The sequence below is a fragment of the Luteimonas terrae genome, assembly GCF_031457535.1.
Classification (GTDB): domain Bacteria; phylum Pseudomonadota; class Gammaproteobacteria; order Xanthomonadales; family Xanthomonadaceae; genus Luteimonas; species Luteimonas terrae_A.
Genome location: NZ_JAVDWO010000001.1, coordinates 1 through 57,671 on the forward strand (window position 1 = coordinate 1; position 57,671 = coordinate 57,671).

The 57,671-nt window shown below is 68.5% G+C and carries 47 protein-coding genes (1 of these 47 running past the window's edge); 20 read left to right on the forward strand and 27 right to left on the reverse strand.

Features of this window, described 5'->3' with window-relative positions:
• Positions 1-177: 177 nt before the first annotated feature.
• Genes J2W68_RS00005 through J2W68_RS00015 form a run of 3 tightly spaced genes read right to left on the reverse strand, consistent with a single transcriptional unit; the run spans position 178 to position 1,617 of the window.
• Positions 178-738, reverse strand: coding sequence for a hypothetical protein (locus tag J2W68_RS00005; RefSeq protein ID WP_310231339.1), 561 nt, complete (start codon positions 736-738; stop codon positions 178-180).
• A complete protein-coding gene (locus tag J2W68_RS00010; RefSeq protein WP_310231342.1) occupies positions 735-947 on the reverse strand; it encodes a helix-turn-helix transcriptional regulator in 213 nt (70 codons plus the stop codon). The genes J2W68_RS00005 and J2W68_RS00010 overlap by 4 nt, the downstream gene beginning before the upstream one ends.
• A gap of 10 nt (positions 948-957) precedes the next feature.
• Positions 958-1,617 (reverse strand): hypothetical protein, encoded by a 660-nt coding sequence (locus J2W68_RS00015; protein ID WP_310231344.1) that lies wholly within the window; start codon positions 1,615-1,617, stop codon positions 958-960.
• Positions 1,618-1,763: 146 nt separating this feature from the next.
• On the opposite strand from J2W68_RS00015, the gene trxA reads away from it, so the two are divergent.
• The 9 genes from trxA (at position 1,764) to bla (ending at position 12,731) form a co-directional block, all read left to right on the forward strand.
• Positions 1,764-2,648, forward strand: a complete 885-nt coding sequence (gene trxA / locus J2W68_RS00020; RefSeq protein ID WP_310231347.1) for a thioredoxin — start codon at positions 1,764-1,766, stop codon at positions 2,646-2,648.
• 71 nt (positions 2,649-2,719) lie between these two features.
• Positions 2,720-3,196, forward strand: a complete 477-nt coding sequence (locus J2W68_RS00025) for a DUF4442 domain-containing protein (RefSeq protein ID WP_310231349.1) — start codon at positions 2,720-2,722, stop codon at positions 3,194-3,196.
• A gap of 189 nt (positions 3,197-3,385) precedes the next feature.
• Positions 3,386-5,089 (forward strand): NAD(P)/FAD-dependent oxidoreductase, encoded by a 1,704-nt coding sequence (locus J2W68_RS00030; protein ID WP_310231352.1) that lies wholly within the window; start codon positions 3,386-3,388, stop codon positions 5,087-5,089.
• Between the two features lie 123 nt (positions 5,090-5,212).
• Positions 5,213-7,297 (forward strand): protein kinase domain-containing protein, encoded by a 2,085-nt coding sequence (locus J2W68_RS00035; RefSeq protein ID WP_310231355.1) that lies wholly within the window; start codon positions 5,213-5,215, stop codon positions 7,295-7,297.
• Positions 7,298-7,372: 75 nt separating this feature from the next.
• Positions 7,373-8,107: a DUF502 domain-containing protein gene (locus J2W68_RS00040; RefSeq protein ID WP_310231358.1), complete on the forward strand. Its 735-nt coding sequence runs from the start codon at positions 7,373-7,375 to the stop codon at positions 8,105-8,107.
• A gap of 73 nt (positions 8,108-8,180) precedes the next feature.
• Positions 8,181-10,061: a DUF885 domain-containing protein gene (locus tag J2W68_RS00045; protein ID WP_310231360.1), complete on the forward strand. Its 1,881-nt coding sequence runs from the start codon at positions 8,181-8,183 to the stop codon at positions 10,059-10,061.
• Positions 10,062-10,479: 418 nt separating this feature from the next.
• Entirely contained in the window at positions 10,480-10,896 is a 417-nt protein-coding gene (locus J2W68_RS00050) for a hypothetical protein (protein ID WP_310231363.1), read from the forward strand.
• 16 nt (positions 10,897-10,912) lie between these two features.
• Positions 10,913-11,791, forward strand: a complete 879-nt coding sequence (locus J2W68_RS00055; RefSeq protein ID WP_310231366.1) for a bile acid:sodium symporter family protein — start codon at positions 10,913-10,915, stop codon at positions 11,789-11,791.
• Between the two features lie 61 nt (positions 11,792-11,852).
• On the forward strand, positions 11,853-12,731 hold the full coding sequence (gene bla / locus J2W68_RS00060) for a subclass B3 metallo-beta-lactamase (protein WP_310231368.1): 879 nt from the start codon (positions 11,853-11,855) through the stop codon (positions 12,729-12,731).
• A gap of 202 nt (positions 12,732-12,933) precedes the next feature.
• Here bla and J2W68_RS00065 read toward each other — a convergent pair whose 3' ends face one another.
• The 3 genes from J2W68_RS00065 to J2W68_RS00075 all read right to left on the reverse strand — a co-directional run bounded on the left by J2W68_RS00065 (position 12,934) and on the right by J2W68_RS00075 (position 17,240).
• Positions 12,934-14,403 (reverse strand): M16 family metallopeptidase, encoded by a 1,470-nt coding sequence (locus J2W68_RS00065; protein ID WP_310231370.1) that lies wholly within the window; start codon positions 14,401-14,403, stop codon positions 12,934-12,936.
• A gap of 10 nt (positions 14,404-14,413) precedes the next feature.
• A complete protein-coding gene (locus tag J2W68_RS00070; RefSeq protein ID WP_310231372.1) occupies positions 14,414-15,835 on the reverse strand; it encodes a M16 family metallopeptidase in 1,422 nt (473 codons plus the stop codon).
• Between the two features lie 112 nt (positions 15,836-15,947).
• The gene (locus J2W68_RS00075; RefSeq protein WP_310231375.1) at positions 15,948-17,240 is read right to left on the reverse strand and encodes a dicarboxylate/amino acid:cation symporter; all 1,293 of its coding nucleotides are present in this window, start codon (positions 17,238-17,240) and stop codon (positions 15,948-15,950) included.
• Positions 17,241-17,459: 219 nt separating this feature from the next.
• Between J2W68_RS00075 and J2W68_RS00080 the strand changes: the two genes are divergently transcribed.
• The 6 genes from J2W68_RS00080 (at position 17,460) to J2W68_RS00105 (ending at position 25,948) form a co-directional block, all read left to right on the forward strand.
• The gene (locus J2W68_RS00080; protein WP_310231378.1) at positions 17,460-19,160 is read left to right on the forward strand and encodes an alkaline phosphatase; all 1,701 of its coding nucleotides are present in this window, start codon (positions 17,460-17,462) and stop codon (positions 19,158-19,160) included.
• A gap of 350 nt (positions 19,161-19,510) precedes the next feature.
• A complete protein-coding gene (locus J2W68_RS00085; protein ID WP_310231380.1) occupies positions 19,511-20,296 on the forward strand; it encodes a 3-hydroxybutyrate dehydrogenase in 786 nt (261 codons plus the stop codon).
• Positions 20,293-21,486, forward strand: coding sequence for a patatin-like phospholipase family protein (locus J2W68_RS00090; RefSeq protein WP_310231382.1), 1,194 nt, complete (start codon positions 20,293-20,295; stop codon positions 21,484-21,486). Before J2W68_RS00085 ends, J2W68_RS00090 begins: the two co-directional genes overlap by 4 nt.
• Before the next feature lie 103 nt (positions 21,487-21,589).
• Positions 21,590-23,275, forward strand: coding sequence for a sensor domain-containing diguanylate cyclase (locus tag J2W68_RS00095; RefSeq protein ID WP_310231383.1), 1,686 nt, complete (start codon positions 21,590-21,592; stop codon positions 23,273-23,275).
• Positions 23,276-23,473: 198 nt separating this feature from the next.
• A complete protein-coding gene (locus tag J2W68_RS00100) occupies positions 23,474-25,147 on the forward strand; it encodes a LysM peptidoglycan-binding domain-containing protein (protein ID WP_310231384.1) in 1,674 nt (557 codons plus the stop codon).
• A gap of 633 nt (positions 25,148-25,780) precedes the next feature.
• The gene (locus tag J2W68_RS00105; RefSeq protein ID WP_310231386.1) at positions 25,781-25,948 is read left to right on the forward strand and encodes a hypothetical protein; all 168 of its coding nucleotides are present in this window, start codon (positions 25,781-25,783) and stop codon (positions 25,946-25,948) included.
• Between the two features lie 25 nt (positions 25,949-25,973).
• Here J2W68_RS00105 and J2W68_RS00110 read toward each other — a convergent pair whose 3' ends face one another.
• Positions 25,974-26,432, reverse strand: coding sequence for a CopD family protein (locus J2W68_RS00110; protein WP_310231387.1), 459 nt, complete (start codon positions 26,430-26,432; stop codon positions 25,974-25,976).
• A 138-nt stretch (positions 26,433-26,570) separates the two neighbouring features.
• Here J2W68_RS00110 and J2W68_RS00115 point away from each other — a divergent pair, with 138 nt between their 5' ends.
• Both J2W68_RS00115 and J2W68_RS00120 read left to right on the forward strand, forming a co-directional pair.
• Positions 26,571-27,161 (forward strand): class I SAM-dependent DNA methyltransferase, encoded by a 591-nt coding sequence (locus J2W68_RS00115; RefSeq protein ID WP_310231389.1) that lies wholly within the window; start codon positions 26,571-26,573, stop codon positions 27,159-27,161.
• A gap of 95 nt (positions 27,162-27,256) precedes the next feature.
• A complete protein-coding gene (locus J2W68_RS00120) occupies positions 27,257-28,594 on the forward strand; it encodes a polyhydroxyalkanoate depolymerase (RefSeq protein WP_310231392.1) in 1,338 nt (445 codons plus the stop codon).
• A 90-nt stretch (positions 28,595-28,684) separates the two neighbouring features.
• On the opposite strand, the gene J2W68_RS00125 is transcribed toward J2W68_RS00120, so the two are convergent.
• From J2W68_RS00125 to J2W68_RS00135, 3 genes are all read right to left on the reverse strand, one after another.
• Positions 28,685-30,814 carry a CocE/NonD family hydrolase gene (locus J2W68_RS00125; RefSeq protein WP_310231393.1) on the reverse strand — a complete coding sequence of 710 codons (2,130 nt, stop codon included), beginning with the start codon at positions 30,812-30,814 and terminating at the stop codon, positions 28,685-28,687.
• Between the two features lie 131 nt (positions 30,815-30,945).
• The gene (locus tag J2W68_RS00130) at positions 30,946-31,854 is read right to left on the reverse strand and encodes a sensor domain-containing protein (RefSeq protein ID WP_310231395.1); all 909 of its coding nucleotides are present in this window, start codon (positions 31,852-31,854) and stop codon (positions 30,946-30,948) included.
• Positions 31,851-32,225: a PadR family transcriptional regulator gene (locus J2W68_RS00135; RefSeq protein WP_310231398.1), complete on the reverse strand. Its 375-nt coding sequence runs from the start codon at positions 32,223-32,225 to the stop codon at positions 31,851-31,853. Before J2W68_RS00135 ends, J2W68_RS00130 begins: the two co-directional genes overlap by 4 nt.
• A gap of 121 nt (positions 32,226-32,346) precedes the next feature.
• On the opposite strand from J2W68_RS00135, the gene J2W68_RS00140 reads away from it, so the two are divergent.
• Both J2W68_RS00140 and J2W68_RS00145 read left to right on the forward strand, forming a co-directional pair.
• The gene (locus J2W68_RS00140; protein WP_310231401.1) at positions 32,347-33,285 is read left to right on the forward strand and encodes a peptidylprolyl isomerase; all 939 of its coding nucleotides are present in this window, start codon (positions 32,347-32,349) and stop codon (positions 33,283-33,285) included.
• A 5-nt stretch (positions 33,286-33,290) separates the two neighbouring features.
• Complete coding sequence (locus J2W68_RS00145; RefSeq protein WP_310231404.1) at positions 33,291-33,812, forward strand: GNAT family N-acetyltransferase; 522 nt, start codon at positions 33,291-33,293, stop codon at positions 33,810-33,812.
• Here J2W68_RS00145 and J2W68_RS00150 read toward each other — a convergent pair whose 3' ends face one another.
• Entirely contained in the window at positions 33,813-34,037 is a 225-nt protein-coding gene (locus J2W68_RS00150) for a hypothetical protein (protein ID WP_310231406.1), read from the reverse strand.
• 241 nt (positions 34,038-34,278) lie between these two features.
• On the opposite strand from J2W68_RS00150, the gene J2W68_RS00155 reads away from it, so the two are divergent.
• Positions 34,279-34,575, forward strand: a complete 297-nt coding sequence (locus J2W68_RS00155; protein WP_310231409.1) for a hypothetical protein — start codon at positions 34,279-34,281, stop codon at positions 34,573-34,575.
• A 36-nt stretch (positions 34,576-34,611) separates the two neighbouring features.
• Here J2W68_RS00155 and J2W68_RS00160 read toward each other — a convergent pair whose 3' ends face one another.
• The 16 genes from J2W68_RS00160 to J2W68_RS00235 all read right to left on the reverse strand — a co-directional run.
• Positions 34,612-35,562 (reverse strand): aldo/keto reductase, encoded by a 951-nt coding sequence (locus J2W68_RS00160; RefSeq protein WP_310231412.1) that lies wholly within the window; start codon positions 35,560-35,562, stop codon positions 34,612-34,614.
• Between the two features lie 157 nt (positions 35,563-35,719).
• Positions 35,720-36,520, reverse strand: coding sequence for a DUF4349 domain-containing protein (locus J2W68_RS00165; protein WP_310231414.1), 801 nt, complete (start codon positions 36,518-36,520; stop codon positions 35,720-35,722).
• A gap of 267 nt (positions 36,521-36,787) precedes the next feature.
• Complete coding sequence (locus J2W68_RS00170) at positions 36,788-38,299, reverse strand: efflux transporter outer membrane subunit (protein ID WP_310231416.1); 1,512 nt, start codon at positions 38,297-38,299, stop codon at positions 36,788-36,790.
• Complete coding sequence (locus J2W68_RS00175) at positions 38,296-41,394, reverse strand: efflux RND transporter permease subunit (RefSeq protein ID WP_310231418.1); 3,099 nt, start codon at positions 41,392-41,394, stop codon at positions 38,296-38,298. The genes J2W68_RS00170 and J2W68_RS00175 overlap by 4 nt, the downstream gene beginning before the upstream one ends.
• A gap of 6 nt (positions 41,395-41,400) precedes the next feature.
• On the reverse strand, positions 41,401-42,447 hold the full coding sequence (locus tag J2W68_RS00180) for an efflux RND transporter periplasmic adaptor subunit (protein WP_310231420.1): 1,047 nt from the start codon (positions 42,445-42,447) through the stop codon (positions 41,401-41,403).
• 104 nt (positions 42,448-42,551) lie between these two features.
• Entirely contained in the window at positions 42,552-44,333 is a 1,782-nt protein-coding gene (locus tag J2W68_RS00185) for a hypothetical protein (RefSeq protein WP_310231422.1), read from the reverse strand.
• The gene (locus tag J2W68_RS00190; protein WP_310231425.1) at positions 44,330-46,579 is read right to left on the reverse strand and encodes a hypothetical protein; all 2,250 of its coding nucleotides are present in this window, start codon (positions 46,577-46,579) and stop codon (positions 44,330-44,332) included. The genes J2W68_RS00185 and J2W68_RS00190 overlap by 4 nt, the downstream gene beginning before the upstream one ends.
• Positions 46,576-47,727, reverse strand: coding sequence for a BatA domain-containing protein (locus tag J2W68_RS00195; RefSeq protein ID WP_310231427.1), 1,152 nt, complete (start codon positions 47,725-47,727; stop codon positions 46,576-46,578). Before J2W68_RS00195 ends, J2W68_RS00190 begins: the two co-directional genes overlap by 4 nt.
• Positions 47,724-48,650, reverse strand: coding sequence for a DUF58 domain-containing protein (locus J2W68_RS00200; protein ID WP_310231429.1), 927 nt, complete (start codon positions 48,648-48,650; stop codon positions 47,724-47,726). The genes J2W68_RS00195 and J2W68_RS00200 overlap by 4 nt, the downstream gene beginning before the upstream one ends.
• Before the next feature lie 8 nt (positions 48,651-48,658).
• The gene (locus J2W68_RS00205) at positions 48,659-49,660 is read right to left on the reverse strand and encodes an AAA family ATPase (RefSeq protein WP_310231431.1); all 1,002 of its coding nucleotides are present in this window, start codon (positions 49,658-49,660) and stop codon (positions 48,659-48,661) included.
• Positions 49,661-49,754: 94 nt separating this feature from the next.
• A complete protein-coding gene (locus J2W68_RS00210) occupies positions 49,755-50,453 on the reverse strand; it encodes a DUF4159 domain-containing protein (protein WP_310231433.1) in 699 nt (232 codons plus the stop codon).
• 669 nt (positions 50,454-51,122) lie between these two features.
• Positions 51,123-52,457 (reverse strand): TldD/PmbA family protein, encoded by a 1,335-nt coding sequence (locus tag J2W68_RS00215; RefSeq protein WP_310152611.1) that lies wholly within the window; start codon positions 52,455-52,457, stop codon positions 51,123-51,125.
• Positions 52,458-52,469: 12 nt separating this feature from the next.
• Positions 52,470-54,104 carry a TldD/PmbA family protein gene (locus tag J2W68_RS00220; RefSeq protein ID WP_310231436.1) on the reverse strand — a complete coding sequence of 545 codons (1,635 nt, stop codon included), beginning with the start codon at positions 54,102-54,104 and terminating at the stop codon, positions 52,470-52,472.
• 463 nt (positions 54,105-54,567) lie between these two features.
• Positions 54,568-56,199 carry a TldD/PmbA family protein gene (locus J2W68_RS00225; protein WP_310231438.1) on the reverse strand — a complete coding sequence of 544 codons (1,632 nt, stop codon included), beginning with the start codon at positions 56,197-56,199 and terminating at the stop codon, positions 54,568-54,570.
• Positions 56,200-56,398: 199 nt separating this feature from the next.
• A complete protein-coding gene (locus J2W68_RS00230) occupies positions 56,399-57,142 on the reverse strand; it encodes a FadR/GntR family transcriptional regulator (protein WP_310231441.1) in 744 nt (247 codons plus the stop codon).
• A 103-nt stretch (positions 57,143-57,245) separates the two neighbouring features.
• Positions 57,246-57,671, reverse strand: the 3' end of a protein-coding gene (locus J2W68_RS00235) for a TonB-dependent receptor (protein ID WP_310231444.1). Its footprint extends 2,448 nt past the window's final position; only the last 426 of its 2,874 coding nucleotides appear in the window; the start codon falls outside the window, past its right edge; its stop codon occupies positions 57,246-57,248.

A 57,671-nucleotide genomic window follows, 5' to 3' on the forward strand; every position in this document is an offset into this window, starting at 1 on the left:
TTGGGGCCGGATGTGCGCCTGCCGGACGTACCGATGCCGGAATTCAAGCTTCCGTAGACATCAGCCGCGATGCACTGCCCGCGTCTGTAGGAGCGGGGGGGGGGGGGGGGGGGGGGGGCCCCCCCCCCCCCCCCCCCCCCCCCCCCCCCCCCCGCTCCTACATAGGACCACCGGACATCAGCGCGCGGGGGGCACGCGCCATGCCAGCAACAGCGTCCACGCCGCCCACGCGGCCAGCACCACGCTCGGGCCCACGATGGGCCCGAGCAGCGCAGGCGCCAGCAGGCAGAGCGCGCAGATGATCAGCGACGCCCAGCGGACCCTGCGCAACGCGAGGCCCGCCATCAGCGCGCCCGCGCCAAACGCGAGGTTCCAGACCATCCACGCCGTGGCATGCCAGCGGCTGGCGCCGCCGTCGAGTTCGTTCGGATCCAGCGTCAGCAGGCCTTGCGCCGCGAAGGCCAGCGCGGCCAGCAGCATCAGCCGCAGCGCGATGCCTGCGCCGAGGCGCGCATCCGGCATGGCCGCGCGCATCCGCAGCGCAGCGAATGCGACGACGAGCCCCGGGCCGATCCATGCCAGCAGGTTGAACAGCCACGCCAGCGGCATGCCTCGCGCGCCTGACCAGGCCAGCGGCGCGCCCGCAGGCACACCGGTCATCACCGCGAATACCAGCAGCGCCAGCAAGGTGCAGACATGCGCGCCGACGACCAGCGGGCGCAGCCGCACGCCACTCACGCCGACCACCGGAAGACGCCCTCGACCCCGACGCCGAACGTCCGTGCGATCCGGAACGCCAGTTCCAGCGACGGCGCATAACGCCCCGCTTCCAGCGCGATGATCGTCTGCCGCGTGACCTGGCAGGCATCCGCCAGCGCCTGCTGGGTCATCTCACCGTGCTCGAAGCGCAGGCGGCGGATCTCGTTGGTGATGGGCGTGCCGGTCATCTAACGCGGTTCATCGACGATCGCGCCAGTACAGCATGGCCGCGCGCCACTGGCCGACCGCATTGGCGACGAACATTACGGCGAACACCGCCGCGACTGTGGCACGTGCATCTGGCACGTCGCCCATGCGGCTGGCGTAGAGCGCATACACGGCGGCACCCGCGACGATCGATATCTCCAGTGTGCGCTTCGACCAGCGCGTGGCCGCCGCCTGGATCGTCGCGTCGCGCTCGTCCTCGACCACACTGCGGTGGCGCGCCTGCGCCCCCAGCCGGCGTGCGCGGATCTCCGGCCCCAAGAGCACGAGGCTGGCGTAGCCAAAAAGCAGGCACCAGGTGATCCAGCCCTCGCCCAGCCGTCCCGCGGCGATCATCTGCAGGAAGATCACCGCTGCAAGCAAGAGCTGGGCCGCGTTCCACGCTTCGGTTTCACCGGGCGACGGGCCGGCCCCTTCCCGAGAGAACCGAGCGCTGCGCCACGCCAGGCCTGCGATGCCGACCAGCAGGAGCAGCACCGGTCCAAGCGTGAGCCCACGCAAGCCGGGGTCCTTCGACACGAACAGCAGGCCGAAACCGGTGAACACTGCTGCTGGCCAGATCACCGACCAGACCGACGGCCGATCGCTCCGCGGTTGCCCACTCGGAGCTGCGAGCCCCCCATGCATCGACATGATGTCTCCTCCATCAGACTCAAGGTAAAAAATAATTTACATTCCGGATGAACCATGTCAACTATTTTTGACATGGTTGTATCCTGCGCATCCGTCACCATCCTTCGGGATCGCGCCCGGCGCATCCCTCTCCAACGGACTTCCGCATGCTCCTTGACGGCAACGCCCCCGCCCCCGCTGCCCTTCCCCACGTCTTCGACGCGACCACCGCGACCTTCGAAACCGAGGTGTTGCAGGCGTCGTTGCAGACCCCGGTGCTGATCGATTTCTGGGCCGAATGGTGCGGGCCGTGCAAGTCGCTCGGTCCGGTACTGGAGAAGCTCGCGGCCGAGTACAACGGCGCGTTCGTGCTGGCCAAGGTCGATGTCGACAAGGAACAGCAGATCGCGGCCGCGTTCCAGATCCGTTCGGTGCCGACGGTGTTTCTGCTGGTCGGCGGCCAGCCGGTCGACGGCTTCCCCGGCGCGCTGCCCGAAGGCGAGATCCGCGAGTTCCTGAAGAAGCACGGCATCGAGCCGGCTGAGGGCGGCGCTGTCGAAGAGGCCGAGCCCGCGCCGCTGGACCCGGCCGCCGAAGTGGCGCGCCTGCGTGAGGCAGTGGCTGCCGAGCCGGACAAGGCCGAACTGCGTCTCGACCTTGCATTGGCCCTGCTACAGACGGGCGATTCGAAGGAGGCCGAAGGTCTGCTCGACGGGCTGCCGGCGAACCTGGCCACCGACGACCGCACGATCAAGGCGCGCGCCCGGCTGGATTTCGCCACGCTGCTCGCCGATGCGCCGTCGGCCGACGAACTGCAGGCAGCCATCGCCGCCGATCCCGCCAACCTCACCGCGCGCCACCAGCTCGGCGTCCGTCATATCGTGGCCGGCGATGCCGAGGCGGGCCTGGAGCAGTTCATCGAAATCCTCGCGCGCGACCGCGATTTCCAAGACGGTCTGCCGCGCAAGGCGCTGATCGACGCATTCCGCATCATCGAAGACGCCGCCCTCGTCGGCCGCTACCGCCGCAAGATGGCGTCGCTGCTGTTCTGATCTGGCGCCTTCGGGCGCTTCCGTACAGCAGCGTATGGCAAGATCGGCGTCCCCTCGCCGATCGCCCGCCCATGACCTCGCGCCGTTTCCGCTTGCTGATGAATCTGTGGCCGCCGTTCCTGTTCGCGGGCATAAGAGTGACCCGCATCGACGAGGGCTTCCGGCATGCGCATGTCGAACTGCGCCAGCGCTGGTTCAACCGCAACTACGTCGGCACGCACTTCGGCGGCAGCCTGTTCGCGATGACCGATCCGTTCTGGATGATCATGACGCTGCGCGCGCTCGGCAACGACCACGTGGTCTGGGACAAGGCCGGCGAGATCGAGTTCATCCGTCCGGGCCGCGGCACCGTCCACGCGACCTTCGATCTGGACGACGCCACGGTGGAAGCAATCCGCACCGTCACTGCTGACGGTAGCAAGCACCTGCACTGGTTCACCACCGATGTACTCGACGCATCGGGAGAACTGGTCGCCCGCGTGCGCAAACAGGTCTACGTGCGCCGCAAGCGGCGCAGCGGTCAGTTCGAGACCGCAGCGAGTCGATGAGATAGCGGGCTACGCGAACGACTGGCACATCGCTGGCCTCGTGCGCTTCGATTGTCCGGGGTACGCGTGCACTGACGTCAAGCGCGAACAACGCGATCCTTCATAATCCGCCAGCGACTACGCCTCCGCTTGAACTGCGTCGTGTCCTGCGGCCTGCGAGACTGCGCCTCTCCGAACTCGTTGATCCCGATGCTCCGACTCACCGATCTCAAACTGCCGCTCGACCACGACGATGCCGCCCTGCCCGAGGCGATCGTTGCGCGTCTGGGCATCCACGCCGACGAACTCACCGGCTTCACCGTGGCCAAGCGCAGCTACGACGCGCGCCGGCGCGGGGCGATCGTGCTGATCTATTCGGTCGACGTGGAGACCACGCGCGAGGCCGACATCCTGCAGCGGCTGGAACTCGATCCCGAAGCCGCCGCGGCGGACGACCAGGCCGACGGCGCCGTGGCCGGTGGCAGCGGCAAGGTCGGCACGTCGCCGGACACGTCGTACCGCTTCGTCGCACGCGCCAGTGATGCCCTGCCACTGCGTCCGCTGGTGATCGGCACCGGGCCCTGCGGCCTGTTCGCGGCGCTGGTGCTCGCGCAGATGGGGTTCCGGCCCATCGTGCTGGAACGCGGCAAGGCGGTGCGCGAACGCACCGTGGATACCTTCGGGCTGTGGCGGAAAAAAGTGTTGAACCCCGAATCCAACGTGCAGTTCGGCGAAGGCGGCGCCGGCACGTTCTCCGACGGCAAGCTCTACAGCCAGATCTCCGACAAGCGCCATCACGGCCGCAAGGTGCTGACCGAGTTCGTCGCCGCAGGTGCGCCCGAGGAAATCCTCTTTGTGAGCAAGCCGCACATCGGCACGTTCCGGCTGGTGTCGATGGTCGAGCACATGCGCGCGACCATCGAATCGCTGGGCGGCGAGATCCGCTTCTCCAGCCGGGTCGATGATCTGGTCGTCGAAGACGATGCGCAAGGCGTGCGCCATGTGCGTGGCGTGACGTTGGCCAACGGCGAGACCATCCGCAGCGATCACGTGGTGCTGGCGCTCGGCCACAGCGCGCGCGACACCTTCGCGATGCTGGACGCGCGCGGTGTGTTTCTCGAGGCGAAGCCCTTCTCGATCGGCTTCCGCATCGAGCATCCGCAGTCGCTGGTCGATGCCGCGCGCTTCGGCCCACAGGCCGGCCATCCGCTGCTGGGCGCGGCCGACTACAAGCTGGTGCACCACGCGCGCAACGGCCGCTCGGTCTACAGCTTCTGCATGTGCCCGGGCGGCACCGTGGTGGCCGCGGCCAGCGAGCCCGGCCGCGTGGTCACCAATGGCATGAGCCAGTACTCGCGCAACGAGCGCAACGCGAACGCGGCGATCGTCGTCGGCATCACGCCGGAGGACTTTCTGCCGTACGCACCGCAAGGCGGGCCGCTCGCCGGTATCGCCCTGCAACGGCACTGGGAGTCGAACGCCTTCGTACTCGGCGGCGGCGAATACGAAGCGCCGGGGCAACTGGTCGGCGATCTGCTCGCCGGGCGCGCGTCCAGCGCGTTCGGCAACGTAGTGCCGTCGTACACGCCGGGCGTGCGCCTGGGCGATCTGTCCGGCGCCCTGCCCGATTACGCGATCGCCGCGATCCGCGAAGCCCTGCCCGCTTTCGACCGCAAGCTGCGCGGCTTCGCGATGCACGATGCGTTGCTGACCGGCGTGGAGACGCGCACATCATCGCCGCTGCGCATCACCCGCCACGACGACGGCCAGAGCCTGAACACACGCGGGCTGTTTCCCGCTGGCGAAGGCGCGGGCTACGCGGGCGGCATCCTGTCGGCCGGTGTGGACGGCATCAAGGCCGCTGAATCGGTCGCGATGGCACTGGTCGCGGCCGGGCACGCACGCGCGGCCTGACAGTGCGGCCGCGCAAGGCGTCAGTCACGCAGGACGGATTGCAGACGCCTTCATGGGAGCCGGCAACGCATCACACCGTTTTCCAGCGCGTCCTCGGTATGCTGTGCGACGCAAGGGGGAACCATGCCGCATACGCCAACCGGGCCTGACTCGACGGTCTTTCCGGACATCGCCGGTTACCGCTTGCTGCGCGTCATCGGACACGGCGGCATGGCGACGGTCTATCTCGGTACGCAGCTGTCTTTGGGGCGCGACGTGGCGATCAAGGTCATGCTGCCCGAGGCGCTGGCCGACGAGGTGAGCCGTCGTCGCTTCGAGAACGAAGCGCGCACGATCGCCCGGCTCGAGCACCCCAACATCGTCGGCATCCACGAGGTCGGCCGCACCGAGGACGGTCTGCCGTGGTACTCGATGCCATATCTGCCGCATGGGCATCTGGGCGGTCGCGATCTCACCGGTGACCACACCCGCGTGCGCGAAGTGCTGCGCGCGTTGCTGTCGGCGCTGGCCTATGCGCATGCGCGTGGCGTGATCCATCGCGACGTCAAGGCCGAGAACGTGCTGTTCGACGAGGCCGATCGTCCGCTGCTGGCGGATTTCGGCATCGCCCTGCGCCGCGGCTACGGCACGCGCGTGACCATGGTCGGCCTCGCCGTCGGCAGTACCGCCTACATGGCGCCGGAACAGGCGCGCGGCCAGCAGGTCGATTTCCGCGCCGATCTCTACAGCGTCGGCGTGCTGGCCTGGGAAATGCTCAACGGCAGCCTGCCGTACCAGGGCGAAGACGCGCTGTCGATGGCGATCGCGCATACCCAGAATCCGATTCCGCGGTTGTCGCCGCCATTGCGTCACTGGCAACGTTTCATCGATCGCGCCCTGGCGAAATCGCCCGGCCGCCGCTTCGCCGATGCCAACCAGATGTTGCAGGCGCTGGCGCAGGTGCCGCAGCGGGACGGCAAGCGCGAACCTGTCGTGACCGGCACGTTCCGGCGCATCGGCGAAGGCACCCGTCGCCTCGGTGATGGCGCGCGGCAGGTATCGCCGATGCTGTGGATTCCGGCAGTGCTGGTCGTCGCCGCCGGTATCGGGTTCCTGCTGCGCCCGTCGAGTGCGCCGGGCATCGACGCACCCGCGCCCGGACAGGCCCGCGCCGCCGGAGGTGCGACCGCGCCCGTCGATGCCGAAGGCCTGGCCCACGAGGAGGCGCGCGCGCCGGCCACCACCGCCACGTCCACGGAGGCGGCCACGCCGCAGGCTGCGCCGGTCTCGGCGTCCGATCGCCATCTCGGCGATGCCGAACGCCAGTTGCGCGTCGGCCAGTTGGCCGCGCCTGTCGGCGCGAACGCGTTCGAGTCCTTGTCGCGCGCCTGGCAGGCCGATCGCGAGCACCTGCGCTTCGCGCCGCTGTCCGGCCGCGCGCTCGACGCGGCCGGACAGCGGGCGACCGCGTTGATCGCAAAGGGCGAGCATGACAACGCCGCCAAGCTGTTGACCGCCGCGCGCCAGCATGCAATCGCCACTGGCCAGGCCGACGGCGAGTCGATGCGCCGGCTGCGCAAGCGCGTGGACGAAGCGCTCGAAGTGCGGATCAACCAGGCGGTCACCGATGTCGACCGCGGCGAAGCAGTTGCGAGCCTGGCCTCGGCCGACGCCGTGGGTCTCGATGCCGCCGCGACTGCGCGTCTGCGTCGCCAGGCCATGACCATTCCCGACGTCGCCGCGCTGGCCGCCAGCGTTGCCGGGGGTGCGCGCGTGGTCCGCAGCAGCGACGGCGTCTACGCGATCTCGAACACGCCGGTCAGCCGCGCGGACTACGGCGCCTTCATCGCCGCCACCGGCCACAAGTCGGCCTCGTGCCGCGCGCGTGGTTCAGTGCTGCGAGCACTCTCGTCGAAGGACTGGGAAGACCCGGGTTTCGAGCAATCGCCGTCCGACCCGGTCGTCTGCGTGTCCTGGCACGACGCGGTGGAATATGCGCGCTGGCGCAGCGAACGCGAAGGTCGGAGCATCGTTGTGGCCTCGACAGCACAGGGCGCCAGTGTCGCGACGCCGGCCAGCGGCCCGGCCGAATGGCGCAGCGATTGCGCGGCCGCCTGCAAGGACCGGATCGCCGCCGGCCCAAGCCAGCGCGACGCGCTCGCCAGCCGCGCGCTCGACCCGCGCCGCGGCTACGACGACGTCGGTTTCCGCCTCGCGCACCTGCCCTGACGCAGGGCCCGCGCCGCAACGCCCGCTGTCGCCCGGCCGGAACAATCTTTCCGCAGTCCAGGTGCCGAGGGCATCATGTCGGGCTCCCCACCCCACCCGCGGATTCCAATGAGTGCCCCCACCCTGGGCGGACGCCTGCAGCGTCTGTTCCTCACCGGTCTGCTGACCCTGCTGCCGATCTGGCTGACCTGGATCGTCGTCAAGTTCGTGTTCGTGCTGTTGTCCGACATCAGCACGCCATGGGTCGCGCCGCTGTCGCACAGGATCGCCGCGGGCTTTCCCAATTCGCTCGGCTGGGCCAACGCCGCGTCCGTGCAGGCGACCATCGCGCTGCTCGCGACCATCGCGCTGATCCTCGGCGTGGGCTGGCTCGCGCGACGGGTCATCGGCCAGCGCATGCTGTCGTGGGTCGATGCGCTGGTGCGCCGCATCCCGCTGGCGAACGTGATCTATTCCAGCGCGCGCAAACTGCTCGACATCCTGCAGACCAAACCTGACGGCACCCAGCGCGTGGTGCTGATCGACTTTCCGCATCCCGGCATGAAGTCGGTGGGCTTCGTCACCCGGGTGATCCGCGAACAGGGCACCGGACGCGAACTCGCCGCGGTGTACGTGCCGACCACGCCCAACCCGACGTCGGGCTATCTGGAAATCGTGCCGCTGGAGAAGATCACGCCGACCGACTGGACCGTCGACCAGGCGATGAGTTTCATCATCTCCGGCGGTGCAGTCGCGCCCGAGACGATCCCGTTCGATCCCCAGCCGGCGCCACCACACGCGGTGCCGGCGCCCGGCACGCCAGTGCCCTGAGCACGTGACCTTCGGCCCTTGCCGGCCGCGTACCGCTTTCGACAGCATCGACCGATTCCCATTGGAGCCCGACATGAAGCAGCCGCTCGTCCTCGCCATCGCCGTCGCTATCGCCGCCGGCGGCGGACTCGCCGGCTGCAACCGCGATGCGCCCGCGCAGGCGTCGGCCGCCACCATCGCCGACGTGCCGGTCGAGGATGCCGCCGCGCGTGCTGCAAGGCTGACCACGCTGTACGCCGAGTACTGGGAAGAACTGCTCAAGCTCAACCCGATCCAGGCGACCTTCCAGGGCGACACGCGCTACAACGACCAGTTGCCGGATTTTGGCAGCGCCGAGTACCGCGAACAGGTGCGCAGCTTCAACGAGCGCTGGCTCAAGGCGGTCGAGGCGGTCGGCAGCGAAGGCCTGCAGGGCCAGGATCTGCTGAGCTACCGCATCTTCGTCGAAGAGCGTCGCAACACGCTTGACGGCGAACGCTTCCCTGACTGGATGATGCCGGTCAACCAGATGGGCAGCATCGTCAGCTATTCGGTGCTGCTGGGCTCGGGGACGAACGCGCAGCCGTTTGTGACCGTCGCCGATTACGAGGCCTGGTTGCGTCGCGCCGCGCGCGTTCCCGTGCTGCTGGACACCGAAATCGCCAACATGCAGGCCGGCATCGAAGCCAATGTGGTGCAGCCGCGCGTGGTGATGGAAAAGGTGCTGCCGCAGTTCGACGCGATCCTCGTCGATGACGTGGAGAAGAGCCCGTTCTGGGGCCCGGTCGAACGATTCCCGGACGATATCGCCGAGGCCGACCGCGCGCGCCTGACCGCCGAATTCCGCACCCTGATCACCGAGCAGCTCAATCCAGCGATCCAGCGCCAGCGCGACTTCATCGCCAACGACTACCTGCCGCACGCGCGTGACAGCGTCGGGCTCGACGCCCTGCCCGACGGCATGGCCTGGTATGCGTTTTCCGCAAAACAGCAGACCACGTCCGACCTGACGCCCGAGGCGATCCACCAGATCGGCCTGGACGAGGTGGCCCGCATCCACGAGCAGATCCGCGGCGTCATGGCGGAAACGAAGTTCGAGGGATCGCTGCAGGACTTCTTCCGCTTCATGCAGACCGACCGCCGCTTCGAGTTCCGTTCCGAGGCACAGCTGCTGTCGCACTACCGCGCCATTGAACAGAAGATCGAGGCAAAGGTGCCCGAACTGTTCTCGCTGACGCCCAAGGCCGGTTTCGAGATCCGCCCGATCGAGGCCTTCCGCGCCGCGTCGGCCGCGGGCGGCGAGTACATGAGTCCCAGCGAGGACGGCAGCCGCCCGGGCATCTTCTACGTCAACACCTTCGATCTGCCGACCCGCAAGCGCTGGGACGCTGAAGACCTGTTCCTGCACGAGGCGATTCCCGGCCACCACTTCCAGCTGGCGCTGCAGCAGGAGCTGACCGACCTGCCCGCGTTCCGCCGCTTCGGCGGCGAGACCGCGTACATCGAAGGCTGGGGGCTGTACGCCGAGAGCCTGGGCAAGGAACTCGGCCTCTACACCGATCCCTACGACTACTTCGGACGCCTGCAGGGCGAACTGTGGCGCGCGGTGCGACTGGTCGTCGACACCGGCCTGCACAGCAAGGGCTGGACGCGCCAGCAGGTGCTCGACTACATGTTCGAGAATTCCTCGGTCAGCGAGCCGGATGCGATTGCCGAGGCCGAGCGCTACATCGCGTGGCCCGGCCAGGCGCTGGCCTACAAGATCGGCGAGCTCAAGATCCAGGAACTGCGCAAGCGCAGCGAGGCGGCGCTGGGCGAGGCTTTCGATATCCGGGAATTCCATGCCGAAGTGCTGAAGGACGGCGCGCTGCCGTTGCCGTTGCTGGATGCGAAGATCGATGCATGGATCGCGGCGCAGCGTGGACGCGCCGACGCTGCGCCGATCGAAACGGCGCCGGCAGGGGTTGAGTCGTAAGACGGGCGCCGGCAAGCCGCGACTGCAAGGCATCGTTTGGCGAGTCGGGGCCCTGGTCTCACGCCCACAGCGCAATCGACCTGGCGCCGGGGTGCGCAGGTTGGACGGCCCTGGCGCACTGGCGCACGTGGCCTGCGCAGGTCGCGCGCGACTGTTTCGCCGCGCGAGTCGCTGAGTCCCGGCGTTCGCCGGGACGACGACATCCGCTGGACGACGACATCTATCCTCCGTCATCCCGGCGAACGCCGGGATCCAGCGACTTCGTTCTGACGATCGCGTGTTCCCGCGTCCGAGACGACACGCGACGCCTATCGTAGAAGCCCCTGCGCTCCCGACCCCACCTCGCGATGCTGCACGCCGCTTGCCCTCCTCCACCCGCCGCGCGATGCTGCACGCCGGCTCGCGCTGGGGAGGCGCCATGATCCGCACGATGTTCTCGGTGATGCTCGGCATGGTCGCCGCCATGATGGTGATGCTCGGGCTGGAATTCGTCGGCTCGTGGATGTTCCCGCTGCCGGCCGGGCAACTCGCCACTGACGCGGACCTTGCCGAGATCGTCGCGAATGCGCCGATCGGCAAGCTGGTCTGGGTGCTGTCCGGCTGGCTGCTCGCCGCGGTCTGTGGCGGCTGGGTTGCGGCGCGACTCGCGCGCGTGCGCCGGATGAGCGCCGCGATCGCGGTCGGCGTGCTGATCGTGCTCGGCGTGATCGGCAACGCGTGGATGCTGCCGCATCCGCTGTGGATGACGCTGCTCGGCGTGATCGGCCCGATTCCCCTCGCGTGGTGCGGTGGGCGGCTCGCGCTGCGGCGCAGGCGCGCCGACGCGCCCGTGTAACGACACAGGACGTCCCATGCAGGCATCGTTGCTGACCACACTGCTGCTGCCGCTCGCGCTCGGCGTGATCATGTTCGGGCTCGGCCTCGGCCTGACGCTCGAGGATTTCCGCCGTGTCGCGCGGTATCCGCGTGCGGTGCTGATCGGTCTCGCCTTGCAGATCGGCATCCTGCCCTGGGCGGCCCTCGGGCTCGCGTTGCTGTTCCGGCTACCGCCCGAACTCGCGGTCGGCCTGATGCTGCTGGCTGCATCGCCGGGCGGCGCGACCGCGAACATCTACAGCCATATCGCGCGCGGCGACGTGGCGCTCAACATCACGCTGACCGCAGTCAACAGCGTGCTGTGCCTGATCACGCTGCCGATCATCCTCAACCTGTCGCTGGAGTTCTTCCTCGGCGCCGGCCAGTACGTGCCGCCGCCGACGCGCAAGATCGTCGAGGTTGCGCTGATCATCCTGCTGCCGGTCAGCATCGGCATGCTGGTGCGGGCGTTCGCCTCCGGTTTCGCAACGCGCATGGAGAAACCGATCCGCTTGCTTTCGGTGGTCGTGCTCGCGCTGCTGATCGTCGCCGCCGTCGCCAGTACCTGGGACACGCTGTTGGCCTATTTCGCCGCCGTCGGCATCGCCTGTCTGCTGTTCAATCTCGTCAGCATGGGCACGGGCTACGCGGCGCCGCGCGCGCTGAAGCTGCCGCGGCGGCAGGCGATCGCGATTTCGATGGAGATCGGCATCCACAACGGCACGTTGGCGATCTTCATCGCGCTCAGCGTGCTCGGCAACGCAACGATGTCGGCGCCGGCCGCGGTCTACAGCCTGCTGATGTTCTTCACCGCGGCCGCATTCGCCGCATGGCTCAACCGGCCCGGCGCGCGCGAAGCCAGCGCTTCCACCTGAATTTCGTTGCAAGACGCCGCGTCCGCCGCAGACTGTCGGTCCGTCCGCCGCTGGAATTCCGATGCGCCCGTGTCTGCTCGCCTGCTCGCTCCTCACCTGCCTGCTGTCGTCCCCGCTGACCGGATCTGCGGCGGAACCGCCGCTGCCGCAGCTCGAGGCGTACACGGTCGACGTCTCGTGGCGGCAGCCGATCGCGCCGGTGCGGATCGCCGACCGCACCTGGCAGATCGGCACCGAAGGACTCACTGCATTGCTGGTGCTGACCGACGACGGCGCCGTGCTGATCGACGGCGGCATGCCGCAGGCCGTGGATGCCTTGCTGGCGAACATGGCGCGGCTGGAGGTCGCGCCCGCGGACCTGCGCCTGCTGCTGTCGAGCCACGCGCACGCCGACCACGCAGGGCCCTTTGCCGCGCTCAAGCGCCGCACCGGCGCACGCCTCGTCGCCAACGCCGAATCGGCCGTGCTGTTCGCGCGTGGCGGCAGCGACGATCTGCACTTCGGCGACGAGATCACATATCCGCCTGTGCAGACCGATCGCATCGTCATGGACCGCGAGGTCGTGACGCAGGGCGGCGTCGATTTCACCGTGCACTTCGTGCCCGGTCACACGCCAGGCAGCGTGGCCTGGACCTGGACCGATACGCGTGACGGCCGACCGGTGCGCATCGCCTACGTCGACAGTCTCAGCGCGCCTGGGTATCGACTGCACGACAACCCGCGTTACCCGCGCCTGGTAGACGACTATCGCCGCTCGTTTCATGTGGTGCGCGCCCTGCCCTGCGACCTGCTGCTGACACCGCACCCCGGTGCGAGCCACTGGGATTACGCAGCGGGTGACGCGGCAGGCGCGAAGGCGCTGACATGCGCGGCCTATGCGGACGGTGCGGAAGCGCGATTCGAAGCGCAGCTCGCGGAGGCGCAGGCGAAGTCGCGCTGAGCCGGCTGTGAGACGCATCCCTGCATCAGCGCACCGCGGAACGATTCGCGATGCGCTGATCCACACGCCGCGCTGTCCTGTAGGAGCGCGCTCGCGCGCGATGGAGGTGTAACGGGACGCCCAATCGCGCGCGCGAGCGCGCCTACAAGTGCAAAGGCCCCGCTCGAAAGCGGGGCCTTTTCTCGTTGCACGACGCGTGGATTTACTCGCCGCTGCCGAACGTCCCGTAGGTCTTCAGTTGCTCGGCCACTGCCGCATCGCCGACCACGACGATGCTCTGCTGCTTCGGGTCGAAGAACTCGCGCGCGACCGACTGCACCTGCGCCGCGGTCACGTTGTTGACCTTGTCGACGTAGCTGCTGAGGTAGTCGGCCGGCCGCCCCAGCAGCCAGTTGCCGGCGAGCGCGGACGCGACCGCGTACTGCAGCTGGTTCTGGAACAGGTAGGTACCGGCGGTGAAACGTTTGGCGCGCTGCAGCTCGTCGGCGGGCACGGACTGTTCGCGCATCTGTTCGAATTCCTTGAGGAATTCGCCGATCGCCGCACCGGTCACCTCGTTGCGGACATCGGCCTGGGCCTGGAAGGACCCGCCTTCTGCGCGCAAGCCGAAGCTGCTGCCGGCGCCGTAGGTGTAGCCCTTGTCCTCGCGCAGGTTGCGCATCAGCCGGCTGTCGAAGCCGCCACCGAGGATGGTGTTGGCGAGCGCTGCGGGAATCGCGCGGTCGTCGTCGGCATCGAACGCCGGGCGTCCGATGCGCACCGCCGACTGCACGCTGTTCTCTCGCGGTACCAGCACGAACTGCGGACCCTCGGGGTAGGCCGGCGCGGCGACTTCGGCGATTGGATCACCGCTGCCCTGCCAGTCGCCGAACATCGACTCGGCCAGCGCCTTGGCCGCGTCCGGCGTGACCGGTCCAGCGATCACCAGCAGCGCGTGATCGGGACGGAAGCGCGCCGCATGCGCAGCCTTGAGGCCTGCGATGTCCGTGCCGTTGATCGCCGCTTCGGTCGGCAGCGTGTTGCCGTAGGGATGGTCACCGAACAGCACGCGACCCATCGCACGATTGGCCTGATAGCTCGGCTGCGCCTGCGCCGCCTTGAGGCCTTGCAGTGCATTGGTCTTCGCCAACTGCACTTCATTGGCCGGAAACGCCGGGTTGCGCACCACGTCGGCAAACAGTGCAGCCAAAGGCTCGGCCGACGACGACAGACCGGATGCGCTGACGAACAGGCCGTCGCTGCTGGCGCTGGCGCCGATCGAGCCTCCGAGGCGCTCAAGCGCTTCCGCAATCTGCACCGAACTGCGGGTCTCCGTGCCTTCGCGCAGCAGACCGGCGAGCAGGTTCGACATGCCCGGCAGCTGCGCCGGATCGCTGGCGAGACCGCCGCGCACGGCCAGCACGTAGTCGACGCGTGGCAGCCCGCCCTGGCGCGGGAGCACCCAGACAGTCAGACCGTTGTCGAGCGTGTGTTCGACCAGGCCGAGCTCGGGCAGCGGCTTGTCGGCGCCGTAGTCCGGCAGGCCCGCAGGCAATTCTGTCGGCGGCGCAGTGGTGGGCGGCGCGCCGGGTGCGGCCGGCTGCTGCGCGTAAGCAGCGCTGGCGAACAGGCAGATGCCGAGTGCCAGTGCAAGCGGACGCAGGCCGCGGGTCGGAACGTTGTGCTTGTCCATATCGATCTCCTCAGTCCTGCGCCGGTGCGGCAGCGGGCGCCGGCGCGGCCGGCGCGGCGATGCCACGTGCAGGCGCCATCGCGGCCGGCACGCGGTCGATGACGGTGCGGTTGGCATCGGTCAGATAGGTCTTCGCCACGCGCTGCACGTCGGCGACGGTCACGGCCTGCACCCACTCGGGGACCCGGTTGAGCGTGTCCGCATCACCCCACAGCAGTTGCGCCTTGGCCAGCTCGTCGGCGCGCGAGATGAAAGGTTCGAGGCTGTTGACGTAATCGGCCAGCAGCTTGGTCTTGGCCGCGGCCAGGGTGTCGGCCGGTACGCCCTCGGCGACAACGCGCGCGATTTCCTCATCGACCGCGCCCAGCACCGCGTCCGGTTCGACGTTCGGCTTGTACAGCGCAAACAACGTCATCAGCGTCGGGCCGTCGTAGTCCCAGGCATGGCCCAATGGCCAACCCAGGCCACCATCGATATTGAGCAGTTGCTCACGGCCCTTGACCAGGCCCTGGTACAGGCGCGATGCATTGCCGCCGGCCAGCAGCTGCGACAACACCGCCATCGGCGCATGATCGGCGTGGCCGCGCGCGGGCATCTTCCAGCCCACTGCGAGCGCGGGCACCTGGGCCAGCGCGTCGGCCTGCGCTTCGCGCCTGCCTTCGGTGTTCAGCGGTTCGGAGACGTCGGGGCGCGCGGGCGTCGCACGCGCCGGAATATCTCCGAAATACTCCTCGACCAGTGCGAAGGCTTCTTCAGCCGAGATGTCGCCGGCGATGCCGATGACCGCGTTGTTCGGGCCGTAGTAGTCGCGGTGGAAGGCTTCGACATCGGCAAGCGTTGCGCCTTCGAGATCCTTGAAGCTGCCGTAGCCGTCGTGCGCGTTCGCCCACTTGGAGAACGCCAGCCGGTTGATGTCGAACACGAAGAACAGCCCGTAGGGCTGGTTCTGCACGTTGACGCGGATCTCTTCCTTGACCACGTCCTGCTGGTTCTTGAGGTTCTCTGGCGAGAAATCCAGCGTCTTCATGCGGTCCGCTTCGAGCCAGAGGATCGGCGCGAGCGCGGAGACCGGCGCGGTCTCGATGTAGTTGGTGTAATCGGGGCGCGTGGAACCGTTGAGTCGACCGCCGCCGCCCTGGATCACGCGGTCGAACGTGCCCTTGGGCGCGGTTGGTGTGCCCTGGAACATCAGATGTTCGAACAGATGCGCGAAGCCGGTGCGGTTCTCGGGTTCGAGCCGCATGCCCACGTGGTAGACCACGCTGACACCGACGGTCGGCGAGCTGCGGTCTTCGGACACGACGACGGTCAGGCCGTTGTCGAGCGTCTTTGTTTCGATCGGCAGACGCCAATCGGCCTGCTGCGCGGCCGCGGGCGCGGCCAACATCGCGAGCAGCACGCATGCGCCACCCAGTCCTGCGAGTCGTTTCATGGTCGGTTCCCTGTCCGCCCCGCTCCCCGGGGCACGAACACCGACTATAAATCGTGGGACGACGCTTGCACGTGCCGACGGTCACGCGCCCTCCCCGGCGGAGATTGGGCCGCTACTTCCGCGCTTCGGCGCCCGGTTCCGCATCGTCGAGCCCGACATTGCTGCGCGCCGACTCGTAGATCTCACGGTCCAGCAGCCCGGTTTCGCGTGCGACGAGCACCGGCACCAGCATCTGCCCGGTGACGTTGGTCATCGTGCGCATCATGTCGAGGATGCGGTCGATCGCCAGCAAGAGGCCGAGACCTTCAAGGGGCAGGCCGGCCGCCGACAGCACCACCGTCGCCATGACCACCGCCGTACCCGGCACGCCGGCGGTGCCGAAGCTGCCGAGCACCGAGGCCAGCAGGATCGCCGCGTACTGGGCAAAGCTCAGTTCGATCCCGAAATACTGGGCGATGAAGACCGACGCGAGCGTGGGATAGATCGCGCCGCAGCCATCCATCTTGATCGTCGCACCCAGCGGCACAGCGAACGCGGCGTAATCGCGGTTGACGCCGAGGTTGTGGGTCACGCTGCGCAGCGCGACCGGCATCGACGCCAGACTCGACGAACTGACGAACGCGACCTGCATACCGGGCGCCGCGCCGCGGAAGAACTTCAGCGGGTTGAGTCCGTGCGCCAGCAGCAGACCGCCGTAGACGAAGACGATATGCACAGCGCAGGCGACATACAGCGCGATGACGAAGCTACCGAGTGGGAGCAGCTTCTCGAAACCGTAGGTGCCGACCAGCGCGGCGATCAGCCCGAAGGTGCCGATCGGCGTGATCTCCAGGACGAAGCGTGTGACCTGGATCATCGCGTCGGACGCCTGCCCGACCAGCGCGCGCAAGGCCGCGACGCGCTCACCGAGCTTGACCAGCGCGAAACCGAGTAGCCCGGCGAAGAAGATCACCTGCAGGATGTTGCCGTTCGACAACGCCGCGAACGGATTGGTCGGCACCACGTTGAGCAGCACCTCGACCGGCGTGGGTACTTCGCGCGGCGTGTAATCGGCTGCAGGCATCAGCGAGCCCGCTTCGATGCTCAGCCCTGGGTTGAAGGTGTAGGCGACGGCAAAGCCGATGCCGACCGCGAGCACAGCCGTGGCGGCGAACCAACCGAAGGTGCGGCCGCCGAGCGCGGCGATCGACTGCTGGCCGTGCAGGGCCGCGACCGCGTTGATCACCGCGAAGAACACCAGCGGCACCGCGATCATGCGGATCAGGTTGACGTACAGCGTGCCCAGCGGCTGCAGCCATGTGCCGGCCGCCGGCCCCATCAGCCAGCCGACCAGCGCGCCAAGCACGAATGCGCCCAGCACCCGTTGCCAGAACGGAATCCGGAACCACCAGGCCAGAGCATTCATTCGAGGAGTGTCCGCGACTTCAACAGGCGACGATACGTGACGTCATCCGTGATGGCGATGCCGGCACCGGGACGCCAGCGTCCCAGATCCGGAACGATGGGCTCGGTGTCATTGCACCGCGCGCGCAGCAATCGAGATGCCGCGACCGTTGCACCGCCGTGAAGCTGCAATGCGCCGTAGGCATAATCACGCGGCGTTTTTCACGGAATCCCCTGCCCCATGCGCTTTCTGACTGCAGGTTTCGCCTGCTCGCTGACCCTGCTCTGCGCCGCGTGCGCCTCCACTGGCCCCACAGCATCGGGCCAGATCCGCCCGATCGATGTACCGAGCGCCGCGACCCGCGCCGACGAAACCGCGCAGTGGTGGTACCGCAGCGGTGCCGCGCGCGCGGCCGGCAATGGCGCGATGGGCGGTCAGGCGAAGAACGTCATCGTGTTCCTCGGCGACGGCATGAGCCTGACCACGGTGGCCGCGGCGCGCATCCTCGAAGGCCAGCGCCTGGGCGGCAGCGGCGAGGAGCACGCGCTGAGCTGGGAACAGTTCCCGGCCACCGGCCTGTCGAAGACCTACAACACCGATTCGCAGACGCCAGACTCGGCCGGCACCATGACCGCGATCGCGGCCGGTGTGAAGTCGCACATGGGCGCGATCGGGGTGTCATCGGGCAACCGTTTCGACTGCGCCGACAGCCGGCAGCGTCACGTGCAGTCCTGGCTGCGCCTGGCGGACGACGCCGGTCTCGCCACCGGCGTGGTCACAACAGCGCGGCTCACCCATGCCACGCCGGCCGCGACCTACGCGCATTCGCCGGATCGCAACTGGGAAAACGACACCGATCTGCCCGAGGCGGCCCAGGCGGCGGGCTGCCGCGACATCGCCCAGCAGATTCTGGACTTCGCCCCCGGCAAAGGCCCGCGTGTGTTGTTCGGCGGCGGCCGCGGCGAGTTCCTGCCGGTGACCGAGCGCGATCCCGAACACACCGACAAGGTCGGCCAGCGCCTCGACGGCCGCAACCTCCCGGCCGAATGGCTGGCGGCCAATCCGGGCGGCGCCTACGTCTGGAACACTGCGCAGCTGCGCGCGGCGGCGGATGCCGACGCCGTACTCGGCCTGTTCGAGTACGACCACATGCAGTACGAACACGATCGCGACCAGGGCGACACCGGCGAACCGGACCTCGCCGAGATGACCCGCGTCGCGATCGAGCAGCTGTCGCGCGACGGCAAGGGCTACGTGCTGCTGGTCGAGAGCGGCCGCATCGACCACGCCAATCACGAGGGCAACGCCTTCCGCGCGCTCGACGAGACGGTTGCGATGTCGCGCGCCGTGCAGGCCGCCGCCGAGGCGACCTCGTCCGAGGACACGCTGATCCTCGTGACTGCCGACCATTCGCACACACTGAATTTCGTCGGCTACCCGACGCGTGGCAACCCGATCCTGGGCAAGGTGCGCGGCCGGGTCAGCGAGGACGACGACCCGAACGCCTATGCGCTCGACGCGACCGGCCTGCCCTACACGACGCTGTCCTACGCCAACGGCCCGGGCTACGCCGGCGCCAGCAACCAGCAGCCCGAAGGTCCGAAGACCCATCACCACCAGCCCAGCGGGTTCTCGCCCGCCAGCGGTCGCCCGAACCTGCGCGAAGTCGATACCGAGCACCCGGATTTCATGCAGGAAGCGCTGGTGCCGATGAAGAGCGAAACCCACGGCGGCGATGACGTCGGCATCTGGGCGCGCGGCCCCGGCAGCGAGGCGGTGCGCGGCACGGTCGAGCAGAACGTGATCTATCACCTGATCGTCCAGGCCACGCCCGCGCTGCGTGCGCAGCTGTGCGCCACCGGCCACTGCAACGCCGACGGCGTACCGGTGGACCTGCCGGTGATGACGCCGGTCGATGCACCGGCGCGCGCCGCCGACTGAGGCCGCCGCACACATCTGTAGGAGCGCGCTTGCGCGCGATGGCCTTTCCCACCAGAGCCACATCGCGCCCGAGGGCGCTCCTACAGGGAGCCATATCCGCGCCCCGCCCCGCAACGCAGGCAGCGCCTGGATCGCGCTGCAGCTGATCCGCAGCCGCGAACGGCTAGGAGCGCGCTCGCGCGCGATGGGCTTGCTCGGCAAAGCCCGATCGCGCCCAAGGGCGCTCCTACACCGGCCATACCCGCGTGCGCTCTCGCAACGCGGATGGTGCATCGCACGAAAGTACGACGCGCCCTGTCGCATCGCCGGGCTAAGCTGGCCGCATCCCCATTCGAAGCGGAGCGGCATCCATGAATCGACTCGACGGCAAGGTCTGCGTGGTCACCGGCGCGGCCAGCGGCATTGGCAAGCGCATCGCCGAGGTCTACGCCCAGGCAGGCGGCAAGGTCGTCATCGCCGATCTCAAACTCGACGCTGCCGAAGCGACCGCGACCGAGATCCGCAACGCCGGCGGCGACGCGCTGGCCGTGGCGATGGACGTCACCGATGAAGCCCAGGTGGTCGACGGCATCGCCAAGGCCGTCGCGCACTACGGACAGGTCGACGTGCTGGTGTCGAACGCCGGCATCCAGATCGTCAACAAGATCACCGATTTCAGCTACGCCGACTGGAAGAAGATGCTCGCCATCCATCTCGATGGCGCCTTCCTGACCACGCGCGAATGCCTGCGCGACATGGAGACACGCAAGACCGGCGGCGCGATCATCTATATGGGCTCGGTGCACTCGCACGCCGCATCCAAGCTCAAGGCGCCCTACGTCACCGCCAAGCACGGCCTGCTGGGTCTCGCCCGCACGGTCGCGAAAGAAGCCGCGGCCTACGGCGTACGCGCCAACGTGATCTGCCCGGGCTTCGTGCGCACGCCGCTGGTCGACAAGCAGATTCCCGAGCAGGCGAAGGAGTTGGGCATCAGCGAGGACGAGGTGATCCAGAACGTGATGCTCAAGGACACCGTCGACGGCGAATTCACCACCGTCGACGACGTGGCCAACGTCGCGCTGATGCTGGCGGCCTTCGAGACCAATGCGCTCACCGGCCAGAGCCTGGTGGTCAGCCACGGCTGGTACATGCAGTGAGCCAAGCCCGCACCGAGGCCGCCGTGCGCGAGCGGGTCGCGCGCTACCCCATGGTCGCGCTGGTGCTGCAGGGTGGCGGTGCGCTCGGCGCCTACCAGTGTGGCGTCTACGAGCGTCTGCACGCCGAAGGCATCGCCCCGAACTGGTTCGCGGGCATCTCGATCGGGGCCATCAACGCGGCGATCCTCGCCGGCAATGCCCCCGAGGACCGCATCGCGCAACTGCAGGCGTTCTGGAACGTCATCACCGAGCCCGCGGGGCCAGCCTCGCTGCCCGCATTGGCGATCCGCACCATGGTCGCCAGCCTGCCGGAACATCCCGCGCTGCTGTCGTGGGCGCGCGGCATGAGCGCGATGGGCGCGATGCTGCAGGGCCAGCGCGGCTTCTTCGAGGCACGGACGGTCTCGCCGCTACTGGTGCCCGGCGATGGCAGCGACGCCGCGACCAGCTTCTACGACACCGCTCCGTTGCGCGAGACGCTGCTGCGCTTCGTCGATTTCGACCGCATCAACCATGACCACGCGGTGCGCCTGACGGTCGGCGCGACCAATGTCATGCGTGGCAATTTCCGCTATTTCGACAGCGCGCGGGAAACGATCCGGGTCGAGCACATCCTCGCCTCCGGTGCGCTGCCGCCGGCGTTTCCCGCGGTCGAAATCGATGGCGAGCCGTACTGGGACGGCGGCATCGTGTCGAACACACCACTCGAGTACATCCTCGACTGCCATCCGCACGAGGACACGCTGGTGTTCCAGGTCGACCTGTGGAGCGCCCGCGGCCCGCGGCCGCGCTCGCTGCTCGACGTGCTGGAACGGGCCAAGGACATCCGCTTCTCCAGCCGCACCCGGCACGGCACCCAGATGGTCGAGACGGCGCAGAAACTGCGCACGTCACTGAAGGAGCTGATCGCGCACCTGCCCGACCGCAAGCTGCCGCCGCACCTGGAATCGGCGCTGGCGCCCTATCTCGACGACCGCGTGTTCAACGTCATCCATCTGATCTACCAGACCAAGTCCCATGAGCAGCAGAACAAGGATTACGCCTTCGGGCGCATATCGCTACGCGAGCACTGGGACACCGGGCTGCACGACATGGACCGCACCCTGCAGCATCCGCAGTGGTTCGACCTGCCCGACCGCGAGATCGGCATGGCGACACACGACGTGCACCGGGTGAAGCCTGCGGGCTGATGGACATGAAACGGCGCCACCCGTCGGCGTGTCGGGGCCCCGGTACGCTTCTTGCATTGCCCAACGCGCGGGCGTCAGGTGCCCGCACCCACCGGGCGCAGTGATGATTCGACTCTGGACACCTCGTAGAGCGTGGCGCTGCCTGCTGGCAGGGCTGCTGCTCGTGGCCGTGTCCGCCGCCGCGGCGGACGACGGGTCCGCGCAGGCGCCGCGGTTCCTGCTCGGCGGCGCCGCCACCCACGACGGCACGCCGATGCGGGCCTGCGATCCCGAGGCCCTGGCCGGCGTGCAGACTGTCGAAATCCCGGCGCCGGCCGGCGGCTGGCCGGGTGCGCCGCAGGCCATCAGTGTCTTCAACGTGTTCGCCGGCGAGGTCATGGTCGGGCTGGGCGACCGCGTGGTCTGCGGTCGGATGCACGACGCACGTACCCGCGATTCGCGCTTCCGCGCCGGCGTGGGCCTGGTCGTCGTGCCGCCCGCAGGCACCGATGATCCGGTGCGCGTGGCATGGCGTGCTCCCGTGCAGCCGCAGTGGATCCCGACCATCCGCATCGGTGGCCCCAGCCCCGTCCAGCAGGAAGACACGCTGCGCCTGGTGGTGCGCACGGCGTGTCTGGCGATCGCGCTGGCGCTGGCCTTCTCGGCGCTCATGGGCTACATCGGCGCGCGCGACCGCACCTTCCTGGCGCACGTTGCGATGTGCCTGGTGCTGTTGCTGTGGCAGGCCACGCTGAACGGGTTGAGCGGCTATCCGGTCCCCTGGCTTCCGGTGGGCGACCACGAAACTCGGTGGCAGGTCGCATTCACGGCCTTCGCCTTCGCCGCGCTGCAGTACGGCCTGTGGAGCCAGTCGGGCGTGGTCGGCCTGTGGCCGGCGCTGCGTCACGGCGCGCACTGGAGCGTACGCGGGTTCGTCATCGCCGGGCTGCTAGTGCCGCTGCTGCCGTACGCCGCGCTCGGGGCGGCGTGGTGGATCCTCGACCACGCGTCCCTGTTGCTGACGGTGGCGCTGACCCTGATTGCGGTGCTGTCGATCCGGCGCGGCGATCGCCGCGCCTTTGCCCTGATCGCCGCGGCCGCGCCGGTGATCATCCTCTTCATCCCGCCGATCGCCACCAGCCGGATCGTGGTCGAGTACCGGGTCGAGCTCATCCAACTGGTCGCCACCTGGTTCCTGATCGTGATGGCCTACACCCTGACCAACCGCTACGGGCAACTGCGCGCCCAGCGCGATGCGATGCGCCAGCTGGCGGACACGGATTCCCTAACCGGCCTGCCCAACCGTCGCGCCGGCCTCGCGCAGCTGGACCGCTGCTTCGCCGAGGCACGACGCACGGCCATGCCGCTGTCGCTGGGCTTTGTCGACATCGATCTGTTCAAGCGCATCAATGACACCCACGGCCACGACGTCGGCGATCGCGTGCTGGTGGCGGTAGCCGAGGCGCTGGCGACCGGCGTGCGGCGGCGCGACGACGTGGTGCGCATGGGCGGCGAGGAGTTCCTGGTGCTGCTGCCTGGGGTCGACGCGCAGCACGCACGTGAGCGGCTCGACGCCATGCGGCACCGGATCGCCGAGACCGCGGCCACGCTGGGCGTGCCCGAGCTGCAGCTCACCGCCAGCATCGGCGTCACCACGCTGCAGGCGGACGATGAACAAGCGGTGGCGCTACTGCGGCGCGCGGACGACGCCATGTACCGGGCCAAGCACGCCGGTCGGAACCGGGTGATGGCCGACCGCGACCCTGGCGTGATGCCACATGCCTGCCCGGACACGCTGTCCGCAGATTGACGCGGCGTATCGATCCGACGCGCCAAGCCATTCGCTCGTCCGCGCCTGCGCACCACGAAAGACACCTTCCGCCGGCGGAGATCGCACGGCCGACGCCCATCACAGGCGTGGGCCGCGTGCGACCTGGGGATAACCCCAGCTGCCTCGAAGAGCACGGCCCGATATTCTGCGCCTATCACTTCCCCCTGCAGAACGCGCATGAGCATCAATCCGACCACGTCGCATTCAACGTCGCATCTTCCCCCAGCTCCGACCGCCGAACCGCTGCGCCACACCGTGCGGCCGGCCGAGAGCCTGGTCCAGATCGCGAACCAGTACGGCGTCTCCACCCAGGATCTTCTGAAGGCCAATCCGCAGATCTCGAATCCGGACATGGTCTACCCCGATGACGCGCTGGTGATTCCCTCGCGCGTCACCGACAGCAGCAGCCAGGGCGTGTCGATCTCCAACACCGGCGGCATCAGCGCCAACCAGAGCACGCGTAGCGATGCGCGCACCACCTACACCAGCGACGCCGGCACCGTGCACCAGTCGACGACGTCGACCAGCGGCAACGTCAGCGTCAATCCGGATGCTGGCTCGGTCACCGCGTCTGGCGGCGTGGCGTTCAACGAATCGGTCAAGAGCGCGAATGGCTACGGCGTGAGCTTCGGCGGCGGCGCGAACGCGTCGATCAGCGGCAGCGTCAACACCGCCAACGGCGTGACCACGTACAAGGCCTCAAGCGATGTGTCGGTGTTCCTCAAGGGCGGCGTCAGCACACCTCAGGCCGGTCTCGAACTGGGCCGCACCGACGGCATCCGCGCGTCCTATCAGGTGGCGATGCCGGCCGACGCCGGCGTGGATCCATTGTCGGTCAACCCGTTCGACCCGCAGTCGATGCCGGTCGGCGCGACGGTCACGATGAATGGTTCGGACTACACCACCAACGAGTTCAAGGCGACGTTCCGCAACATCGCCACGCAGACCAAGGTGACCGACGAGACCGGCGTCAGCACGGTCGTCGCACGCACCGGCGAAGACACCGTGCGGGTGACCGCCGGGCCGACCGAGGCCGTGAAGGCCTACAACGGTGTCGGTGTGGAATTCGGCATCGGCAACATCATGCTCGGCCGCAACGACAGTCTGTCGGGCGCGACGCTGCGCACCGCCGAATTCGACCTGTCGAACGAGGCCGGCCAGGCCGCCTACAACGATTTCCTTGCAACCGGCACCCTGCCCGATGCGAACGGCGGCGGCGTGGCCAACGTCGCCACCGTCGAACGCCTCGACTACAGCTCACAGACCAATCTCAGCGCCAAGCTGGGTCCGGTGAACCTGTCGCTGGACGGCGCAAAGAACACCGGCAACATGGTGGTGACCACGCACGCCGACGGCAGCATCGAGCGCAGCGTCGATCTGCAGTATTCGGGCAACGTGCCGATGAACATCAGCCAGCGCTGGGATGCGGCCGGCAACGAGATTGCCGACGCCCGCGTCTACAGCTTCGACGTCCAGGTCGACGCCAACAACGTGCAGTTGCTCAACGCTGCGCTGAGCGGTGGCCTCGACGGCGCGCCTGTCGCCGAAGGTCAGACGGTGACGCTCGGCTTCAGCGAGACCCAGATGAACGCACTTGCCGGGCAGACCGCGGCCGCCGTCGACAACGGCGCGCACATGAGCCTGGGCAACCTGCTCGGCTACATGAACACCGACGGCAGCTATCCCACGCCGGCCGCCTGGGATTTCGCACTGTCGCTGGGCCGGAACCTGGGCAATAGCGACTACGGCCTGTCCGAACGGCTGTTCTCGATCTCCGATGGCAGCACAAATGGCGGCTTCGGCGACCGGAGCTTCACCCGCATCGATGCATCGGTGACGCCGCACGAGTGAGGATAGTGCGCCCGCCCCCGCCTGCGGGGGTGGGTTGGGTGGGGGCATTCTTGCGGATTGCAGGGATATCGGATCGGGAGGTTTCGACTCCCACTCGGCTCGCGCTTTCTCTGACGCCAGCCCCCTCCGCGCTTTGGCAATCGCGTTGCCTCGAGGCATTCGCCGGAACGGGCGCCCGTGGCTCCCAAGCTCCCCTCCTCATCCCGGAATGAGTGGCCAAAGCGCTAGCGCTTCCTGTTGGAATCGAAGCAGGTTTGGGCCGAGGGTCATCAAGCAACAAGACGACCGCGTCATCCCGGCGAAGGCCGGAGGCGCTTCTGAACAGCGTGCAGCGCTGGTCATCCAGCGCCTTGAGACGCAGAATCCGCCGCGAATGTCGTTCGCGCGAAAGCCGGCGCAACAGAAAAACGTCCGCTTCCGAGGTGACAGCCAAAGTCACGGGATCCCGGCCTTCGCCGGGATGACGATCCAGTTCATTGGATGACCAGGCGTTCCCCGTTCCCTGTTCCCCTCTGATCCCCAGGTCCGAACAGAGGGAGACCTTGAACCACCGGCAGATAGCGCCGACACTTCCGCGAATTGACCTCGGCGGGCGGCGCCCGCCTCGGTCGTCACGTACCGCGGGATGCACGCATGGATGCATTGCAAATTGGATTGCTCGTTGTCGGCCTGACCTTGCTGGTCATCGGCTATCGCCGCAACAACCGGAATCTTTTGCTGGGCGCGGCAGTTGTGCTGCTCGCGTGCGGCGCGATCCCCGAGTTCGTTGCCGGCTTCCACGCCGGCGTCAGCAGTAGCTGAGTCGTCGGCGCCGCCAGCGCCGCACTCAGAACGGCTTGGCCAATACCAGCCACACCACGCCGACCAGCAGCAGCACCGGAATCTCGTTGAACCAACGCAGCGCTTTTGTCGACGGCAGCGAGCAGCCCTTGTCGACGCCCTTGAGCCAGCGTCCGGCCATCACGTAGTGCACGATCAGCAGCAGCACCAGCCCCAGCTTCGCGTGCAGCCAGCCTGCGCCGCTGCCCATCGGTGCCATCGTCGGAAAATCGGTGATGAACGTGTAGCCCATCCACAGCACCACACCCAGCCCCAGCGCCAAGCCAAGCATCACGTGACCGAAGCGGTACAGGCGGCGGCCCATCAGCACCAGGCGCGCGCGCACGTCGACGGTCTCGCCGGCCTCGACGAGGTTGATGAGAATGCGCGGCAGATAGAACGCGGCGGCGACCCATGCCATCACGAAGACGAGGTGGAAAGTCTTGACCCACAGATAGGCTTGCATCGCGTTGGCTCCCTCGACTGAGGGGCAAGGATCGCACGCCCGCGCTTCGGTTTCGCATGCGGGGCATGGCCCGCGACGCTGTGTCGCAGCCGACGACACCACCTAGAATGCGCGTCCCCGCACAGCTCCGGCCCCTCGATGTCCAAGCAATACGACCGCGCCTATTTCGACCGCTGGTATCGCGCCGGCGACATCGGCGGACCCGCACGCCTGTCGCGCAAGGTCGCACTCGCGGTCGCAACGGCCGAATACCACCTCGAACGTCCGCTGCGCACCGTGCTCGACATCGGCGCAGGCGAAGGTGTCTGGCGCGCGCCGCTGCTCAAGCTGCGCCCGAAGGCGCAGTACCTCGGCTTCGATGCCAGCGACTACGCGGTATCGCGCTTCGGTCGCGCCCGCAATCTGCACCACGCGCGCTTCGCAGATTTCGAGATGCTGCGTCCGTGCCCGCCGGTCGACCTGCTGATCTGCAGCGATGTGCTGCACTACCTCGAGACCCGCGAACTGGACCGCGGCCTGCCCGGCCTGGCCGAACTCACCGGCGGTGTCGCGTTCCTCGAATGCTTCACGCGCGAGGACGGCGCCGAGGGCGACGACGACGGCTTCAAGCAGCGCCCCGCGCGCTTCTACCGTGAACGCTTCGCTGCCGCCGGCTTCCGCGCGCTCGGCTCGCACTGCTGGCTCTCGCCGCAGCTGGCAGACCACGCCACCGCGCTAGAAACCGCCTGACCACTGGCTTTCGCCGGCCTGAACCCCGCGCCCGCGCAGATCGGCGCAGCACAGGCGATGCGCTATGCTGCGCCGCAGCAACCCCACTGACCGGAATGCCGATGCTGTTCTACCAACTGCACGAGATGGGCCGCGCCTGGATGAAGCCGTGGACGCTGCTGGCCGATGCCAACGCAAAAGCGTTCGGCGCCGACAGCACCTGGCTGTCCAACCTGCCCGGCTCCGAGCAGCTCTCCGCTGCCAACGAGCTGCTGTACCGCATCGGCAAGGACTACGAGAAGCCGGCGTTCGACATCCACGCCGTCGACAACGACGACAACGAGCGCACCTATCCGGTCGTGCAGCTCGACGCGCTGGTCAAGCCGTTCTGCAAGCTGCTGCGCTTCAAGCGGTACACCGATGACCCGGCGCATCTCGAGGTCATCAAGGCCCAGCCGACGGTCCTCGTCGTCGCACCGCTGTCGGGCCACCATTCGACCCTGCTGCGCGACACCGTGCGCACGCTGCTGCGCGACCACAAGGTCTACGTGACCGACTGGATCGACGCGCGCATGGTGCCGGCGGAGGCCGGTGCGTTCTCGCTCGACGACTACATCGCCTACATAGAGGATTTCATCCGCCACATCGGCGCCGAGTCGCTGCATGTGGTCAGCGTCTGCCAGCCGACGGTGCCGGTGCTCGCGGCGGTGTCGCTGATGGCCGCGCGCGGCGAAGCCACGCCGCGTTCGCTGGTGATGATGGGCGGACCGATCGACACCCGCCAGTCGCCGACCGCGGTCAATAACCTCGCGACCGAGAAGCCGCACACCTGGTTCGAACAGAACGTGATCCACCCGGTGCCGATGAATTACCCCGGCCGCGGTCGTCTGGTGTATCCGGGCTTCCTGCAGCACATGGGCTTCATGGCGATGAATCCCGAGCGCCACCTGGAATCGCATTGGGATTTCTATCGCGATCTGGTCAAGGGCGACGACGACGACGCACAGTCGCACCGCCGTTTCTACGACGAGTACAACGCCGTGCTCGACATGCCGGCCGAGTACTACCTCGACACAATCCGCGTCGTGTTCCAGCAGCACCTGCTGCCGCGCGGCGAATGGGTCGTCTCGGGCGAGCGCGTGGATCCGTCGAAGATCACCGGCACCGCGCTGCTGACGATCGAGGGCGAGCTCGACGATATTTCCGGCGAAGGCCAGACCCGCGCCGCGCACACCCTGTGCACCGGCGTCTCCGAATCCCACCGCGCGCATCTCACCGTCGAGGGCGCCGGTCATTACGGCATCTTCAGCGGTCGACGCTGGCGTACCCAGGTGTATCCGCAGGTGCGTGCGTTCATCGCATCGCATGCGGAAGGCGCGCGCCCGGCGAAAGCGAAGCCCGCGGCGAAGACCGCGCGCAAGCGGGCGACGAAGCGCAAGACCCCCGCCGGCTGAATCCGCGCCATCTGCCGACACGACAAGGGCGCGTCAGAGGACGCGCCCTTTGTATTCGCGGCCTGCTAGCCGTGTCGCGATTGAATGGCGTCACTCGCGCCGCAGCGGCACTTGGATCGAGCTGTCCGGATGCCATTCAATCACCAGCGGCTCTTTCGCATCGGCGACGGATTCGTCGCTGACATCCCAACCCGTGCCCATGTTGACCTGATGCCGCGCATCCTTCAGCACGTCCACGACCACCAGTAGGCGACTGTCCGCATCCATCCTGCGCCCTGTCATGCGCGTGCGCTCGAACGGCACCGTGGTCCATTCGCCGGGCGTCAACAGTTTACGGCGGGCCGGATCATGGGCATGGCTCGCCCGGCCTACGTAGTACGACAGCTGCATGACCTTCCCGTCGGGCATCAGCTCGTAGAGCGAGACACTGAAGTCGAAATCGCGCTTGTTGATGCGCACCTTCAACTCGCCCGCGAACGTGCCGACCACCGATGTCGGCGGCTTGAACGGGGCGCTGACGAACGCGAACCCGCTCTCCACCTCGATGCCGTCGCGCACAACGGGATTCGGGTAGTAGGCGTGTCCCTCCGTCGTGCGGTCGGCGAAGTCGACGGTCTGCACCAGTGGCGCCGTCGGCGTCGCCGAGGGCGCGAGGCAGTGGTACAGCCCGCAGGCTTTACCAGACAGATGGAATGTCGTCGCCTCTGCAGCGCCCTCCAGCGACGGCGCGTGCTGCCAGGTGTCGGCACCCATCAGCTGGTAATTGACCCTGTCGCGCAGCAACGCCGGACGCGGCCCTCCGTGCAGCACATGGTCCAGCCACTGGAAGGTGATGTCCTGTGTGTCGAACTGCGCGACCGGATCGATGTCGTAACCGCCTACGTTGCGCGGCTTGAAAGGCGCCTGCGCGCCGAAATGATCGTAGGGTCCGATCAGCAGATAGTGCGCCGCGTCCGGACGGTGCCGCAGGTGTTCCTTGAAGTACTGCAATGCGGAGATCTGGCCGTCGTCGTAGTAGCCGGTGATCGTCAGCACCGGAATGTCGATGCGAGCAAAGTCGCCGCCGTAGGGCACCATTGCCTGCCAGTAGCTGTCGTAAGCCGGATGCGAGAGCCAGCGTTGCAGCGAGGGATTCGGCGTGCCGTCGACCCGGTCAATCTCGCGATACGGACGGCCGCTGGCATACCAGGCTTCGGGCAGGCGTTGCCAGCGTTCGCGATCGGAATAGATCGCGTCATCCAGCAGACGGTTGCCGGCCACGTAGAACGGCCACGCATAGTTTGCGCTCAGGAAGACGTTGTTCTCCATCGGCAGCCCGAAGCCCGGAATTGCGGCCGCATACGGCACGATGGTCTTCAATGCCGACGGCATGCGCTTGGTCGCCGCCCAGGCTGCGAACCCGGAATAACTGCCGCCGTACATGGCCACGCGGCCGTCGTTCCAGGACTGGCGCGCGATCCAGTCGACGGCTGCCGATGCATCGTCGACCTCGGTTTCGTACGGCCGGATTGCATCTGTGCTCAACCGCTTTCCGCGCGCGTCCACGACCACGCCCGCATAGCCGCGCGCCGCCGCCTGCAATGCGGTTGCGCGACTGGCGGTCGGTACGGTGTAGATCGTGAATTGCATCGCTGCGGGCAATGGCGAGGCCGCCTTGCGGCTCCGCGCGACCACCGCGGACAACGTGACGCCGTCCGGCGTGCGGATCAGCACGTCTTCGTCGACGATGTAGCGCGCGTTCTCGTCGGCCGCGATCAACGCCGCGGTTCTTGACGCCGCGGCGAGCACATCCACGAAGGCCTGCCGACGCGCAAGGCCGAGGGCGTCATCCAGCGCGAGGGGACCCGCGTTTCCCAGCCTCGAGGCAGCAGCCAGGAGATCGGCTTTCGCGTGCGCCAGATCACCGCCGAACCAGGACTGCGTCCGGTTCGCCTCCAGATCGTCGAGTCCCGCGAAGTAGTCTTCGAACGCTGCGGCATAGGCCTGGTCGAACCGGTCCTTCCGGTCTACACGAGACTGCACATAGATCAGATAGGGCACCCAGCGCCGTGCACGTTCGTCATCCCCCTTTGCAGCCGCGTCGTCCATCACCTCGCGGACGGCGTCGACCGCCTCGCGATCCTGCCGCGCCGCGATGCGCAACTGCGCCAGACCGGCCACTGGCACGTCCACCTGTCCCGCGGCCCCGGCGGACAGCACGCGCTCCGAGAGCACCGCCACTGCCCTCTCGATTCCGGCCTCATCTGCGCTGGCGACGGCAGGGAAATCGAAGCGCAGGTCCGACGCCGTTGCGAACCCGCACGCCAGCGTCAGGGAGACCCATAGCCCCGCGCGCACCCGCCTGCCGCACCTCACGAGTATTGGGCCGTCTTCACCAGCAGATGCTTGGCGATCCCGCCATGCATTCGGCCGACCGCGCGGAATAGATGCAGGCTGGCGAACAGCAGCAACACGCCACTCATCGACACCAGAGGCAGCAGGAAGGGGGCTTGTTGCGGGATATCGATACCGAACATCCAGACGTTGAGATGCAGCCCCGGAAACATGGCCAGCGGCGCGGCAATCATGCTCAGCGACAGCGACAGCAGGGTCACATTGATCGTGAAGTAGACGATGCCCAACGGCAGCATCAGCAGCAGGTAGAGCAACGTGCTCCAGGTGCGCGCGTCGGTGAACATGTCGCCGATGCGCTGCAGCCAGTTGCGTCCCCGCGCCGAATACAGCGGCCGGCGCGGCATGCGCTCGCCGAGCATCACTTCGACCAGCCGCCCTTCGACCAGCGACAGCAGCCGCACCGAGCCGAAGAACAGGATCAGCAGCGGAATGCCGATCAGCACGACGACCAGGCTCAGCGACACCGACAGGCCGGTCACCACCCAGGTGAAGTAGAAGATGCCGGTCGCCAGCGACAGCACCATGTAGAACAGCGAGGCGTAGGTACGCGGATCGGCGGCGACGCCGAAGAAGCGCCCGATCAGCGACGTGCGCGGCTTCGGCGCCGGTGGTCGCAGCGCGGTCTGCACCTTGACCTCGGTGTCGCGGTAGATGTCGGCCACTTCGTCCGGCGCGCCGTAGCTCGATGCGACCGAAGCGATGACTTCTGCTTCCGAGCGTCCCGCCTGTTCGGCGAGTTCCGAGCGCAGGTATTCCTCGGCGTCGTAGAGCGCGTCCTGCACGAGTGCGGGATCCGCGCCGGTGAGCGCGACGCGCAACTGTTCCAGGTACTCGGGGATGCTTTGCGGTGGGCGGTGCATATTCATTCGCGTATCCCCTCCAGGACGGCGTCGACGGAATCCCGTGTGGCCCGCCATGCGGCGGTCCACTGCTGCAGGGTGATCCGCCCTGCCTCGGTGATGCGGTAATAGCGGCGCGGCGGTCCGGCCACGGACGGTTCGACATGGCTGTCGAGCTGGCCGGCGGCACTGAGGTTGCGCAGCACCGGGTACAGCGCGCTCTGTTTGCCGCTGAGCACGCCGTCGAGCGATTCGAGGCGCTTGGCGATCTGATAGCCGTACATCGGCTCGGCCGCGCTGCCTAGCACCGCCAGCAACGCCAGCGACACCGTGCCCGCGCTCAGTTCCTTCTGGAACTTGCGCAGCTGCAGCTCGCTATCATCAGGGGCGTCGGCCATGGGCCACCTCCACTAGGTTGATCCAGATACTAGTGCGGACTTCGCTATAGCGGATGTGCCGGTAGTCACGCCAGCCATCGACTCGGCCACAATCGTGGTTGTCTTTCCGGGGAACCCATCTATGCGCCATCTTCCGCGCCACGCTTTGTCCACCACTCTCGCCGCCTGCGTGCTCGCGCTGGCCGGCTGCGCCACGTCCGGCGCGCCAGCGACCGTCGAGACCCGCTCCACGCAGGAGCTGCTCGATGCGTCCACGCCGGCGGACTGGCGCACGCCGGACCCGGCCAACCTGCTGTACATGGACCTCGACGCCGGCCGCGTGGTGATCGAACTGGCGCCGGCATTCGCGCCCGAACACGTCGCCAACATCCGCACCCTCGCCCGCGGCGGCTTCTGGAACGGGCTCACCCTGTACCGCTCGCAGGACAACTTCGTCGTGCAGTTCGGCGACATCACAGAAGAAGGCGCACCGGGCCGCCCGATCGGCAGCGCGCGGGCGAGCCTGCCGGCGGAATTCGACCGCGCGTCCGCCGGCCTCGCCTTCCACGCGCTGCCCGATCCCGATGGCTGGGCGGCGCAGGCGGGGTTCGCCGACGGCTTCCCGGCAGCGCGCGACGATCGCAGCGGCAATGGTCGTGCGTGGCTCGCGCACTGCTACGGCACGCTGGGCGCCGGCCGTGACATGGCGCCCGATTCAAGCAACGGCACCGAGCTCTACATCGTCACCGGCCAGTCGCCGCGGCAGCTCGACCGCAACATCACCACGGTCGGCCGCGTGCTGCAGGGGATGGAACTGCTGAGCGTGCTGCCGCGCGGCACCGGGCCGCTGGGCTTCTACGAGGACCCGAAACAACGCACCCCGATCCGCCGCATCCGCCTCGCCTCCGAAGTGCCTGCGGGCGAGCGCACGCCTTTGCAGGTACTGCGCACCGATACACCGCTGTTCGACGCCGTGGTGGAATCACGCCGCAACCGCCGCGACGACTGGTACGTGCAGCCGGCCGGCCACATCGACCTGTGCAACATCAGCGTGCCCGTCCGCACCCCGCCCGCAGGCTGAGCACGATGCGGATCGAAACCGAACGCCTGCTGCTGCGCCCGCACGCGATCGAGGACTTCGACGCGCTGCGGGCGATGATCCGCGACCCCGAGGTGATGCGGCACATCACCTCGACCGTACCCAGCGACGAGGACGTGTGGAACCGGCTGCTGCGCTACATCGGCCACTGGACCGCGTTCGGCTTCGGCATCTTCGCGGTGATCGAGCGTGAGACCGGCCGCAATATCGGCAGCGTCGGGTTTGCGGATTTCCGCCGCGGGCTGGGCGATGCGTTCTCCGCATCGCCCGAAGGCGCCTGGCTGTTCGCCAAGGAAGCCCACGGCCGCGGCATCGCCTCCGAGGCCACACAGGCGATGCACGCCTGGTTCGACGCACAGTCCTTCGGCGGTCGCAGCGTGTGCATCATCAATCCGGACAACGCCCCTTCACGTCGGCTGGCCGGCACACTCGGCTACGTCGAAACCGGACCAACGCAGTACCACGACGAGACCACGCTGACTTTCGAGCGCCTGCGCCCGCGCTCCTGATCAGGCGTCGCGACGGCTGTCGTCGCTGCACGGCGCCTGGTGCTGGAACAGGCCGACGGATCGCGCTGCGATCGCGGCCTTCGCTGCAGCATGTGTCGACCAGCACGCCTTCGCGCCCGCCCTCCGCTCCCTCAACGTGGACCAGTGCGCGACGACCAGCAGCAAAGTCTTGTAGCGCGTGACCTGGCGGATCAACGCCTGGAGCTGGACGCAGGATTCGTGCATCGCTGCGAGCCAGCAGCGCCTCCCCGTGCGGTCGCTTTCGAGCGCTTGGGGCAAGCGCGGATCGTAGCGTTCGAGTGGGCCAACAATTTCGCGGGTGGCGAGTCGGCGACCCAGGCGTAGACGCTGTCGCATTCATGGGTAGGCGCCGACGACCGCCAATGACAAACGCGTAATGTCGTCACGTCGGCTTTCCGTTTCGCTGCCTAGCCTGCACGCCATCCCCGCCCTACAAGGAACCGACATGCCCATGCTCCGCATCCGCCTCACCGGCAGCGACGACACCGCACGTGCGGTGATCAATCTTCTGTCCAGCGTGGAGGGCATCGAGCACGTCGAAGAGATCGACGACCTGATGTCGCACATGGACGATGCCGACTCAAGTTCAGCCGGCCTCAGTGATGTAGCCGGACCGAAGATGCACGAAATCGAAGTCGAGGTCGGCAACCCGTCCACCGAGCGCAAAGTGCGCGAAGCGATCGAAGCGCTGGCCTTCGATCTCGACGCCGTCGTCGAGTTCGAGACCGAAGAAGAAGGCTGAGCCAGCACGCCGTTCGCGGCGGCGGGCTCGCTGGATTCAGCTCGCCGCCGGCAATGCCTCAATCAGGCTCGCCATTCGTTCGCGCTGCGCGTTATCCGGCAAGCGCCCGCGGCCGGCGCCGAGATTGTCGATCAGGTTTGAAGCGCGACTCGTCGCCGGCGTCGCGCAGGTGACCGCAGGATGCGACAGCACGAACTTGAGGAAGAACTGGCCCCACGTGGTCGCATCGAACTCCGCCGCCCAGTCTGGAAGTTCACGCTCACCCACGCGCTGCCAAAGCCGTGTGCGGCCGAAGGGCGCGTAGACCAGCACGCCGATGCCACGCTCGGCAGCCAGCGGCAGGATCGTCTCCTCGACATCGCGGTTATCGACCGCGTAGTCGACGCCGATGAAATCCAGCGGCTCGCTGCGCATCGTCTTGATCAGCTTCGGATACGCCGGCTTGCTGGTCGAGGTGACGCCGATGTAGCGCACGCGCTTCTCGGCCTTCAGTTCCTTGAGGATGCCGAGCTGGGTCGGAATGTCGCCCAGGTTGTGCACCTGGATCAGATCGATCGTGTCACGCCCCAATCGCGAGAACGAGGCTTCGATCTGTGCGCGCGCCGCAGCGGGATCGGCCTTCGCATCCGCCTCGCGGCCGGCCACGTTGACCTTGGTCGCCCAGAACACGCGATCGGCAATGCCGAGGTCCTGCACCGCCTTGCCGGCGACTTCTTCCGATGCGCCATAGCTGGGTGCGGTGTCGAACACGGCGCCGCCCTCGTCGATCAAGGTACGCAGCACTGCATTGAGCGCGGACGCATCGTCGCGCGCGGTCGAGGAGAACGTGGCCGAACTGCCCAAACCGACTGTGGGAATGCGCTGGCCGCTCGACGGAATCGGGCGCGTCAGCATCGGCGCGGGCGTGGCAGCAAACAGCGTACCGGGCAATGCCAGCGACAGGCCGGCACCGAGTGAGAGTTTCAGGGCATCGCGACGGGTGACCATGGCGTCCTCCTTGCGTGGGTGACGCAGGCGAGGCCTGCGTCGGGAACCGGCGCGGTGTCCGCAGTTGCGCTGCGCGCCCGGAATGCCGGCATGAACTGCGGCGTCCCGAGTCTGCAGGACCCCACCGCGCCGGGCAACCGAGGCGCATTCAAGACCATCAGCCGCGTCGACGTCGCCGCCACCACGCGCGCAGCAGTGCGAACAGCGCGACGCACACGATTGCCAAAGGCAACAGGAATGCGCTCACGCGGATCGTCCATGCAGTGCCGGTGGCGAGCGTGCTACCGAATTCACGGAAGGCCGCGCCGATCTCGCTGCGGCCCTGCTCGCCGTTGCGCGCGCGCAACTCCACGGTCAACAACTGTGTCTCGATGCGGCGGCGATGCTGGGCACCATCGCGACGCGCCGCTTCGATCTGCGCCTCGGTCGCGGCGATGCGTTCCGACAACGCAATCATGTCGGCCACCGACAGATCCGGCCGCGACTCGAACGCCTGCAGCCGCGCCATCTCCTTGGTCAGCCGGTCCTGCTCGGTGGTGTTGTCGCGCACGACGACTGCGAGATCCTCGGCACGCGTGCTGCGCTCGCCCGCCTCGCCGCCTTCGCCTGCCAGCGCGATCATCGGTTCGATGCCCGCCGGGGCCATGCGCAGCACCGCGCGCGCCGACGGGCGCTCGCCGGCCGACTGCTGCGCTTCGATCAATACGCACGTCCCGAAGCGCGCTTCGCTGCACGCGGCCTGGATCGCCTGCAACCGCGGCACGATCATCGCGCCGTCCAGCTGCACACCGACGCTGTGTTCGTAGGCCAGCAGGGCGCCATCGGCGTTGTCGGTCTGCGCACCACCCCGGGCGCTATGGACCATGCCGTTTGCAGAAGCGCTGGGGTCCGAGCAAGCCGTCGCCAGCGCGCCCACAAGCACGATCGCGCCGACCCGCCGCAGGCGCACGTACCTCACAGGCGGGCTCCATCGCCGCCGCGCCGAAGGCACTTCGAACCATTGCAGTCGCAGCCCTCGGCGATGTCGCCATCCAGTTCGTTCGCCAGGCTGCCGCAGTGGCAGCGCCCCGTATGCACCATCGTTGTTCCTCCGTTTTTGTGCGGCGAGCCTAAGCGATCCGCGGCGGCAGCGTCAGCCCTGTTCGCTGCCTGCGCTCAGATCACAACGCCACGCGTCCGGTCGGAATCTCGAAGCGTCTGCCACGCCCGGACGTAACACCCGGGCTCAGTCGTCGCGCGGAACGGATGCTTCGCGGATCCGGTCCGGCACGTCGTCCACGGTCGATCGCACCGCGTCACCGGGCACTGCATCGTGCGGCACCGACCAGCCACCGCCGAGCGCGGTGTAGAGCGCGATCTGCGCAAGCGCGAACGCGCGGTCTGTGTCGAGCGACTGCTGGCGCGCGTCGAGCAAGGCGCGCTCGGCATCGAGCAGGTCGGCAAGGTTCGCCAGACCCACGTCGTAGGTACGCCGCGCCATGTCATGGGTGCGCTGCGCCCGCGCCAGCGCTTCCGCGCGCGCCGCACGTTGCGCGCGGCGTGCGGCGAGTTGGGCGCTGGCGGTTTCCACGTCCTGCAGCGCGGTCGCCAAGGCCTGGCGCACCTGGACGAAGCCCGCATCGGCCTGCGCGTCGGCCAGATCGATCGCCGCGCGGCTGGCGCCGAAATCCAGCCACGGGAAGCCGAGCTGGGCTGCGAGCGAGCGCAGGTCCGATGCGCCCGACAGGTCGCCGATCCCGACACCACTGCGCCCGAGCGCCGCGCTGACGCCGAGCTTGGGGAACAGATCGCGGCGGCTGGCCAGCGCCGCCAGCTCGGCGGCATCCAGCCCGGCCACCGCGGCGATGACGTCGGGCCGCCGGCGCAACAGATCCAAAGGCTGGCCGCGCGGGATCTCCACATCGGCCGTCGGCACGCGCGTGCCGGCGCCCAGGCGCTGCAGGACCGTGCCGTGGGGCTGGTCGATCAGCGTATCCAGCGCGAACGCGGCTTCGGCGAGACCGGCGTCGATGTCGCCGCGCTGCGCCTCGAGCGCGGCGCGCTGCGCGCCGGCGGCTTCGATATCCAACCGCGTGACCTCGCCGAGCCGGAAACGCCCGTCGGCGATGCGTTCGGCCTCGCGTGCGATGCGCACGCCCTCGTCGAGCAGCGCACGCTGTGCGAGCAGCGCGCGCGCCTGCACGTATCCCTGCGCGAGATTGGACGCGACCGCGAGGCGCACCGCGACCAGCTGCGCCTCGGCCGACTGCACTTGGCGCCCGGCGCCGTCGCGGCGCAACCGGTTCGCGCCGAACAGGTCCACTTCCCACTCGGCCTGCAGCGCCAGTTGCCAGGTGTCGAAATTGACGTCGCCGCCGACATCGAATTCGTCAGCGAGCGGCGTGTCGGCCAGCGCGTCGGTATTGATGATCTGGCGGCTGGCCTGTCCGCCCAGATCGAGCCGCGGCAGCAGCGCCGAGCGCGACTGGCGCAGCTGCGCGCGCGCGATGCGCAGCTCGGCCAGCGCGGCCTGCTGGTCGAGATTGCGGACCAGCGCGGTCTCGACGAGTTCGGCAAGTAGCGGGTCGTCGAACTGCCGCCACCAGCGTGCGAGCGCGGCTGGATCGGCCGGCTGCGCGACGTCGCCTGCCGGCGTGTAATAGGTCGCCGGCAACGGTGGGCGCTCGCGCACCGGCGGCGTGCTGCAGGCGGCGAGCGTCAGCGCAGCTGCGAGCATGGTGAGTCTTCGGATGATCATGCGCGCGCCTCCGGGGCCTTGCGGTCGTCGTCGCGCGGCACCTTGAAGATCAGCAGATACAGACACGGCACAACGACAAGGGTCAGCACGGTCGCGAACGCCAGGCCGCCCATGATCGTCACCGCCAAGGAGGCGAACAGGTCGTCGAACAGCAGCGGCACCATGCCCAGCACGGTGGTGCCTGCAGCCATCGTCACCGGCACCAGACGGCTCGTCGTCGCTTCGACGATCGCCGCGCGGTTGTTGCCGCCTTCTGCGATCTGCCGGTCGATTTCTTCGACCAGCACGATCGCGTTCTTGAGCAGCAGACCGGTCAGGCTCAACAGGCCGAGCAGTGCGACGAAGCCGAAGGGCTGGCCGGAGATCGCGAGCCCGATCGTCACGCCGCAGATCGACATCGGCACCACCAGCCAGATCACCACCGGCTGGCGCACGCGCGCGAACAGCAGCACGGTCACCAGGATCATGCCCAGGTACGGCAGCAGCAGCGTCCGCATCAAGGCGGTCTGCGCGTCGCCGGAACTCTCGAACTCGCCGCCCCAGGTCAGCGTGTAGCCGGGCGGCAGCGGCATCGTCTCGATCGCTTCGCGGATCTCGGCGTGGGCGTCGCTCGCTTCCACCCCGACCACCGGCTCGGCCTGCACCGCGATCGTGCGCACGCGGTCACGGCGCTGGATCGCGGCGTCCTCCTGGACCACCTCGACGCGATCGGCGACCTGGGCGATCGGCACGTAGGCACTGGCGCCTGCGCTCCACGCCAGCCGCCCGAGCAGGCCTTCGGGCGCCGGACGCTCGTCCTCGGGTGCGCGCAGCAGCACCTGGCGCTGGGCATCGCCCTCGCGCACCACTGCCAGCGGCACGCCTTCGGTGGCCATCGTCAGCGCCTGGGCGATGTCCTGGCGGCCGAGGCCGGCTTCGGCCATGCGCTGCAGGTCCAGCTGCGGCCGCAGCACCAGCTCGCGTTCGCCCCAGTCGTGGTGCACGTTCTCGAGCATCGGCGAGTCGCGGAAGATCGCCTCGGCGCGCGCCGCGATCTCGCGCAGGGTGTCGCCGGAGGGCCCGCTGAAACGCGCTTCGACGCGCGCCTCGGACGCGCCACCAAACATCAGCCGCGCCGCGTGCACGCGCAGCTCCGGAAAGCGCCCGCCGGCCTCGCGGTTGAGACGGGTGAGCATGTCCTCGAGCACGTCGGCATCGTCGACCAGCAGGATGATCTGCGCGAACGCGCTGTCGGGCATCGCCGGCGCGTAGGTCAGCATGAAGCGCGACGCGCCCTGCCCCACGAACGACACCCGGCTGCGCACGTCGGGGAACTCTTCGGCGAGGTAATCCTCGACCTCGCGCACTGCGGCATCGGTCGCGCGGATGTCGCTGCCCTGACGCGTATTGATGTCGACGAAGGCCATCGGCGTGGATGCCGGCGGGAAGAACGACTGCGGCAGGAAACCGAAGCCGATCACGCAGCCGATGGTCAGTACGGTGGCCAGAGTGACGGTGAGACCGGCGCGTCCGAGCCGCGCATCCAGCACACCGCGAAAGCGGTCGTAGACTTTGCCCTGATAGGGGCTGTCGCCCGCGTCGTCCTTGCTGGCGTCCTCGTCGTCGCGCTCGCGCGCGTCCTTCGATGCCAGCCACCAGTACCCCAGCAGCGGCACCACGGTGATCGCCAGCACCCAGCTGAGCAGCAGCGAGATCAGGATTACCGAGAACAGCGAGAACAGGAATTCGCCGGTGGTGTCCTGGGACAGACCGATGCCGGCGAAGGCGAGAATGCCGATGATCGTCGCGCCCAGCAGCGACCATTGGGTCAGGCGCACCGACTCGCTGGCCGCGCGCATCGCCGAGCGGCCCTGGCGCAGGTGCACCTGCATGCCGTCGCAGATCACCACGGCGTTGTCGACCAGCATGCCCATCGCGATCACCAGCGCCGCCAGCGACACGCGCTCGAGCTGCAGGCCCAGCAGGTACATCGCCAGCAGCGTGCCGCCGACGGTCAGCAGCAGCACCGCGCCGATGATCACGCCGGCGCGCCAGCCCATCACCAGGCACAGCACGCCGATCACGATCGCCAGCGACATCGCCACGTTGATCGCGAAGCCGGTGACAGCCTCGTCGACGACATCGGCCTGCTGATAGATCGGATGCAGCTCGACGCCGAGCGGCAAGGTCGGTTCGAGCTGCGCCAGCGCCGCGTCGACAGCTTTGCCCACGTCGACGATGTTCACCGACGGCAGGCCGGCAACGCCGATCGTCAGCGCCTCGCGGCCGTCGTGGCGGATGATCTGCGCCGGGCGCTCGGCGAACTCGCGGCGGATCTGGGCGATGTCGCCGAGCGTGACCCGCGCATCGCCGCGCCCCACCGGCAGCGTGCGCAGCGCCTCCAGCGAATCGAAGGCGCCACCCGGCGCGACGCGCAGGTACAGATCTTCGCTGCGCAGGCCACCCGCATGCAGCTCGGTTTCCGCATCCGCCAGTGCACCGGCGATTTCCTCGGGCGCGATCCGCAGCGCGGCCAGCCGCGCCTGCGGAATCTCGACGACGAAGCGTTCCTCGATCGCACCGGCGATCTCCACCTTGCCCACGCCCTCCACCGGCAGCAGGCCGCGGCGCAGCGTCTTGGCCGCCTCGTGCAGCTCGGTGCGGGTGAGGCCGTCGCCGGTCATCGCGTAGTACAGACCAAAGACATCACCGAAATCGTCGTTGACCACCGGCGCCTGCGCACCGGGCGGCAGGCTGGCCGCGGTGTCGTTGATCTTGCGGCGCAGCTCGTCCCAGATCTGCGGGATCTCCTCGCTGGAATAGCGCTCCAGGATTTCCACGCGCAGTTCGGAGTAGCCAGGGCGCGAGGTCGTGCGGACCTGCTTGAGCTGGTTTAGCTGCTGCACCGCGCTTTCGAGCACGTCGCTGACTTCCAGCTCGACCTGCTCGGCGCTGGCGCCGGGATAGATCGTGGTCACGACCGCTTCCTTGATCGTGAACTCCGGGTCTTCCAGCCGTTCGAGATTGAAGTAGGCGAACACGCCGCCGAGCAGGCAGGCGAGGATCAGCAGCCAGACATTGACCGGATTGCGGATGGCATAACGCGCGATATCCATGCCGCGTCAGCGCCGAGTGCGCGGTTCGACGACCTGGCCGGCCTGGAGCAGGCGCGCGCCGGCGACGACCACCTGCGCCGATGGCGGCAGCTCCCCTTCGATACGCGCATGCGTGCCCTCGATCGCGTGCACGCGCACCGGCACCGGCTGCGCCGCGCCGTCGTCGTCGACGGTCCACACCACCGCCTGCCCATCGGGCGTACTCAGCACGGCACTGGCCGGTACCCGGTGCTGGCCCGCCGCGAGCGTCGATGGCGCGGGATCATCGATCGCGACCTGCACCGCCATGCCCGGCAGCACATTGACGCCCGGCGGCGGCGTGCCGCGCAGCGCGAGGCGATAGGCGCGCGACTGCGCGTCGGGCGCGGTGGCGTGTTCGCGGTACACGAGCGTCATCGGCTGCAGATCATCCAGCGCGAGCACACGGCCACGGGCGACGAGTTCGGGGCCGAACGGCAATCGCGCAGCGTCGCGTTCGGGAATGTCGACGATGACCTCGATGATGTCCGCATCCTGCATCCGCACCACCGGCTCGCCGGCCGGCACCACGACGCCGGTCGCCGCCAGCCGGCGGACGACGACACCCTCGTAGGGCGCGCGCAGACGGGTGAAGCCGACCTGTCGCGCAGCCGCATCGCGGTTTGCGCGGGCGCTCGCCAGTTGCGCCTCGGCCTGTTCGACCGCGGCCGGGGCGAGGATGCCTTCATCGCGCAGGCCGCGGCGACGGGTGACATCCGCCTCCAGGGTACGCAGCGCTACTTCAGCCTCGCGCAGTTGCAGGCGATAGTCGGTGTCGTCGAGTTCGGCCAGCACCTGGCCACGTTCGACGCGCTCGCCGTCGCTGACCAGGAAGCGGGTGATGCGGCCGTCGGCCTGGAATGCGAGCTCGGTGCCTTCGGCGGCTTCGACGCGCCCGGGGTAGCGCAATGCGCGCGCGTCGGATGCGCTTTCGATCGGCTGGACGATGACCGGCCGTGGCGGCGACTGCGCCTCGGGTTCTTCGCTGCAGGCGGCGAGCAGGAGACTCAGGGACAGCAGAACGCGGACTCGCAAGGGACATGATCCGGAGACGGGCCGAGGACCGGCGGGCCGCACAGGGTGACCCACGCCCTATTCACGGTGTCGTGAACAGAGGCGTGAAATGCCGCCGCAGAATGCTAGACACCGGCAGCCTGCGGCCCGCGTCCGCGCCGCGTGCGATGCAGCGCCCACAGCATCACGGTGACCAGCAGCCACGCGAGGAACCAGACGATCGGCCGGATCGCCGGCGGCGCAGGCGCGCGCGTCTCAGCGCCATCGCGCGCCAGCTGCCGGGTCGCGTCCTGCAGGGCAGTCATCCGCAGGCCCGGCGCTTCCTCGGCACCGCGCACGAACAGCGCGCCGCCATCCTCGATCCGGTGCCAGCCCGGTACCCGTGGCCACAGGCCGGCGCAGCCGTCCGCCGCCGGATCAGGCAGCGGCGCGATCGCCTGGCCGTCAGGCGTCAGGACGCGCGTGCCCGCTGGCAGCCCACACAGCGCGACACGTTCGCCGACCCGCGCCTCGCCGCGGAACCCGGCCGCGTCCGCCGCGCCCGGACGCGCCAGCGTGCCGGCCCACGTACTCCACAGCTCGCTGTGCAGATCGGCGCGGCCGGCCAGTGGCAGCTGCCAACTGTCGGCCAGCGTGACGATGCCCAGGCGCCCCTGCCCCAGCGCCTGCCAGCGCATCATGTCGCCCGCGCCCGGTCCCGCCGACGGCAGGCCGCCCGTCAGCGGCAGATAGCCCAACGACGGCGGCGCTTCGCCGGCCAGCTGCGGATCAAAGGGCGCATCGTCGCTGCCCGGCCCGGACCAGGCGCGCAGACGGGCGAGATCATCGGGGCCGGCGTCGACGCGCCACTCGCGCCCGCGCCCGGCCTCGACCGCGAGGCCCGCGCTGCGCAGCCAGCCACGCAGCGCATTCGACGGCGGCTCGGGCGCATGCACCAGCAGGCCGAGGCCATCGCGCACGGCGGTCAGCAGCGCAGCGCGTGCGCTCGCGCCGAGACCCTCCCACGCGCGGGCTTCGAGCAGCACCAGATCTTGTTCGGCCAGGCTCGCTGCATCGAGCGCCGGCGCATCGCCTGCCGTCGCACCACCACCGAAGGCGATGCGCCAGCGCAGCGTGCTGCCGGCATCCTCGGACCAACGGCGCAGTGCGCGGACATCCGGGTTGGGTGCACCCGCGAGCAGCAGCACACGGACGGGCGCCGCCTCGTCGACGACGACCGGCACCGTCACGCGGCTGAAGGCGCTGTCGTCCACGTCCTGGATCGCGACTTCAAACAGCGTTGCGCCGGCGCCGCGCGCAGTGCCCGTGAGCTGGAAGCGGCCCGCGTCGTCGGCCGCGCCGGTATCGACGATGCGGACGGCCGGGTCGAACAAGGCCAGCTGGGCCTCTTCGGTCACGCGACCGCGGACGGTGAAGCGTGCACCCGGCGCGATCTGTGCCGGTGGCTGGAGTTCGGCGAGCCCGGGCGGCAACGCCGCCGGCACGAAGACCAGTGCGCGACCGCCGACCGCGTCGCGGTCGCGCGGCTGCAGGCCGGCGCCGATGACGACCAGGGCACGGACGTCCGGATGCCGGCGCAAGGCCGTCGCGAGGTCCGGCATCCGCGTCGCGCCGAGCGGCACCCGATCAGCTTCCGGCAGTGCGATCACCTGCTGCGATGCGGGCACCGGCAGCCCGTCCGCATCGGCGGTCAGCACCACCAGGGTGTCGGGCCCGGCGGACATGGGCGGCAGCAGCATCCGGTAGAGCAGAAGCGCCGAAGCCGCGGTCAGCACGGCCAGCGCGAGGGTGCGCCATGCGGCCGGCCGCCGACCACGTGCCGCGCGCAGGTGCGCGGCCGCCAGCCGGGCGATCGACAGCAGTGCCGCCGCGACCAGCACGGCGCCAAGCCCGTGTTCGGGCTTCATGGCGCGTCCTCCTGCAGGGCGTCGAGATAGCGCGCGCCCATCGCGTCGATCGCTGGTCGCCGGAACGGCGCGGCGAGCGGACGTTGCAGCACCCGCCACAACTGCCCGCGCAATGCCTGACGGCAGTCCGCGCAGGCCGGGTCGCGTTGCAGGGCGTCGACCGCGGCCAGCAAGGCCAGCGGATCGTCGACCTGGCGCGGATGGTCCTGCGCCCAGGCGACCAGTGCGGCGAGATCGGCGGCGTCGTTCCAGGCCAGTGCGCTCCAGGCGAGCGCGGGCACGTCGGTGTCGCCGGTGTCTGGCGCGGGCGCAGGACGCGGCGCGACGCCCTCACGTTCGCCGCCGAGGCGCCGGCTGAAATCGACCGGCGGCAGGCGGCTGCCGACCCGCGCCAGATAGATGCGGTCGGCCTGCTGGACCTGCTTGATCAGTTCCAGGGCGCGGTTCGCATACGGCAGCGCCGCGCGCGGTGCGTGCTGGCGCAGTTGCAGTTCCGACTGCCACATCTCGCCCAGCGCCGCGCGCAGCACCTCACGGGTCGCGGGGTCGAGCAGCGTCGCGGCCTCGGGCAGATCGTGGGTATGACCGAAGGTCGAGAGCACATCCTCGGCGCGACCGAAGGTGGTGGCGTCCTGCGGGCCGTGATCGTGGTCATGGTCGTGAGGCGCGCCCGACGCGTGGTCGGGGTCGTGACCCGGCGCGTCGTGATCATGATCCTGGTGATCGTGCTCGTCCGCATGCCCCGCAGCCGGGACATCCGACTGGCCGAAATCGTCGATCGGCAACGGCTTGCGCGGCGGTGGCGACGGCTCGGCGTCCGCGGTCGGCGGTGGCCGCGCGCCGCCTTCCGATTCCTCGCCGAGAAACTGGCCGTAGCGCAGACGCAGGATGCGCTGGTCGACGCCGAGCGCGTCCGAGCGCGCCTCGAAAGCCGACGGCTCGATGCGCGAACGTTCGGCCAGCAGCGCTTCGGCATCGATGATGATCTGCCGTTGGCTGCGGAAATACGCCGGCAACACGTCACGGGCCAGGCCCTCGAGGCCATCCGCATCGACCGGCGCCGGCGGTGGCCAGCGCAGGATCAGGCTGTCGCTGCGCGCGGTCTGCGGCGTCGGCGCACGGGTGTCGCGGACCTCCAGTTGCGCGACGAGATCGCCACCCTCCTCGATGCCGAGATCGACCGGATCAAGCGTCGTCGCGAACGTCGTCAGCCGCGCGTCGCCGCGACCGCGCAAGGTCAGCACACGGTCCTCGAAGGTGATGCCCTCGCCGCTGCCGCGCGTGACCGTGATGCGCAGGCGCGCATCGGCGGCGACGCCGTGGTCGTCGCTGGCCTCGAAGACCAGCGGCCAGCTGCGCTGGCCGCGCGCGTAGGTCGACAGGGTCGCCTCCGGCGTGCGCACACGGATCTCCGGTGGTCGATCGGGCACGGCGTCCAGCCGCCACGGCTGGGCGCGCGCAAGCACGCGGTCGGTGTCGCCATCGACGGCGATGCGGTACAGCCAAGACTGTTCCAGGTGCAGCGTGGCCACCCAGGCCTCGTCCTCGCGCACGAACGCGATCTCGCGGCCATCGTGCAACTGCAGGGCAAGCTCGCGCGGCTGCGGCGCGAAGCGCAGGGTCCAGCGCAGGGTCGCACCGGCCGGCGCCTGCGCATCGAGTTCGGCCTGCGTGCGCGGCGCCTGACCGGTATAAGCCGGCGCGGTGATCTCCAGTGTCTGCGACTGCAGTACGGGCGTCGCGTCGACGGCGGCGCCGGATGCGCGCGTCGTCGCCGACGCCGCCGTGCGCGGCGCGGATTCCGGCCACCACAACGCCGCGGCGACGAGCAGCGCACCGCCGACCCATGCAGCCGCAAGTGCACGCGCCGGCCAGGGCGTCGGCGCCGGCATCGACGGATCGGCCTGGATGCGCGCCTGCAGGCGTTCGCGCTGCAACTGCTGCAATGGCGGCAGCGTCGTAGGCGGCGCGAACAGCAGCGCTGCGCTGTCGTCCATGTCCGCGCGTCCTGCATCCAGCGCGCGCGCCAGCCAGCCGTGATCGAAGCCGCGCGCGCGGCGCACGGCGATGAGCACTGCGCATCCACACGCGAGCACAGCGAGGGCGACCGCCGGCGCCAGTCCCACGATCCGCCACGCAAGCAGCGCGAGGCCGGCGGCAAGCGGCGTGGCGAGCAACAGGACGATCGCGCGTGCTCGCGTTCGCACGCGCACAAGGTGCTGCTGCAGGTGTGCGGTCACGTTCATGCCGCTCGATTCCGTCGCGGCGATGCCGCCATCCAGCGCTCCAGCGCGAACACCAGCGCGACCAGCACTGCCCACCACGGTCGCAGATCGCGTGGTGTCGGCGGATAGGCAGCGACGCCCGTCGTCGGCGTGAAGGCCTCCGCGGTAATGCGTCCGGGCGCAGGCGACGGCTGGACCAGCGCGCGCAGTCGCGACGGAAACTCGGGATCCAGAACGGCGGGCAGATGCGCCGGATCGAGCGCACGGGTCAGGCGGATGCAGGTCGCCGCGGCGCAGGCGGCACGTTCCACCAGCACTTCGCCATCCGCGTCGCGCCAGATGGGCTGCCAATCCGCATTTGGATCGCGCGCCGCGGCAGGGCCGAGCAGCAGCACGCCGCCGGCTGCGTGCGTCTGCAGGTCGGCACCGGGTGCGCCCTCGCGCCACCAGGCCACAAGCGCGTCGGCGCGCGGCGTCGCCTCTGGTCCGACGACCGCAAACGCATCCGCATCGTCGGGTCGCCACGCGCGTGCGACGGCGCGCAGGACGCGCAGCGCGGGATCGTCCGCATCGATGCCCAGCACGTCGATCCGCGGCGCTGGCCTCGGCTCGGACGCGGCGTCATCGACGCGCGACGGCGCGATCTGCCAGTCGACCGCGCGCGACAGCGCCACCGGACCGGCATCGGCGCCGTCGATCACTTCGGGCGCGGTCACGGTCAGCGCGGTGCCCACCGGCAGCGTCATGTCGAGTTCGCGCAGCAGGCTGGAGACGCTTGCCGTGCCGAGCGCGGGTGCAGTGGGCCCGTCGATCAATGGAAAACCGGGGGCGAGCCAACGCGGCGGCGACTCTGCCCCCGCAACCACTGGAATCGCTTCGTCGACGACGCCAGGCACAACGACGGTCCAGCGGGCCGGCGCCGTCGCCCCGTGCAGGACCGGCCAGGCCAGCCACAGCGCGACCAAGGCCAGCAGCAACAGCCGCGCCAGCAGCAGCGGCCAATCATCGAAGCGCAGGCGTCGGCGCGGCCTGGGTTTCTCGCGCAACCAGCGCAGCGCAGCAAACGGCGTGGGCCGGGTGGCATCGCGCCGGGCCAGATGCAGCAGCAACGGCAACAGCCAGGCGGCGAGCGCCGCGAGCGCGACGGGGGCGAGCAGGCCGAAGCTCATCGTGCGCGGTCGCCGAACAGTTGCTGCAGCGCCTGCCCCGGCGACTGGTCGATCACATGCGTCGCATGGCGGATACCGGCCGCCGCAAACCTCGCTGACAACGTGCGCTGCGCCGCTGCGAAGCGCGCGAGGTAATCGGCGCGCAGCGCGGGACCATCACCGAGCAGGGACTCGCCGGCTTCGGGTTCGACGAAGCGACGGCCGTCGGCGAACGGGAAATCGCGCTCGTCCGCCGTCAGCACCTGCAGGGCGACGACCTCGCGGCCTGCATGCGCCAGACGCACCAGCTGGGCGACCGCCGCCTCGTCGAAACAGTCACCAAGCGCGATGACCAGATCGCCGCGTCCAATACGCCCCCAGGCCGGCGCGAGCACTTCCGCTTTCGGCCATTCGCCGATGGCCGTGGCAGTCGCCAGCGCATGACGCAGGCGGTCGCGCTGACGCGGTCCGCTGCCGGGCGTCACCAGTGACAGCCCGGAGCCGCCACACAGCACCAGTCCGCAGGCGTCGCCCTGGCGCTGGGCGATCTCGAACACGCAGACCGCGAGCTGCCGCGCCGCATCGAAGCGGGAAAACTGCGGCCTGGCCTCGTCGGCCTGCGCCATCGAGGCGGTGGTATCGAGCAACAACCACGCGCGCACGGGACTCTCGCGCTCGGCCTCGCGGACGAAGAAGCGGTCGCTGCGTGCGTAGAGCTTCCAGTCGATCTGCCGCGGTTCGTCGCCGGACTCGTAAGCGCGGTACTGCGCGAACTCCTGGCCGCTGCCGCGGTTGCGGCTGGCGTGATGCCCCAGCCCCTGGCGGCCGAGCGCGCGGCGCGGACGTAGCCGCAGCGTCGCGAGCAGGCCGCGCAGCGCAGGCGTCAAGGCATCGGCGGAGGCGTCGCCCGTCGCCGGTAGCGCAGCGGAGATTTCGGCGGCCATCGGGTCGATCAGCGCTCCGGTGCAGGCAGCGCGCGCAGCAGGCCGGCGATCACCGCGTCGGCATCGATCTGCGCCGCTTCAGCCGCGAACGACAGCACCAGACGATGGCGCAGCACCGGCGCCAGCAACGCCGCAACATCCTCGCGCGTCGCCGCAAGCCGGCCCTGCAGCAGCGCACGCGCCTTCGCCGCGAGCACCAGCGACTGCCCGGCGCGCGGACCCGCGCCCCAGCGCACGTACTCGCGCACCACTTCCGGCGCGCCCTCGCCCGGCCGCGTCGCGCGCACCAGCGCGGTGATCCACGCCAGCAGGTCCTCGCTCACGTGCACCTGACGCACCAGCGCCTGCAGCGCGAGCACCGCGTCGGCGCCCATCACCCTCGGCACCTCGGCTTCGGCCGTGCCGGTGGTGCGCGCGAGAATCGCCTGCTCTTCGTCGGCATCGGGATAGCCGAGTGCGACGTGCAACAGGAAGCGATCGAGTTGCGCTTCGGGCAAGGGATAGGTGCCGGCCTGTTCGATCGGGTTCTGCGTTGCGAGCACGAAGAACGGCTTCGGCAGCGCGCGGGTCACGCCGGCATGGCTGACGGTGTGCTCGGCCATCGCCTCCAGCAACGCGGCCTGGGTCTTGGGCGGCGTGCGGTTGAGTTCGTCGGCCAGCAGCAACTGGGTGAACACCGGCCCTTCCTGAAAACGGAAGTGGCGCTTGCCAGTGCCGTGATCTTCCTCGAGCAGTTCGGTGCCGAGCAGATCGCTGGGCATCAGGTCGGGCGTGAACTGCACACGCCGGAAGCCGAGATCGAGCGCCTGCCCCAGCGTGCGCACCAGTAGCGTCTTGCCGAGCCCGGGCACGCCTTCGAGCAGCACGTGACCACCCGCAAGCAACGCGACCAGCAGCTGTTCGACGACATCGGCCTGGCCGACGACCGCGCGCCCGATCGCAGCGCGCAGGGCATCGAGCTCGGTGAGGCGGGATTGCAGGTCGGCTTCGGTGGGGGCGGTGTGGATCATGCAGGAGTTCCTGTAGGAGCGCGCTCGCGCGCGATCAGGCTGTCCCGGTAGAGCACCATCGCGCGCGAGCGCGCTCCTACGGGCAGGCTGGTGGTCATGCGCTCAACGCATACATGACGATGTTGACCGCGAACTTCGTATTGTCCTCGGCCAGAAAGCGCTTGTTGCGCCAGTCGTAGTCCCACTCGCAGCCGTAATCCTTGTTGCTGTAGAGCACGGCCAGGCGCCCATCGATCGTGATGCCCTTGAGATAGTCGTGCACCAGATCGTCGCCCCAGCCGTTGAGCTCGAAGCTCGTCGCGGGCGGCCCATCCGGAAATTGGAAGAAGCTGCGGTAGAGCGCATGCGTGTTCGGCAGCTTGCGCAGCGCCGACGCGCCGAAGATCGCGGCCATCTGCGCCTCAAACGATTTGGCGAACAGGCCGTCGATGTCGTGGTTGCAGTCATCGACGAACACGAATCCACCGCCGCGCACGTAACGCTCGAAATTGCGGCGCTCGGCCGGACTGAACTCGACCAGCTTGTGCCCGGCGAGATAGCAGAACGGAGATGCCAGCATCTTGGGATCCGACAGCGCGATGACCCGCTCCTCCGGATCGACCCGCAGGCTGGTGTAGTCGATCAGCGACGTGATGACGTTGGACGGCATCCGCTGGTCCACATCCCAGTTGCCCGACTCGTAGCGCAGGCGGGTGAACCAGAAGTCGTAGCGGGCGGATTGGGCTGCGAGTTGTGGCAGCACGAGTGTTGCGGCGCTGGCGAGCAGCAGTTGCAGGGATTGGCGGCGGTTCATCGCGCGCACGTCTCTGCAGTGGCGGAATACCGCCCGTACGGCGCGCACCCAGCGAGGCTCTGGCTCTGGCTCTGGCTCTGGCTCTGGCTTTGCAATGAATGGTCAATGCAGAGCGCAGACCCGGAGGGCGCCGCACATGGATGTGCAGCGTTTTTCGACCGAGCCAGGGATGGCGAGTCGAAAAATCCCGAAACGAGTGACTCGCCGAGTGAGCTTCGTCGGGGCTGGCCCTTTTCTTTGGTTCCGTTTCTTTTGGGCCAGCAAAAGAAATGAACCCGCTCGCCGCAAGGCGAGTGGAAGCGTTTGACGTTGCTTCTCTTGCCGAAGGCGAACGCCCAGGCGTAGATCAAACGCTTTCGTCCGCTGAAGCGGCCGAGTTCATTTCTTTTGGTAAGCGCCAACGCACGCAGTGCGAACGGCGAAGCCGGCCCCGAAGGGGCGAGCATCGAAGATGCGAGTAAAAGAAACAGAACCAAAGAAAAGCGCTTCCCCGACAAGTCCGCAGCCCGCGGCGTCGCGTGCACCGGGATTTTCCGACTCGGCATCCTGCCTTGGTCGGAAAACGCCGCCCATCCATGGGCGACGCCCTTCGGGTCTGCAGACGATCGTGAAGCCATCACGGCGAGCAGAGGCTCACCGCGACGCGTGGACAACCGCGTACCGAATGCCTCAGACCGCATCCGACAACGACGTAAACGTGAAATCCCGCAGCCGCATCGGCGGCAGCATCATCACCATCGACGACTCGTCACCACCCACACGCACCGGGCGGCCCAGCTCGTCGATGTTGTTGAGCATGATCACCGGCGACTCGTTGAAGCGGAAGTTCTTCACCGGGTGCTTGATCTCGCCGTTCTCGATGTAGAACGTGCCGTCGCGGGTCAGGCCGGTCAGCAGCACGGTCTGCGGATCGACCATGCGGATGTACCAGGTGCGCGTGACCAGGATGCCGCGATCGGTGCCGCGGATCAGATCGGCGGTCGTGCCCTCGCCGCCCGACATCAGCAGGTTGCCCGGGCGACCGACCGCGCGCTTGCCCTGCTGCTGCGCCCAGAAGCGCGAGTAGTCGAGGTTGGCGATCTTGCCGTTCTCGATGATCGGCATCTTCTCGCGCGGTAGACCCTCGCCGTCCCACGGCATCACGGCCGCTTCCGGATGCCATGGGTCGGCGACGATGTTCACGCGCGGGTCGTAGACCTGCTCGCCGAGCTTGTTGCCGCCGCCGCGCTTGGACAGGAAGCTGCGACCTTCATCCGCGGTACGCGCGTCGAAGAACCGCATCATGAAACTGATCAGGCCCGCGGCCGCGGCCGGCTCTAGGATCACCGTGTACTTGCCCGGCTCCAGCGCCTTGGCCTCGGCCGAATCGCTGGCCTTGCGCATCGCCACGCGCACGTCGCGCTCGGCGTTGAACGCGCTGGCGTCCTTGAGGTTGCGGCCCACCCAGCCGGAACCGCGGCCGTCTTCGGTGCGCACGGTGCAGGTGTAGTTGAAGTTCGTCGCCTGCTGGTAACCGAAGTTGCCGTTGCTGTTGGCGAAGGCGACGAAGTTCTTGCCGTCGTCGAGGAAGCCCGCCGCGATGAGGTTCTCGGCGCGGCACGGGGTGATCGAACCGGCCGCGACCTGGGCGCGGAATTCCGGCGTGATCGCCGCCGTCGATTCGCTGAAGGTCGGGCTGGGGCGGTATTCCTGCTTGCCGATCGCCGGCAGGAATTCCGGGTTCTCCGGCGCAAGACGCGCGAGGTCTTCGGCGCGCTTGACCACGCTGCGCAGCGCGGCCTCGTCGAAGGCATTGATGCTGGCGGTGCCGACGCGTTTGCCGAACGCGACCTGCACCGCGAGTTCGGCATTGCTGACGATGCCGCTGGTGGAGACGTTGTTGAGCGCGAAGCGGATGTTGCCGTCGACGGAGCCGGCCAGCGTGGCCGTGCATTCGTCAGCGGTGGACAGGGCGACGGTCTTTTCGAGGATCTCGCGCGCCTGGGCTTCGGTGAAGATGGTCATGTTGGAGTCTCCTTAGCCGAGCGAACGCGCGGTGTTGATCACGTTGATGCCGTCGAAGCGGGCGGTGGACGAACCGTGCGAGACCGCCGAGACCTGGCTCGGCTGGCCCTTGCCGTCGAAGAACGAACCGCCGAGGCGGTAATCACTCTCGTCGCAGATCGCGGTACAGGCGTTCCAGAATTCCGGCGTGCGGATCTGGTAGGCCACGTCCTCGACCATGCCGGTGATCGCACCGTCCTTGATCTCGTAGAACAGCTGGCCGCCGAACTGCGCGTTGTAGCGCTGCTGGTCGATCGAGAACGAGCCGTCGCCGATGATGTAGATGCCGTTCTCGACGTCCTTGATCATGTCCGCGACGCTCAAGCGGGCCTTGCCCGGCGCCAGCGAGACGTTGGGCATGCGCTGGAACTGCACGCTCGACCACGAATCGGCATAGCAGCAGCCGTCGGATTCGGTCTTGCCGAGGATGTGGGCCTGGTCGCGGATCGCCTGGTAATCGACCAGCTTGCCGTCGGTGATCATGTTCCAGCGCTTGGTCGCAACGCCTTCGTCGTCATAGCCCACGGCGCCGAGGCTGCCTTCCTGGGTCTTGTCGGCGAACACGGTGACGATGTCGCTGCCGTACTGGAAGCGCTGCTCGCGCTTGTCGAGCGTGGCGAAGCTGGTGCCGGCGTAGTTGGCCTCGTAGCCGAGCACGCGGTCGAGTTCGAGCGGATGGCCGATGGCCTCGTGGATCGTGAGCCAGGTGTGCGAGGGGTCGAGCACCAGATCGTAGCGACCTGGCTTGACCGACGGCGCCCGCAGCTTCTCCTGTGCCTGGCGGGCTGCGGCGATCGCGTCCTCGCGCATGTCGTAGGACTTGCTGTAGTTGGTCACGCCATTGGGCGAGACGATCTTGCCCGACGCCGCGCCGTCCAGATATTCGTAGCCCATGCCCATCGGCGACGACAGGCCGCTGCGGGTGCGGAACTTGCCGCTGGCCTTGTCGATCGCGGTGACCGTCATCGGCGCCCAGATGCGGTGCACGTCCTGATCGATGTAGGAGCCGTCGGTGCTGGCGAAGTACTTCTGCTCGTTGACCAGGAACAGCGTCGAATTGACGAAGCTCGCGCCAGCGCCCATCGCCGCGGCGTTGACGCCGAGCAGCAGTTCCACCTTCTCGGCCACCGGCACTTCCATGCCGTTCTTGGTGATCGGCGTGCGCCATGAGGCCTCGCCGACGCCCTTGACCGGCGCCAACTGCACGGGCGCCGTCTGCACCTTCGAGTTCGCCATCGCGATCGCCGTCGCCTGGCGCGCGGCTTCGGCCACGCCCTGCTCGGTCAGCGTATTCGTCGCCGCGAAGCCCCAGGCCCCGCCCGCGATCACGCGCACGCCGACACCGATCGACTCGGTGCTGACGACGTTCTGCACCTTGTCCTCGCGCGTCATCACGAACTGGCGCAGATAGCGGCCGACGCGGACATCGCAGTACGTGGCGCCCGCGGACGTCGCGGCATTGAGGCCGGCATCGGCGAGCCGCTTCTTGAAGCCGATGTCGAGCGTGGACACCAGCTGCTCGGCGGCGATGACCCGGCCGAAGACGGCAGGCAGCATCAGGCCGCCCGCGCCGACACCAGCGAGGGCGAGGAAGTCGCGTCTATGCAAGGGAGCTCTCCGGTAAACGGGTCCGCAGCGGCGCTCGCCGCGGACGGGGTTGAAGGCGGCTTCGCGTCCTGCGGGGCCACCCCGATTCTTGACGCGATGCGTGCGCAGCGTCCAGTGACTTTCGGCACAGGCGCGTGTGACGCGGGTCGCCGGGTGGGTGTGCGCGGCCGATGCGTTGGAAATGGACGCTTTAGGTTCGCGCAGAGGCGTTGCACTGCCTCACTGCCGGCCCTCACCCGACGCGCGGCGCGCGTCGACCTCTCCCGGAGGGAGAGGTGCTGGCTCATGCGATGCGCTCAGCGCGTCGTGGAAGTAACGAAAAGCCTAACCCACGCACGGACTGAGCCCCTCTCCCTCGGGGAGAGGGGTTGGGGTGAGGGCAGACGACCGCATCAATGCGGACTTCTGCTAGCAGCATGGGTTTCGCTCCGCTCTACCCATCCTACGAAGCGCGTTGCACGCCTCAAATATTCCGCGCCGTATTGATGATGTTGATGCCGTCGAAGCGCGTGGTGGCCGAGCCATGCGACACCGCCGAGACCTGGCTCGGCTGGCCCTTGCCGTCGAAGAACGAGCCGCCGAGACGGAAGTCGCGTTCATCGCAGATCGCCGAGCACGCGTTCCAGAACTCCGGCGTGCGGATCTGGTAAGCGGCGTCCTCGACCATGCCGGCGATCTCGCCGTTCTTGATTTCGTAATACAGCTGCCCGCCGAACTGCGCGTTGTAGCGCTGCTGGTCGATCGAGTACGAGCCGCGGCCGTGGATGTACAGGCCGCGCTCCACGTTGCCGATCATCTCGCGCACGGTCAGCGGCGCCTTACCCGGCGCCAGCGAGACGTTGGGCATGCGCTGGAACTGCACGCTCGACCACGCATCCGCGTAGCTGCAACCATCCGACTCGGTCTTGCCGAGGATGTGCGCCTGGTCGCGCGTGGTCTGGTAGTCGACCAGGATGCCGTCCTTGACCAGATCCCAGCGTTTGCACTGCACGCCCTCGTCGTCGTAACCAACCGCGCCGAGGCTGCCCGGCTGGGTCTTGTCGGCAAAGAAGTTGACGATGTCGCTGCCCCAGCGATAGCCCTCGTCGCGCTTGTCGAGCGTGGCGAAGCTGGTGCCGGCGTAGTTGGCCTCGTAGCCGAGCACGCGGTCGAGTTCGAGCGGGTGGCCGACGTTCTCGTGGATGGTCAAAAACAGGTTCGACGGATCGAGCACGAGGTCGTAGCGCCCCGGCTGCACCGACGGCGCGGACAGCTTTTCGCGCGCCTGACGCGCCGCAGCTGACGCATCGGCGCTCATGTCATAGGCCTGCCCGTAGGCGATCACGCCGCCCGGCAGTTCGAAGCGCTGCGCGGGATCGGGCGACAGGTATTCGTAACCCAAGCCCATCGGCGCCGACAGGCCGTCGCGGGTGCGGAACTTGCCGCTGGCCTTGTCGACGGCGGTGACGGTGAACGGTGCCCAGATCCGGTGCACGTCCTGGTCGATGTAGGAGCCGTCGGTGCTGGCGAAGTACTTCTGCTCGTTAACCAGGAACAGCCGCGAGCTTACGAAGTCCGCGCCTTCGGCAGTTGCCGCCGCATTGACCTCCATCAGCAGCGAGACCTTCTCCTCCAGCGGCACCGCCATGCCGTTGCGGCGCACCGGTGTGGCCCATGACACGTCGCCGACGCCGCGCACCGGGGCCAGTTGCACTGGCTCGGTCTGGATGCGTGCATTGGCTTTCGCGATCGCCAGCGCCTGCCGTGTGGCCTCGGCGATCCCGTCGGGATCGAGCGCACGCGTGGCCGCGAAGCCCCAGGCACCGTTGGCGATCACGCGGATGCCGACGCCGGTCGATTCCTCGTTGACCACGTTTTCCACCCGCGTCTCGCGGGTCATCACGTACTGGCGCAGATAACGGCCTATGCGCACATCGCAATAGCTGCCACCGCCATCGCGCGACGCTTGCAGGGCCACATCGGCGAGCCGCTTCTTGAGCGCCGGATCGAGCGTACTGGTCAACTCTTCCGCTGCGATCGCGCGGCCGATACCGCCGGGCAACAACAGGCTGCCGAGCCCGATTCCACCGTAGGCCATGAAGTCACGACGCCGCATTCCACTCTCCCCGCGGCGATGGCCGCACACCGCCCGATTCTTCGGTGCGTTCCACGTGCACGTCAAATCGCAGGCGCCGCGCCGGGTCAAAACGCATTGAACAGGTCAAGGGCGGCGCGCAATCAATCGCCCATCGGCTGCCGGCTTTGCGAAGGAGAGAACAATCCGGTGGCAAATCAGCGGCGATGCCGCGACAGGCTCAGAGCCCAGTGGTGGCCATGAACCGTTCGCGATCCTGCTGGGTGCGTCGACGGATTTCAGCCAGTGCTTCGCTCTCCGTCGCCTCGAGCATCGATTCGAACAGCCGCTGGAAGTGATTGCGCATGGCCGTGCGCGCGCCGGCGGGGTCGCGGCGACGCAGCGCATCGAAGATCGCCATGTGTTCCTCGCGGCGGGTGTCGCCGTCGTCGTGGCAGACCCTGGCGTGCACCTCGCGCACGCGCGGCACTTCGCCGCGGATGCGCCAGATCAGCTGCACGCAGTGCTCGACCACCGGATTGCCGGCGATGCGGGCGATGGCCAGATGGAAGCGGCGGTCGGCCTCGCTGACCGCCTCGGTGCCGGCAGCCGGATCCGACAGCGCCAGGACAAGGGTTTCCAGTTCGCACAGGTCAGCATCGGTGACGCGACTGGCCGCCATCGCCGCCGCCTCGGCCTCGATCACCGCACGCGCGGCGGTCAGGTCGAACGCGGTCACATCCGGCAGCCCGCCGGGCGCCTGCGCCGAGCGCGCCTTGACGTAGACGCCGGAACCGATCCGGATGCTGATCAGCCCCCGCGCCTCCAGCGCGATCTCCGCTTCGCGGACCGTGACCCGGCTGACGCCGAAACGTTCGGCCAGGTCGCGTTCGCCCGGTAGGCGCGAACCGGGCGGAAACTCCCCACGGTCGATCAGCTTGCGGATCTCGCCGGCGATGGTCTGGTAGAGGCGGTTCTCGGACATTCGAGCTGAACCCTGTCTGGTGTCTTGCGCATCAGCCCGGCATGTGACGCGGGCCTGATCCGACTCGAACAAACGGCGCGGCCGGAGGGCCGCGCCGCTGCGTTCAGAACCGGTATCGTACACCCAAAAACGCGCGTCGCCCGTAGCTGACATACTCGCGGAAGTTGCCGAACGCAGGCTGGTAGGCCACGCGCGGCTCGTCGGTCAGATTCATCAGTTCCAGCGACAGCGACAGGTGGCGGTTGACCTTGTAGCGCGCGCGGAAATCGACGCTGAAATTGTCGTCGTAGTAGCGGTTGTGCTGCGAAGCGTTGCCGGTGAAGTCCTGGTAGTACTGCGAGCGGTACTTGCCGATGACCTGCATGTTGAAGCGGCCGATGTCCCAGTAGACCGAACCGGACGCCACATGCCGCGACGAACCGCTCAGGCCGGCCGGCGCCACGATCGCCGGCAGCACCGTGCCGTCGTCGGTGGTGCGTTCGCCCAGGCTGAAGTCCTGGGTCTGGTAATCGGTGTCGGCGTAGTTGTA

Bases quoted from the DNA above. Each gene is read 5' to 3' on its own strand.
- trxA (WP_310231347.1), top strand. From the start codon at position 1,764: ATGCTCCTTGACGGCAACGCCCCCGCCCCCGCTGCCCTTCCCCACGTC.
- J2W68_RS00140 (WP_310231401.1), top strand. From the start codon at position 32,347: ATGCGCCATCTTCCGCGCCACGCTTTGTCCACCACTCTCGCCGCCTGC.
- bla (WP_310231368.1), top strand. From the start codon at position 11,853: ATGCGCCCGTGTCTGCTCGCCTGCTCGCTCCTCACCTGCCTGCTGTCG.
- J2W68_RS00170 (WP_310231416.1), bottom strand. From the start codon at position 38,299: ATGATCATCCGAAGACTCACCATGCTCGCAGCTGCGCTGACGCTCGCC.
- J2W68_RS00010 (WP_310231342.1), bottom strand. From the start codon at position 947: ATGACCGGCACGCCCATCACCAACGAGATCCGCCGCCTGCGCTTCGAG.
- J2W68_RS00225 (WP_310231438.1), bottom strand. From the start codon at position 56,199: ATGCGGCGTCGTGACTTCATGGCCTACGGTGGAATCGGGCTCGGCAGC.
- J2W68_RS00230 (WP_310231441.1), bottom strand. From the start codon at position 57,142: ATGTCCGAGAACCGCCTCTACCAGACCATCGCCGGCGAGATCCGCAAG.
- J2W68_RS00190 (WP_310231425.1), bottom strand. From the start codon at position 46,579: ATGAACGTGACCGCACACCTGCAGCAGCACCTTGTGCGCGTGCGAACG.
- J2W68_RS00110 (WP_310231387.1), bottom strand. From the start codon at position 26,432: ATGCAAGCCTATCTGTGGGTCAAGACTTTCCACCTCGTCTTCGTGATG.
- J2W68_RS00145 (WP_310231404.1), top strand. From the start codon at position 33,291: ATGCGGATCGAAACCGAACGCCTGCTGCTGCGCCCGCACGCGATCGAG.
- J2W68_RS00025 (WP_310231349.1), top strand. From the start codon at position 2,720: ATGACCTCGCGCCGTTTCCGCTTGCTGATGAATCTGTGGCCGCCGTTC.
- J2W68_RS00050 (WP_310231363.1), top strand. From the start codon at position 10,480: ATGATCCGCACGATGTTCTCGGTGATGCTCGGCATGGTCGCCGCCATG.
- J2W68_RS00055 (WP_310231366.1), top strand. From the start codon at position 10,913: ATGCAGGCATCGTTGCTGACCACACTGCTGCTGCCGCTCGCGCTCGGC.
- J2W68_RS00035 (WP_310231355.1), top strand. From the start codon at position 5,213: ATGCCGCATACGCCAACCGGGCCTGACTCGACGGTCTTTCCGGACATC.
- J2W68_RS00150 (WP_310231406.1), bottom strand. From the start codon at position 34,037: ATGCACGAATCCTGCGTCCAGCTCCAGGCGTTGATCCGCCAGGTCACG.
- J2W68_RS00215 (WP_310152611.1), bottom strand. From the start codon at position 52,457: ATGACCATCTTCACCGAAGCCCAGGCGCGCGAGATCCTCGAAAAGACC.
- J2W68_RS00030 (WP_310231352.1), top strand. From the start codon at position 3,386: ATGCTCCGACTCACCGATCTCAAACTGCCGCTCGACCACGACGATGCC.
- J2W68_RS00040 (WP_310231358.1), top strand. From the start codon at position 7,373: ATGTCGGGCTCCCCACCCCACCCGCGGATTCCAATGAGTGCCCCCACC.
- J2W68_RS00100 (WP_310231384.1), top strand. From the start codon at position 23,474: ATGAGCATCAATCCGACCACGTCGCATTCAACGTCGCATCTTCCCCCA.
- J2W68_RS00185 (WP_310231422.1), bottom strand. From the start codon at position 44,333: ATGAAGCCCGAACACGGGCTTGGCGCCGTGCTGGTCGCGGCGGCACTG.
- J2W68_RS00080 (WP_310231378.1), top strand. From the start codon at position 17,460: ATGCGCTTTCTGACTGCAGGTTTCGCCTGCTCGCTGACCCTGCTCTGC.
- J2W68_RS00195 (WP_310231427.1), bottom strand. From the start codon at position 47,727: ATGAGCTTCGGCCTGCTCGCCCCCGTCGCGCTCGCGGCGCTCGCCGCC.
- J2W68_RS00015 (WP_310231344.1), bottom strand. From the start codon at position 1,617: ATGTCGATGCATGGGGGGCTCGCAGCTCCGAGTGGGCAACCGCGGAGC.
- J2W68_RS00045 (WP_310231360.1), top strand. From the start codon at position 8,181: ATGAAGCAGCCGCTCGTCCTCGCCATCGCCGTCGCTATCGCCGCCGGC.
- J2W68_RS00095 (WP_310231383.1), top strand. From the start codon at position 21,590: ATGATTCGACTCTGGACACCTCGTAGAGCGTGGCGCTGCCTGCTGGCA.
- J2W68_RS00075 (WP_310231375.1), bottom strand. From the start codon at position 17,240: ATGAATGCTCTGGCCTGGTGGTTCCGGATTCCGTTCTGGCAACGGGTG.
- J2W68_RS00210 (WP_310231433.1), bottom strand. From the start codon at position 50,453: ATGAACCGCCGCCAATCCCTGCAACTGCTGCTCGCCAGCGCCGCAACA.
- J2W68_RS00130 (WP_310231395.1), bottom strand. From the start codon at position 31,854: ATGAATATGCACCGCCCACCGCAAAGCATCCCCGAGTACCTGGAACAG.
- J2W68_RS00105 (WP_310231386.1), top strand. From the start codon at position 25,781: ATGGATGCATTGCAAATTGGATTGCTCGTTGTCGGCCTGACCTTGCTG.
- J2W68_RS00200 (WP_310231429.1), bottom strand. From the start codon at position 48,650: ATGGCCGCCGAAATCTCCGCTGCGCTACCGGCGACGGGCGACGCCTCC.
- J2W68_RS00205 (WP_310231431.1), bottom strand. From the start codon at position 49,660: ATGATCCACACCGCCCCCACCGAAGCCGACCTGCAATCCCGCCTCACC.
- J2W68_RS00085 (WP_310231380.1), top strand. From the start codon at position 19,511: ATGAATCGACTCGACGGCAAGGTCTGCGTGGTCACCGGCGCGGCCAGC.
- J2W68_RS00135 (WP_310231398.1), bottom strand. From the start codon at position 32,225: ATGGCCGACGCCCCTGATGATAGCGAGCTGCAGCTGCGCAAGTTCCAG.
- J2W68_RS00120 (WP_310231392.1), top strand. From the start codon at position 27,257: ATGCCGATGCTGTTCTACCAACTGCACGAGATGGGCCGCGCCTGGATG.
- J2W68_RS00160 (WP_310231412.1), bottom strand. From the start codon at position 35,562: ATGGTCACCCGTCGCGATGCCCTGAAACTCTCACTCGGTGCCGGCCTG.
- J2W68_RS00175 (WP_310231418.1), bottom strand. From the start codon at position 41,394: ATGGATATCGCGCGTTATGCCATCCGCAATCCGGTCAATGTCTGGCTG.
- J2W68_RS00115 (WP_310231389.1), top strand. From the start codon at position 26,571: ATGTCCAAGCAATACGACCGCGCCTATTTCGACCGCTGGTATCGCGCC.
- J2W68_RS00065 (WP_310231370.1), bottom strand. From the start codon at position 14,403: ATGGACAAGCACAACGTTCCGACCCGCGGCCTGCGTCCGCTTGCACTG.
- J2W68_RS00155 (WP_310231409.1), top strand. From the start codon at position 34,279: ATGCCCATGCTCCGCATCCGCCTCACCGGCAGCGACGACACCGCACGT.
- J2W68_RS00070 (WP_310231372.1), bottom strand. From the start codon at position 15,835: ATGAAACGACTCGCAGGACTGGGTGGCGCATGCGTGCTGCTCGCGATG.